At 73.7% G+C, this 57,671-nt stretch carries 51 protein-coding genes and 1 riboswitch (1 of these 52 cut by a window edge); of the genes, 25 read left to right on the forward strand and 26 right to left on the reverse strand.

Annotated elements, in window-relative coordinates; all coding sequences use genetic code 11:
• The 4 genes from FHX40_RS21675 to FHX40_RS21690 all read left to right on the forward strand — a co-directional run.
• Positions 1–1,418, forward strand: partial view of a putative cobaltochelatase gene (locus FHX40_RS21675; protein ID WP_142261321.1) — the 3' portion only. 655 nt of this gene lie to the left of the window's left edge; 1,418 of the gene's 2,073 nt are visible here — the last part of the coding sequence; the start codon falls outside the window, past its left edge; its stop codon occupies positions 1,416–1,418.
• 1 nt (position 1,419) lies between these two features.
• On the forward strand, positions 1,420–2,022 hold the full coding sequence (cobO, locus tag FHX40_RS21680) for a cob(I)yrinic acid a,c-diamide adenosyltransferase (RefSeq protein WP_142261322.1): 603 nt from the start codon (positions 1,420–1,422) through the stop codon (positions 2,020–2,022).
• 53 nt (positions 2,023–2,075) lie between these two features.
• Positions 2,076–3,440: a cobyrinic acid a,c-diamide synthase CobB gene (locus FHX40_RS21685; RefSeq protein WP_142261951.1), complete on the forward strand. Its 1,365-nt coding sequence runs from the start codon at positions 2,076–2,078 to the stop codon at positions 3,438–3,440.
• A 420-nt stretch (positions 3,441–3,860) separates the two neighbouring features.
• Positions 3,861–4,124: a cell division protein SepF gene (locus tag FHX40_RS21690; protein WP_142261323.1), complete on the forward strand. Its 264-nt coding sequence runs from the start codon at positions 3,861–3,863 to the stop codon at positions 4,122–4,124.
• A 172-nt stretch (positions 4,125–4,296) separates the two neighbouring features.
• Here the strand turns inward: FHX40_RS21690 and FHX40_RS21695 are convergent, their stop codons facing one another.
• Positions 4,297–4,938 carry a precorrin-8X methylmutase gene (locus FHX40_RS21695; protein WP_142261324.1) on the reverse strand — a complete coding sequence of 214 codons (642 nt, stop codon included), beginning with the start codon at positions 4,936–4,938 and terminating at the stop codon, positions 4,297–4,299.
• Entirely contained in the window at positions 4,935–6,044 is a 1,110-nt protein-coding gene (locus FHX40_RS21700; protein WP_142261325.1) for a precorrin-3B synthase, read from the reverse strand. Before FHX40_RS21700 ends, FHX40_RS21695 begins: the two co-directional genes overlap by 4 nt.
• Before the next feature lie 58 nt (positions 6,045–6,102).
• Positions 6,103–6,224, forward strand: a riboswitch (cobalamin riboswitch).
• 57 nt (positions 6,225–6,281) lie between these two features.
• On the opposite strand from FHX40_RS21700, the gene cobN reads away from it, so the two are divergent.
• Positions 6,282–9,875, forward strand: coding sequence for a cobaltochelatase subunit CobN (cobN, locus tag FHX40_RS21705; RefSeq protein ID WP_142261326.1), 3,594 nt, complete (start codon positions 6,282–6,284; stop codon positions 9,873–9,875).
• A gap of 55 nt (positions 9,876–9,930) precedes the next feature.
• Entirely contained in the window at positions 9,931–11,412 is a 1,482-nt protein-coding gene (locus FHX40_RS21710; protein ID WP_142261327.1) for a precorrin-2 C(20)-methyltransferase, read from the forward strand.
• Here the strand turns inward: FHX40_RS21710 and FHX40_RS21715 are convergent.
• Positions 11,403–11,555 carry a hypothetical protein gene (locus FHX40_RS21715; protein ID WP_189136161.1) on the reverse strand — a complete coding sequence of 51 codons (153 nt, stop codon included), beginning with the start codon at positions 11,553–11,555 and terminating at the stop codon, positions 11,403–11,405. The two genes, FHX40_RS21710 and FHX40_RS21715, sit on opposite strands and share 10 nt — an antisense overlap.
• Before the next feature lie 238 nt (positions 11,556–11,793).
• Between FHX40_RS21715 and FHX40_RS21720 the strand changes: the two genes are divergently transcribed.
• Positions 11,794–12,375 carry a DUF488 domain-containing protein gene (locus FHX40_RS21720; protein ID WP_211350349.1) on the forward strand — a complete coding sequence of 194 codons (582 nt, stop codon included), beginning with the start codon at positions 11,794–11,796 and terminating at the stop codon, positions 12,373–12,375.
• Positions 12,376–13,463: 1,088 nt separating this feature from the next.
• On the opposite strand, the gene FHX40_RS21730 is transcribed toward FHX40_RS21720, so the two are convergent.
• The gene (locus tag FHX40_RS21730; RefSeq protein WP_142261329.1) at positions 13,464–14,021 is read right to left on the reverse strand and encodes a GNAT family N-acetyltransferase; all 558 of its coding nucleotides are present in this window, start codon (positions 14,019–14,021) and stop codon (positions 13,464–13,466) included.
• On the reverse strand, positions 14,002–15,429 hold the full coding sequence (locus FHX40_RS21735) for a helix-turn-helix domain-containing protein (RefSeq protein ID WP_229788496.1): 1,428 nt from the start codon (positions 15,427–15,429) through the stop codon (positions 14,002–14,004). Before FHX40_RS21735 ends, FHX40_RS21730 begins: the two co-directional genes overlap by 20 nt.
• A gap of 178 nt (positions 15,430–15,607) precedes the next feature.
• Here FHX40_RS21735 and FHX40_RS21740 point away from each other — a divergent pair, with 178 nt between their 5' ends.
• From FHX40_RS21740 to FHX40_RS21750, 3 genes are all read left to right on the forward strand, one after another.
• Positions 15,608–16,204, forward strand: a complete 597-nt coding sequence (locus FHX40_RS21740) for an ATP-binding protein (protein ID WP_142261331.1) — start codon at positions 15,608–15,610, stop codon at positions 16,202–16,204.
• A 6-nt stretch (positions 16,205–16,210) separates the two neighbouring features.
• The gene (locus FHX40_RS21745; RefSeq protein WP_142261332.1) at positions 16,211–16,600 is read left to right on the forward strand and encodes a hypothetical protein; all 390 of its coding nucleotides are present in this window, start codon (positions 16,211–16,213) and stop codon (positions 16,598–16,600) included.
• Positions 16,601–16,667: 67 nt separating this feature from the next.
• Positions 16,668–17,018, forward strand: a complete 351-nt coding sequence (locus FHX40_RS21750) for a beta/gamma crystallin domain-containing protein (RefSeq protein WP_142261333.1) — start codon at positions 16,668–16,670, stop codon at positions 17,016–17,018.
• Between the two features lie 606 nt (positions 17,019–17,624).
• On the opposite strand, the gene FHX40_RS21755 is transcribed toward FHX40_RS21750, so the two are convergent.
• The 4 genes from FHX40_RS21755 to FHX40_RS21770 form a co-directional block, all read right to left on the reverse strand.
• Positions 17,625–18,359 (reverse strand): cobalt-precorrin-6A reductase, encoded by a 735-nt coding sequence (locus tag FHX40_RS21755; RefSeq protein ID WP_142261334.1) that lies wholly within the window; start codon positions 18,357–18,359, stop codon positions 17,625–17,627.
• On the reverse strand, positions 18,344–19,099 hold the full coding sequence (cobM, locus tag FHX40_RS21760) for a precorrin-4 C(11)-methyltransferase (RefSeq protein ID WP_142261335.1): 756 nt from the start codon (positions 19,097–19,099) through the stop codon (positions 18,344–18,346). The genes FHX40_RS21755 and cobM overlap by 16 nt, the downstream gene beginning before the upstream one ends.
• 307 nt (positions 19,100–19,406) lie before the next feature.
• A complete protein-coding gene (cbiE, locus tag FHX40_RS21765) occupies positions 19,407–20,633 on the reverse strand; it encodes a precorrin-6y C5,15-methyltransferase (decarboxylating) subunit CbiE (RefSeq protein ID WP_142261336.1) in 1,227 nt (408 codons plus the stop codon).
• Between the two features lie 10 nt (positions 20,634–20,643).
• Positions 20,644–21,030: a pyridoxamine 5'-phosphate oxidase family protein gene (locus FHX40_RS21770; RefSeq protein ID WP_142261337.1), complete on the reverse strand. Its 387-nt coding sequence runs from the start codon at positions 21,028–21,030 to the stop codon at positions 20,644–20,646.
• A gap of 109 nt (positions 21,031–21,139) precedes the next feature.
• Here FHX40_RS21770 and cobF point away from each other — a divergent pair, with 109 nt between their 5' ends.
• From cobF to FHX40_RS21800, 6 genes are all read left to right on the forward strand, one after another.
• Positions 21,140–21,868, forward strand: coding sequence for a precorrin-6A synthase (deacetylating) (gene cobF, locus FHX40_RS21775; RefSeq protein ID WP_142261338.1), 729 nt, complete (start codon positions 21,140–21,142; stop codon positions 21,866–21,868).
• 126 nt (positions 21,869–21,994) lie between these two features.
• Entirely contained in the window at positions 21,995–22,498 is a 504-nt protein-coding gene (locus FHX40_RS21780) for a hypothetical protein (RefSeq protein ID WP_142261339.1), read from the forward strand.
• 8 nt (positions 22,499–22,506) lie between these two features.
• Positions 22,507–22,953, forward strand: a complete 447-nt coding sequence (locus tag FHX40_RS21785; protein WP_142261340.1) for a DUF421 domain-containing protein — start codon at positions 22,507–22,509, stop codon at positions 22,951–22,953.
• A 15-nt stretch (positions 22,954–22,968) separates the two neighbouring features.
• A complete protein-coding gene (locus tag FHX40_RS21790) occupies positions 22,969–24,252 on the forward strand; it encodes a PP2C family protein-serine/threonine phosphatase (protein ID WP_211350350.1) in 1,284 nt (427 codons plus the stop codon).
• A 247-nt stretch (positions 24,253–24,499) separates the two neighbouring features.
• Positions 24,500–26,692 carry a SpoIIE family protein phosphatase gene (locus FHX40_RS21795; protein ID WP_142261341.1) on the forward strand — a complete coding sequence of 731 codons (2,193 nt, stop codon included), beginning with the start codon at positions 24,500–24,502 and terminating at the stop codon, positions 26,690–26,692.
• A gap of 144 nt (positions 26,693–26,836) precedes the next feature.
• Positions 26,837–27,652, forward strand: a complete 816-nt coding sequence (locus FHX40_RS21800) for an SAM-dependent methyltransferase (protein ID WP_142261342.1) — start codon at positions 26,837–26,839, stop codon at positions 27,650–27,652.
• Positions 27,653–28,142: 490 nt separating this feature from the next.
• Here the strand turns inward: FHX40_RS21800 and FHX40_RS21805 are convergent, their stop codons facing one another.
• The 7 genes from FHX40_RS21805 to FHX40_RS21835 all read right to left on the reverse strand — a co-directional run bounded on the left by FHX40_RS21805 (position 28,143) and on the right by FHX40_RS21835 (position 34,313).
• Positions 28,143–28,979: a TIGR03560 family F420-dependent LLM class oxidoreductase gene (locus FHX40_RS21805; protein WP_142261343.1), complete on the reverse strand. Its 837-nt coding sequence runs from the start codon at positions 28,977–28,979 to the stop codon at positions 28,143–28,145.
• 129 nt (positions 28,980–29,108) lie between these two features.
• Positions 29,109–30,059, reverse strand: a complete 951-nt coding sequence (locus tag FHX40_RS21810) for a Gfo/Idh/MocA family oxidoreductase (RefSeq protein WP_142261344.1) — start codon at positions 30,057–30,059, stop codon at positions 29,109–29,111.
• A 157-nt stretch (positions 30,060–30,216) separates the two neighbouring features.
• A complete protein-coding gene (locus FHX40_RS21815; RefSeq protein ID WP_142261345.1) occupies positions 30,217–31,059 on the reverse strand; it encodes a class III extradiol dioxygenase subunit beta in 843 nt (280 codons plus the stop codon).
• 3 nt (positions 31,060–31,062) lie between these two features.
• Complete coding sequence (ligA, locus tag FHX40_RS21820; RefSeq protein ID WP_142261346.1) at positions 31,063–31,452, reverse strand: protocatechuate 4,5-dioxygenase subunit alpha; 390 nt, start codon at positions 31,450–31,452, stop codon at positions 31,063–31,065.
• Complete coding sequence (locus tag FHX40_RS21825; RefSeq protein ID WP_142261953.1) at positions 31,453–32,343, reverse strand: amidohydrolase family protein; 891 nt, start codon at positions 32,341–32,343, stop codon at positions 31,453–31,455. It lies immediately after the preceding gene.
• Positions 32,344–32,345: 2 nt separating this feature from the next.
• Positions 32,346–33,362, reverse strand: a complete 1,017-nt coding sequence (locus tag FHX40_RS21830) for an amidohydrolase family protein (RefSeq protein ID WP_142261347.1) — start codon at positions 33,360–33,362, stop codon at positions 32,346–32,348.
• A gap of 285 nt (positions 33,363–33,647) precedes the next feature.
• Entirely contained in the window at positions 33,648–34,313 is a 666-nt protein-coding gene (locus FHX40_RS21835) for a CGNR zinc finger domain-containing protein (protein ID WP_170198923.1), read from the reverse strand.
• Positions 34,314–34,409: 96 nt separating this feature from the next.
• Between FHX40_RS21835 and FHX40_RS21840 the strand changes: the two genes are divergently transcribed.
• Positions 34,410–35,624, forward strand: a complete 1,215-nt coding sequence (locus tag FHX40_RS21840) for an MFS transporter (protein WP_142261349.1) — start codon at positions 34,410–34,412, stop codon at positions 35,622–35,624.
• A gap of 40 nt (positions 35,625–35,664) precedes the next feature.
• On the forward strand, positions 35,665–36,660 hold the full coding sequence (locus FHX40_RS21845; protein WP_142261350.1) for an LLM class flavin-dependent oxidoreductase: 996 nt from the start codon (positions 35,665–35,667) through the stop codon (positions 36,658–36,660).
• Between the two features lie 352 nt (positions 36,661–37,012).
• Here the strand turns inward: FHX40_RS21845 and FHX40_RS21850 are convergent, their stop codons facing one another.
• Together FHX40_RS21850 and FHX40_RS21855 are read right to left on the reverse strand one after the other, a co-directional pair.
• The gene (locus FHX40_RS21850; RefSeq protein WP_142261351.1) at positions 37,013–38,722 is read right to left on the reverse strand and encodes a CpaB family protein; all 1,710 of its coding nucleotides are present in this window, start codon (positions 38,720–38,722) and stop codon (positions 37,013–37,015) included.
• Positions 38,723–38,734: 12 nt separating this feature from the next.
• Positions 38,735–39,214 (reverse strand): hypothetical protein, encoded by a 480-nt coding sequence (locus tag FHX40_RS21855; protein WP_142261352.1) that lies wholly within the window; start codon positions 39,212–39,214, stop codon positions 38,735–38,737.
• Positions 39,215–39,367: 153 nt separating this feature from the next.
• Here FHX40_RS21855 and FHX40_RS21860 point away from each other — a divergent pair, with 153 nt between their 5' ends.
• A complete protein-coding gene (locus FHX40_RS21860; protein ID WP_142261353.1) occupies positions 39,368–43,054 on the forward strand; it encodes a CHAT domain-containing protein in 3,687 nt (1,228 codons plus the stop codon).
• 133 nt (positions 43,055–43,187) lie between these two features.
• On the opposite strand, the gene FHX40_RS21865 is transcribed toward FHX40_RS21860, so the two are convergent.
• From FHX40_RS21865 to FHX40_RS21885, 5 genes are all read right to left on the reverse strand, one after another.
• Complete coding sequence (locus tag FHX40_RS21865; protein WP_142261354.1) at positions 43,188–43,379, reverse strand: hypothetical protein; 192 nt, start codon at positions 43,377–43,379, stop codon at positions 43,188–43,190.
• A gap of 150 nt (positions 43,380–43,529) precedes the next feature.
• On the reverse strand, positions 43,530–43,934 hold the full coding sequence (locus tag FHX40_RS21870; protein ID WP_142261355.1) for an SPW repeat protein: 405 nt from the start codon (positions 43,932–43,934) through the stop codon (positions 43,530–43,532).
• A gap of 235 nt (positions 43,935–44,169) precedes the next feature.
• On the reverse strand, positions 44,170–44,754 hold the full coding sequence (locus FHX40_RS21875; protein ID WP_229788495.1) for a hemerythrin domain-containing protein: 585 nt from the start codon (positions 44,752–44,754) through the stop codon (positions 44,170–44,172).
• A gap of 426 nt (positions 44,755–45,180) precedes the next feature.
• The gene (locus tag FHX40_RS21880) at positions 45,181–45,432 is read right to left on the reverse strand and encodes a luciferase domain-containing protein (protein WP_229788568.1); all 252 of its coding nucleotides are present in this window, start codon (positions 45,430–45,432) and stop codon (positions 45,181–45,183) included.
• A 269-nt stretch (positions 45,433–45,701) separates the two neighbouring features.
• Positions 45,702–46,571 (reverse strand): VOC family protein, encoded by an 870-nt coding sequence (locus FHX40_RS21885; RefSeq protein ID WP_142261357.1) that lies wholly within the window; start codon positions 46,569–46,571, stop codon positions 45,702–45,704.
• Positions 46,572–46,779: 208 nt separating this feature from the next.
• On the opposite strand from FHX40_RS21885, the gene FHX40_RS21890 reads away from it, so the two are divergent.
• The 6 genes from FHX40_RS21890 to panD all read left to right on the forward strand — a co-directional run bounded on the left by FHX40_RS21890 (position 46,780) and on the right by panD (position 54,513).
• Positions 46,780–48,852 (forward strand): bifunctional copper resistance protein CopD/cytochrome c oxidase assembly protein, encoded by a 2,073-nt coding sequence (locus tag FHX40_RS21890; RefSeq protein ID WP_170198924.1) that lies wholly within the window; start codon positions 46,780–46,782, stop codon positions 48,850–48,852.
• 123 nt (positions 48,853–48,975) lie between these two features.
• Positions 48,976–49,209, forward strand: coding sequence for an MbtH family protein (locus FHX40_RS21895; protein WP_142261359.1), 234 nt, complete (start codon positions 48,976–48,978; stop codon positions 49,207–49,209).
• Between the two features lie 5 nt (positions 49,210–49,214).
• Entirely contained in the window at positions 49,215–51,029 is a 1,815-nt protein-coding gene (locus FHX40_RS21900; protein ID WP_211350351.1) for an ABC transporter ATP-binding protein, read from the forward strand.
• Positions 51,026–52,858 (forward strand): ABC transporter ATP-binding protein, encoded by a 1,833-nt coding sequence (locus FHX40_RS21905; RefSeq protein WP_142261360.1) that lies wholly within the window; start codon positions 51,026–51,028, stop codon positions 52,856–52,858. The genes FHX40_RS21900 and FHX40_RS21905 overlap by 4 nt, the downstream gene beginning before the upstream one ends.
• A gap of 338 nt (positions 52,859–53,196) precedes the next feature.
• Positions 53,197–53,442: a PASTA domain-containing protein gene (locus FHX40_RS25265; RefSeq protein ID WP_229788494.1), complete on the forward strand. Its 246-nt coding sequence runs from the start codon at positions 53,197–53,199 to the stop codon at positions 53,440–53,442.
• Between the two features lie 645 nt (positions 53,443–54,087).
• Positions 54,088–54,513, forward strand: a complete 426-nt coding sequence (panD, locus tag FHX40_RS21915; protein ID WP_142261362.1) for an aspartate 1-decarboxylase — start codon at positions 54,088–54,090, stop codon at positions 54,511–54,513.
• A gap of 209 nt (positions 54,514–54,722) precedes the next feature.
• Here panD and nfi read toward each other — a convergent pair whose 3' ends face one another.
• The 3 genes from nfi to FHX40_RS21930 form a co-directional block, all read right to left on the reverse strand.
• Complete coding sequence (nfi, locus tag FHX40_RS21920) at positions 54,723–55,421, reverse strand: deoxyribonuclease V (protein WP_142261363.1); 699 nt, start codon at positions 55,419–55,421, stop codon at positions 54,723–54,725.
• Between the two features lie 112 nt (positions 55,422–55,533).
• Entirely contained in the window at positions 55,534–56,763 is a 1,230-nt protein-coding gene (locus FHX40_RS21925) for a Dyp-type peroxidase (protein ID WP_142261364.1), read from the reverse strand.
• Positions 56,764–56,770: 7 nt separating this feature from the next.
• Positions 56,771–57,388: a copper chaperone PCu(A)C gene (locus FHX40_RS21930; RefSeq protein WP_142261365.1), complete on the reverse strand. Its 618-nt coding sequence runs from the start codon at positions 57,386–57,388 to the stop codon at positions 56,771–56,773.
• Positions 57,389–57,671 lie beyond the last annotated feature (283 nt).

The raw sequence follows: 57,671 nt of genomic DNA on the forward strand, positions 1-57,671 counted from the left end.
CGTTCGAGGCCGACCCGGAGGGGTTCGCGGCGCGGTGGGCCGGGCAGGAGGCGCACCTCGCCCGGCGGATCGCGGCGGCGCGGGACCGCGTCCCGCACGTGCGGCTGCCGGACGCCCGGCTGCGGCAGATCGCGGCGGTGTGCGCGGCGTTCGAAGTGGACGGGCTGCGCGCGGACCTGGTGACCGCGAACGCGGCGATCGCGCACGCGGCCTGGCACGGCCGGGACACGGTCACCGCCGCGGACGTGCGCACGGCCGCCCGGCTGGCGCTGCCGCACCGGCGGCGGCGCGACCCGTTCGACGCGCCCGGCCTCGACGAGGACCTGCTCGACGAGCTGCTCCGCCGGACCGAGCCGGACGACGAACCCCCGGACGATTCGGGCGGCGGGCCGTCCGGCGGGCCGGACGGCGACGGCGGCGGGGCGGGCGACCGGCCGCCGGGCACGCACCGCGCGTCCCCGCCCGACCGGCCCGATCCCACCGGCCCGCCGCCGGACCGCGCCCCGCCGCGCGGTGGCCCGGCCCCGGAGGCGGCCGGGCCGCGGGACGGCGCGGTGCCGGGCCACGGCGAGGATGAGCCCGCACGCGCGGCGGGCCCGGCCGCGGGCGGCCGGGTGGCCGGGGTGGCCGCGCCGTACCGGGTGCCGCTGCTGCGCGTGCCGGGGATCGGCGCGGGCGCGGCCGGGCGGCGGTCGCGCTCCCGGGGCCGGTACGGCCGCGGCATCGGCGCCCGCGTGCCGCGCGGCCCGGCCCGGGACGTGCACGTGCCCGCGACGCTGCTCGCCGCGGCGCCGCACCAGCGGCGGCGTGGCCGTACCGGGCCCGGGCTGCTGCTGCGCCGCGGCGACCTGCGCGAGGTGGTGCGGGAGGGCCGGGAGGGCAACCTCGTGCTGTTCGTGGTCGACGCGAGCGGGTCGATGGGCGCGCGCCGGCGGATGACCGCGGTGAAGACCGCGGTGCTGAGCCTGCTGCTCGACGCCTACCAGCGGCGGGACAAGGTGGGCCTGGTCACCTTTCGCGGCGCCGCCGCCGAGGTGGCGCTGCCGCCGACCTCGTCGGTGGAGGCCGGGGCGGCCCGGCTGCGCGCCCTCGCCACCGGCGGCCGTACCCCGCTCGCCGCGGGCCTGACCAAGGCGGCCGAGGTGCTGCGGGTGGAACGGCTGCGCGACCCGGCCCGGCGCCCGCTGGTCGTGCTCGTCACCGACGGCCGCGCCACCGACGGCGAGGCCGCCGACCGCGCCGCCCGCCTGCTGTACGGCACGGCGTGCGTGGTCGTCGACTGCGAGACCGGCCCGGTACGGCTCGGCCTGGCGGCCGGCCTCGCCGCCCGGCTCGGGGCCACCGTGCTCCCCCTCGACGCGCTGTCCGGCCTGGGCGCGGCGGTGCGCGCCCGGCGAGCCCACGCGAAGGCGGTGTGAGGTGCCACAGGGAAGGCCACCGGTGATCCCGGACGACGGGCTCACCACCCGGCAGCGGCGGAACCGGCCGCTGGTGATCGTGCACACCGGCCCCGGCAAGGGGAAGTCCACGGCCGCGTTCGGCATGGCGCTGCGGGCGTGGAACCAGGGGTGGCCGATCGGGGTGTTCCAGTTCGTGAAGTCGGCGAAGTGGCGCACCGGCGAGGAGCGGGCGCTGCGGCTGCTCGGCGAGAGCGGCGAGGGCGGCACGGTCGCCTGGCACAAGATGGGCGAGGGCTGGTCGTGGCTGCGGCGGTCCGGGACCGAGCACGACCACGCGGCCCAGGCGCGGGAGGGCTGGGAGCAGGTCCGGCGGGATCTGGCCGCCGAGACGTACCGGTTCTACGTGCTCGACGAGTTCACCTATCCGCTGGCCTGGGGCTGGGTGGCCCTCGACGACGTGCTGGAGACGCTGCGGAGTCGGCCCGGGTACCAGCACGTGGTGATCACCGGGCGGAACGCGCCGGAGCGGCTGATCGAGGCGGCCGACCTGGTGACCGAGATGGGCAAGGTCCGCCATCCCATGGACTCCGGGCAGAAGGGCCAGAAGGGCATCGAGTGGTAGGCCCGCCGGAGGCCGCGGCGGCTCGCCGTACCGGGGTGGCCGCCGTGCCGCGGCTGGTGATCGCCGCGCCGTCCTCGGGCGCGGGCAAGACCACGGTGGCGACCGGGCTCATGGCCGCCCTGCACGCACACGGCCTGCGGGTGTCCCCGCACAAGGTGGGCCCCGACTACATCGACCCCGGCTACCACGCGGTCGCCACCGGGCGGCCGGGCCGCAACCTCGACCCCTGGCTGGTGGGCGAGGACCTGGTCGCGCCGCTGTTCCGGCACGGGGCGCGCGGCTGCGACATCGCGGTGGTCGAGGGCGTGATGGGGCTGTTCGACGGGCACGCGGGCGGCGACTTCGCCTCGACCGCCCACGTGGCCCGGCTGCTCGACGCCCCGGTCGTGCTCGTCGTCGACGCCTCCCGGGCGGGCCGCTCGGTGGCGGCGGTGGTGCACGGGTTCGCCACCTTCGACCCCCGGGTACGGCTCGGCGGCGTGATCCTCAACCGGATCGGCTCGGACCGGCACGAACAGCTGTGCCGGGAGGCGCTCGACGGCCACCCGGTGCTGGGGGCGATCCGGCGGGACGAGGCCGTGGCCACCCCGTCCCGGCACCTCGGCCTCATCCCCGCGGCCGAGCGCGGCGCGTCCGCGGCCGACGCGGTGCGGCGCATGGGCGAGCTGGTGGCCCGCTTCTGCGACCTCGACGCGATCGTCCGGCTCGCCCGCACCGCTCCCCCGCTCGCCGCCGCCGCATGGGACCCGGCCGAGGCGATCGCCCAGGCCCGGCGGGAGGCGGCGGATCCGGCGGCCGGGCCGTACCCCGGGACGGTCGTGGCGGTGGCGGGCGGGCCCGCCTTCACCTTCGGCTACGCCGAGCACGTGGAGCTGCTGCGCGCCGCCGGGGCCGAGGTCGCGGCCTTCGACCCGCTCCGGGACGAGGCGCTGCCCGAGGGCACGGCCGCGGTCGTGCTCGGCGGCGGCTTCCCCGAGGTGTACGCGGACCGGCTCGCGGCGAACGAGCGGCTGCGCGCGCGGCTGGCCGCGTTCGACGGGCCGATCGCCGCGGAGTGCGCCGGGCTGCTCTACCTGTGCCGGGAGCTCGACGGGCGGCGCATGTGCGGCCGCATCCCGGCCGTGGCGCGGATGACGGACCGGCTCACCCTCGGCTACCGGGAGGCGGTGGCCCGCCGCGACTCCCTGCTCACCCGCGCGGGCGAACGCCTCCGCGGCCACGAGTTCCACCGCACCGTCGTGGACCGCGTGCCCGACCCGCTGCTGCGCTGGGACGGCGGCACGGACGGCTTCGGCGACGCCCGCCTCACCGCCACCTACCTGCATCTCCACTGGGCCGGAGCACCGATCCTGGCGCACCGGCTGGTCTCCGCCGCCGGCCGCCGCCGGCCTGCCGGGCGGGCTCGCCACCTCTCCTGACGGCCGCACGACGAGAGACCCGCTGCTTCCTCGCCGGCCGGGCGCGCGGCCCGTGCCGTACGGAGACGGCCGCACCGGCGGGGCGGCGACGCCCGCGCCGCCGCCGCCCGGCGTCACCCGCACCGGCCGGCCCCTCGGATCACCGACCGGAAACGAAACGGATTCACTTACCGGAAAGACGGCGTCAAAGGTCCATTTCGCCAGCAACGTGATCCAATGCTCGATACCATCTCCAGCACTGCCGTGTCAGGTGCCACCGGGCAGGCCGGCATGGAGCCGCACGGCTCGAAGGCCTGCGAGACCTGACCGCATCGGTGTCGGTGACGCAGGAAGTGCCGCATGCGCGGCACACGTCGAATCCCCGGTGCCCGCATGCCGGGGAGCCATCCCAGGTGACCTTGCGACACGAAAGACCTACCCGTGATCAAGAAGCTGCGGCCCAAGGACTACAACGACGCCTTCTACGTGGGGCACTTCTTCCGCAGCGGTGTCCCGGTCGTCATGGACGTCTCACACCTCCCTGACGACGAGGCCAGGCCACTCGTGGACTTCTGCGCCGGGCTGGTGTACGGGCGGGGCGGCGACATGGAACGGCTCGAGCGGAAGGTGTTCCTGCTCCAGCCACCGGCGAAACCGCGGATCGCCGCCGCGCACATCCCGGACCTCGCCCACATCGCGGACTGACGCAGATGCCGCCTGCCGCCTCCGGCCTCCGCACCGGCCACCGGCACACCGCCGCACGCGCGGCGCACCGATTAGCGACCGCTCCGACAAGGACGTTTCATCCGGCCCGCCGGTGAACGCGGCCGAGCGCCCTCCCCCGCCGCCGACGCGTGCCGTACGGCACGGGCGCGGCTCACTCACGTTCGCAGGCGATGGCGTTGACGGCCGCGGCGGTGATCGCGCTCCCGCCGCGGCGGCCGTGCACCACCAGGTGGTCGAGGCCGCTCCGGGTGAGCGCGAGCTTCGACTCGGCCGCGCCGACGAAGCCGACCGGGATGCCGAGCACCGCAGCCGGACGGCCCGCCCCCTCGGCCACCAGCTCGAGCAGGCGGAACAGCGCGGTCGGCGCGTTGCCGATCGCCACCACCGAGCCCTCCAGCCGGTCCCGCCACAGCTCCAGCGCGGCGGCGCTGCGGGTCGTGCCGAGGCGCTCGGCGAGCTCGGGTACCCGCGGGTCGTTGAGCGTGCAGACGACCTCGTTGTCCGCGGGGAGCCGCCGCCGCGTGATCCCGGAGGCGACCATCTCGGCGTCGCACAGCACCGGCGCGCCCGCCCGCAACGCCGCCCGCGCCCGGGTCACCACCTGCGGCGACCAGGCCAGGTCCCGGACGAGGTCGGTCATCCCGCACGCGTGGATCATCCGCACCGCGACCTGGGCCACCTCGGGCGGCAGGCCGTCCAGGTCCGCCTCGGCGCGGATCGTCGCGAACGACCGCCGGTAGATCTCGGCCCCGTCCCGGATGTAGTCGAACGGCGGCCCGGCGAACCCGGTCACGGCCCCTCCTCCCGATAGCCGTCGGCGGTGGCCACCATCTGCCGCACCCGGCCGCGCGGCAGCCCGCAGCGGCGCTCACACCCGGACCAGTGCACCGGCACGGCCGCGGGCGCGCTCTGTGCGCGCACCCACGCGGTCGCGTCCGCGCGCACGTCGGCGAGCGCCCGGGTGCAGCCGGGCAGCCCGGTGCACGCGGTCACCCCCACCCAGGGCGAGCGCGGATCGGTGACGAGCCCGGCCGCCGCCAGGCCGTGCCGTACCCGCTCGGGGTCGGCCACGTCCCGGACCACGACCGTGCGCCACGGCGTGAACCGCACCTCGGCGGCGAGACCGGCGATCGCGTGCGCCTGCTCGGGGGTGAGCCGCGCCAGCGGCACGAGGGCCTGTACGGCGAGCCCGCCCGACGGCTGGGCGACCACGCCGGGCTCACGCGGCTGCGGCGGGGCGGGCCGTACCTCCCCGGCGGCCCCGCCGAGCGCGGCGGCGATCCGCGCCGGGCCGTCGGCGAGCTCGGCGATCCGCCACTCGGTGGTGCGCAGCCGCAGGAACGCCTCGGCCGCGTCGAGCATGGCCGCCACGGCCCGCTCCGGCGGCACGCCGATCCCGGCGTCCCGCCCGGCGAGCAGCAGGCGGCCCTCGGCGTACGTGACGTCCGCCTCCAGCCCCAGGTCCCCGATCGAGAACAGGAACCGCCCGGGCAGCCGCGCCAGCCCGGGGCGCGCGCACAGCTCACGGTCGAGCGCGTCGACCAGGTCCCGGTCGCCGAACGGCGAGGCCACGATGTTGCGCACCCGCTCGTGCGTGGTCGACGGCAGCAGCCCCGCGGCGGCGATGCGCGCGGCGAACGCCTCGGCCGCCGGCACCGCGTCCGGCCCCGGGGCTGTCCCGGCCAGGCCGCGGACCTGCACGTTCCCGCGCGAGGTGAGCTCGATGACGCCGTTGCCGAGGGTGGCCGCGCAGTCGGCGAGCACCCGCAGCCGGTCGGCCCGGATCACGCCGCCGGGCAGCCGGACCCGGGCGAGCGGCCCGTCGGCGGCCTCGTGCACCTGCAGCGCCCCCGGACAGGCGTCGGGGCGGGTTCGTCTGGGAGCGTCGGGCTTCGGCACGGGATGGATGGTACGCCGGATCTTGCCGTCGTAGGCTGAGGGCCAGGCGACGGTACGGAGGAAGCCGGTGCGAATCCGGCGCGGTCCCGCCACTGTCACCGGGGAGCGAACCCCAGCTACGGCCACTGCCCGTCCGGGTGGGAAGGCCGGGGCGAGCGTCGATCCGGGAGCCAGGAGACTCCGGCCGTCGTGACACCCGCGACACGGGGGCGAGGACCCCGAGGGAGGTTTTTCGGCGTGCCCGTCGTTCTGCTGCTGTCCACGTCGGACACCGATCTGCTCAGCGCCCGCGCGAGCGGCAAGCCCTACCGGCTCGGCAACCCCGCACGGCTCTCCGTCGACGACCTGCCCGATCTGGTGGACGGCACCGACCTCGTGGTGGTGCGCCTGCTCGGCGGGCGGCGGGCCTGGGAGGACGGGCTCGACGCGCTGCTCGCCGGGCCGCGCCCGGTGGTGGTGCTCGGCGGCGAACAGGTGCCCGACGCGGAGCTGATGGAGCTGTCCACGGTCAGCGGCGGGGTGTGCGCCGAGGCGCACGCGTACCTCGCCCACGGCGGGCCGGCCAACCTCGCCGAGCTGCACGCGTTCCTGTGCGACACGGTCCTGCTCACCGGGTACGGCTTCGCGCCCCCGCGGCCCACCCCCGCCTGGGGCGTGCTCGAGCGCGAGACCCGCGGGGGCGGCGACGGGCCGGTGGTCGGCGTGCTCTACTACCGGGCCCACCACGTGGCCGGGAACACCGCGTTCGTCGAGGCGCTGTGCCGGGCGATCGAGGACGCGGGCGGCCGCCCGCTGCCGGTGTACTGCTCGTCGCTGCGGGCCGCCGAGCCCGCGCTGATCGAGACGCTGCGCGCGGCCGACGTGCTCGTGGCCACCGTGCTCGCGGCGGGCGGCACCCGGCCCGCGCTGGCGGGCGCGGGCGGCGACGACGAGGCCTGGGACGTGGGCGCGCTCGCCGGGCTCGACGTGCCGATCCTGCAGGCGCTCTGCCTCACCACGAGCCGCCGCGCCTGGGCGGAGAGCGACGACGGCCTCTCCCCGCTCGACGCCGCCTCGCAGGTGGCGATCCCCGAGTTCGACGGGCGGATCATCACGGTGCCGTTCTCGTTCAAGGAGTTCGACGCCGACGGCCTGCCCGGCTACGTGGCCGACCCGGAGCGCGCCGCCCGGGTCGCCGGCATCGCGGTACGGCACGGCCGGCTCCGCCGTACCCCACCCGCCGAGCGGCGGATCGTGGTCATGCTGTCGGCGTACCCGACCAAGCACGCCCGGCTCGGCAACGCGGTCGGCCTCGACACCCCGGCGAGCACGGTACGGCTGCTCGCCCGGCTCGCCGAGGCGGGCTACGACCTCGGAGAGGGCTTCCCCGGCGTGGCCGGGCAGGACGGGGACGCGCTCATGCACGCCCTGATCGCCGCGGGCGGCCAGGACCCCGACTGGCTCACCGAGGAGCACCTCGCGGGCAACCCGGTGCGGATCTCCGGCGCGGCCTACGCCCGCTGGTTCGCCACCCTCCCCGCCGACCTGCGCGACGCGGTCGAGCGGCACTGGGGGCCGCCGCCCGGCGAGCTGTTCGTGCACGACGGGGACATCGTGCTCGCCGCGCTGCGCGCCGGGAACGTCGTGGTGATGGTGCAGCCGCCGCGCGGCTTCGGCGAGAACCCGATCGCGATCTACCACGACCCCGAGCTGCCGCCCGGCCACCACTACCTCGCCGCGTACCGGTGGATCGCCGACGAGTTCGGCGCGCACGCGATCGTGCACGTGGGCAAGCACGGCAACCTGGAGTGGCTGCCCGGCAAGTCGGCCGCGCTCTCCGCCTCGTGCGCCACCGACGCCGCCCTCGGCGACCTGCCGCTGATCTACCCGTTCCTCGTCAACGACCCCGGCGAGGGCACCCAGGCCAAACGGCGGGCGCACGCCGTGCTCGTCGACCACCTCGTGCCGCCGATGGCCCGCGCCGAGACGTACGGCGACATCGCCCGGCTCGAACAGCTCCTCGACGAGCACGCCACGGTCGCCGCGATGGACCCGGCGAAGCTGCCCGCGGTGCGCGCCCAGATCTGGACGCTCATCCGGGCCGCCCGGCTCGACCACGACCTCGGGGTCGCGGACCGGCCGCACGACGCCGAGTTCGACGAGTTCCTGCTCCAGGTCGACGGCTGGCTGTGCGAGGTGAAGGACGCCCAGATCCGCGACGGCCTGCACGTGCTCGGCCAGGCCCCGGAGGGCGCCGACCGGGTGAACCTCGTGCTCGCCATCCTGCGCGCCCGCCAGATGTGGGCGGGCCGCCACGCGCTCCCCGGGCTGCGCGAGGCGCTCGGCCTCGCCGAGGACGGTACGGCGGGCCGGGCCGAGGTGGACGCGGCCGAGGCGGCCGCCCGCGCGCTGGTCGAGGCGATGGAGGAGCGCGGCTGGGACGCGGCCGCCGCGCCCGAGGTGGCCGCGGCGCTGCTGCCGGACGCCGACGCCGACCGCCGCGAGACCGTGGCGAACATCCTCGCCTTCGCCGCGACCGAGGTGGTGCCGCGGCTGTGCCGTACCACCGACGAGATCGGCAACGTGCTGCACGCGCTCGACGGCGGCTACGTCCCGGCCGGGCCGAGCGGGTCGCCGCTGCGCGGGCTGGTGAACGTGCTGCCGACCGGCCGCAACTTCTACGCCGTCGACCCGCGGGCGGTGCCGAGCCGGCTCGCCTGGGAGACCGGGCAGGCGATGGCGCGGTCGCTGCTCGAGCGGTACCGGGCCGAGCACGGCGCCTGGCCGCGCTCGGTCGGGCTGTCGATGTGGGGCACGAGCGCGATGCGCACCGCCGGGGACGACGTGGCCGAGGTGCTCGCGCTGCTCGGGGTGCGGCCGGAGTGGGACGAGGCGTCCCGCCGGGTGACCGGGCTGGAGCCGATCCCGCTCGCCGAGCTCGGCCGGCCCCGGATCGACGTCACCATGCGGATCAGCGGGTTCTTCCGGGACGCGTTCCCGCACGTGGTGGCGATGCTCGACGACGCGGTCCGGCTCGTGGCCGAGCTCGACGAGCCGGACGAGCAGAACTACGTGCGCGCCCACGTGCGGGCCTACGACCGGGGCGACCGGCGGCGGGCCACGATGCGGATCTTCGGCCCGGCGCCGGGCGCGTACGGGGCCGGGCTGCTGCCGCTCATCGACAGCCGCAACTGGCGGGGCGACGCCGACCTCGCCGAGGTGTACGCGGTGTGGGGCGGCCACGCGTACGGCCGTGACCTCGACGGCGTGCCCGCCCGGCAGGACATGGAGAACGCGTACCGCAGGATCGCGGTCGCGGTGAAGAACATCGACGTGCGCGAGCACGACATCGCCGACTCCGACGACTACTTCCAGTACCACGGCGGCATGGTCGCCGCGGTCCGCGCGCTCACCGGCCGCTCCCCCGCGGCGTACCTCGGCGACACCACCCGGCCGGACGCGGTACGCACCCGCACCCTCGCCGAGGAGACCGCGCGGATCTTCCGCGCCCGGGTGGTGAACCCGCGCTGGCTCGCGGCGATGCGCGCGCACGGCTACAAGGGGGCGTTCGAGCTCGCCGCCACCGTCGACTACCTGTTCGGCTACGACGCGACCACCGGGGTGGTCGCCGACTGGATGTACGACCGGATCGCCGCGGCCTACGTGCTCGACCCGGAGAACCGGGCGTTCATGGCCAAGTCGAACCCGTGGGCGCTGCACGGCATCGCCGAGCGCCTGCTCGAGGCCGCCGAGCGCGGCATGTGGGCGAACCCGGACGCCGGGATCCTCGAGGGCGTGCGCCGGGTCTTCCTCGAGACCGAGGGCGACCTCGAGGACGCCACCGGCCGCTGAGCCGCCTTCCCCCTGTCTTCCCCGCCCCACGCACCAAGGACCCCAGGTGAGCACCATGACCGGACGTCTGTACGGAGTCGGCCTCGGCCCCGGCGACCCCGAGCTGATCACGGTGAAGGCCGCCCGGCTGATCGGCGAGGCCGACGTGATCGCCTACCACGCGGCCCGGCACGGGCGCAGCATCGCCCGCTCGATCGCGGAGCCGTACCTGCGGGCGGGGCAGATCGAGGAGCCGCTGCTCTACCCGGTCACCACCGAGACCACCGGCCATCCGGGCGGCTACCAGGGCGCGCTCGACGACTTCTACGCCGAGTGCACCGCCCGGCTCGCCGCCCACCTGGACGCGGGCCGCACCGTGGTCGTGCTGTGCGAGGGCGACCCGCTCTTCTACGGCTCCTACATGCACCTGCACAAGCGGCTCGCGCACCGCTACCCGGCCACCGTGGTGCCCGGGGTCACCTCGGTGTCGGCCGCGACCGCCGTGCTGGGCCGCCCGCTGGTGGAACGCGACGAGATCCTCACCGTGCTGCCCGGCACGCTGCCCGCCGGCGAGCTCGCCGACCGGCTGCGCCGCAGCGACGCCGCGGCCGTGCTCAAGCTGGGCCGTACCTTTGCGAAGGTGCGGGACGCGTTCGCCGCGGCCGGGCGGCTCGACGACGCCTGGTACGTGGAACGGGCGACGATGGCCGGCGAGCGGGTGGCCCCCTTGCGGGACGTCGACCCGGACGGCGTGCCGTACTTCTCGCTCGCCCTGCTCGCCGGGCCGGGCGGCGGCACCGTCCCGCCCGAACCGCCGCGTACGGCGGGGGTCGCGCCCGAGGTGGTCGTGGTCGGCCTCGGCCCGGCCGGGCGCCCCTGGCTCACCCCCGAGGCGCAGGACGCCCTCGCCACCGCCACCGACCTCGTCGGCTACCGCCCGTACCTCGACCGGGTGCCACCCAACCCGCGCCAGCGCCGCCACCCCACCGGCAACCGCGTCGAGGCCGAGCGGGCCCGGCACGCCTTCGAGCTCGCCCGCGAGGGCCGGCGCGTCGCGGTCGTCTCCTCCGGCGACCCCGGCGTGTTCGCCATGGCGAGCGCGGTGCTCGAGGCCGCCGAGGACTACCCCGACGTGCCGGTCCGCGTCGTCCCCGGCATCACCGCCGCCCAGGCCGTCGCCGCCCGCGCCGGCGCCCCGCTCGGCCACGACTTCTGCGTACTGTCCCTGTCCGACCTGCTCAAGCCGTGGGAGGTCATCGCCGCCCGCCTCACCGCCGCCGCCCGCGCCGACCTGGTCATCGCCATCTACAACCCGGCCTCCCGCCACCGCACCTGGCAACTCCCCGCCGCCCGCGACCTGCTCCTGCAACACCGCGCCCCGGACACCCCGGTCGTGATCGGCCGCGACGTCGGCGGCCCGGAGGAAAGCCTCACGGTCACCACCCTCGCCGACCTCGACCCGGCCACGGTCGACATGCGCTGCCTCCTCATCATCGGCTCGTCGACCACCCGCGTCACCAAGCAGGGCACCGTCTACACCCCGCGCCGCTACCCCTGACCACCCCGCCCGCCCGGGGCGCCCAGATCGCGCACCATCACCATGAACACCGGCGCCCCGGGCAGCGGGTTGCGTTTCTCCGCCACCTTGCGCCGGCCCCACTTCCGGTACGCGGCGAGCGCGGGCGCCGCGACGGGGAGCACGGTCGGCGTCCCGTTTCTCCCCGTCCAGACGCTGAGATCGTCTTCACCACTCTGAGGGGCAGACTCAAAAGTGTGTCAGCATTCCAAAAACTGACATCAGGGCCGATCACCCCTCATGGGCACGTTTTTGCACACTCTTCGCTGCGTCGACCCCACCCATCGCTACGGTTACAAGCCTCCGCTAGGGTTCTAGAAGTCAACCGCCGCCGGACGATCTAGCGCATGAGAGGGTAGGGACATGGCTTCCCGTCAGCACTGCCGGATCGTGGGGATCGGCTATCAAGGCAGCGATCTCGACACATTCATAAACCGGATGCTCGGTGACGGGTTGCGCACACTGGTCGACGTCCGCCTTACCCCTATATCCCGGAAACCGGGATTCAGCAAACGTCGACTGGCGGACGCGTTGGCCGCCAACGGCATCGACTATATTCACCTGGCGGTGCTCGGTAATCCCAAGTGGAATCGTCCCGGCTTCGCCGGCTCACAGGCGGAGCTCGCACAGGCCCTCGCCGTCTACCGCGAACTCATCAATCACCCTGATGCGTTCGCCGCCATCGATCTGATCGCCGAGAAAGCGCTCACCGGCCTCACCGGTGTGCTGTGCTTCGAAGCCGACGAGCATCGATGCCACCGGCAGGTGGTCCTGGAACGCGTGCTGGACCGACTCGCGGCGTCGGGCCGGAACGGCGATCTATGCCCTGCTGGGATAGAAGACCCCAAGCACGCTGAAGACGTGCCTCCGCTTGGCCTGGTTACCCACGTAGAAAGCGGTGTCACGGTCGGCACCGCACATGTGCTCCAGCCAACGCTTGCGTAGCTCTGCGCAGATCTCCGCATCGTCGCGGTTTCCCATGTTCCTCTGGTGGGCCACGAACTCCCAGTCGAGCAGCCCTTGCCTGTGACCGGGACATGCGGGCGCATGGCAACGGTAGCGGTACCAGGCCTTGAACCGGGGCGCCTCCAGAGGCCTGCGCGGCCCCTGATCGAAGAGGTCGAGCTGACGCACGTATGCTTCGATCTTCGCCGTCTCCTCCGGGGTCCAGCCCGGGTGCCGCTCGATGATCAGATCATCGACCTCGGCCGGACGAATGGCCGCCAAGGACCGAGCCGCCGGATTCTCTCGTACCTCCTGGAGCAAGTGACACATCGAGTCCTCGATGTAGTCGCTGATCCACGGCACTCGTTTTTCCCAGGTGCTGAGATAACGGCCCCTGGTTAACGAGCCGATGTTCGGCCTCCAGCTTTCCGGTCTCGAGTCCTGGGTAGCAGGTTTCGCCTCTACGGTGATGATTTCATACTTGCGGAACGCCTGGGGATCCTCCAAAGCGCGGAAGTTGATCGGATAAAGACGGATCCATCCTGACGTACCCGGATCAATCCTGAGTGCGGCGACACACACCGTCTCACCATAGGTTTGAGATGGGTTCGGAGCGGCCTTCACTACGACCAGGAGTGTCATTCGCTCAACGTGATCGCCTAGCGGCTTCTCCGGCACCGCGTCCGGATCTGGGGCGAATAAGGAAAGCTGTGACACCAGAGGCTCCCGATACGCCTACGCCCTATGGCGAATGATCTTCACGCGGCATCGAACTCATCGTCCCCCTATTGCCGAACTAAAGCAACCGCCAAATGCCTGTTACGTCCCAGCTCGAACAAAGTGCCCCGTAGAGCGCCAAGTTCAGCAGCCGACACCAGAGCCGAAAACCATCAGAAGGATTCCATTAACGACAAATACTGACGACTGATTGAAAGGGATTTCTTGTGACGGCTCTGGTCGGCCGGTACGACCGGGAAAGGTCTGGACCCGCCGAGGGTCTAGGTGAGAACGGCTCCGCCGGTGCAGGGGACGCCGAGGGTGGGGTGGAGCGGTCGAGGTGATGGGGATGCCGAGCCGGCGGCGGCAGATCAGGTGCCTGGGGCGGCCAGATCGCGCACCATCACCATGAACACCGGCGCCCCGGGCAGCGGGTTGCGTTTCTCCGCCACCTTGCGCCAGCCCCACTTCCGGTACGCGGCGAGCGCGGGCGCCGCGGCGGGGAGCACGGTGAGCGTGGCGCGCTCCTCGGTCCGGTCGGCGAGCAGCGTGTCGTGGATGCGCTCGGCCACGTGGCGGCGTCGCCAGGGCGCGCGGACCAGCAGCTCGACCAGCGCGAAGGTACGGCCGGGCCGCTCGGTGGTGACCTCGGCGGGCAGCGGGGTCAGCAGGTCGCGCCACCACGGGGTGGCCGGGCGCAGCGTCACCCCGAAGCCGAAGCCCACCAGGCGCCCGTCCGCCCGCGCGGTGACGAGGCGGAAACCCTCCTGGCGGCGCTGGACGTCGAAGCGCTCGCGGAACAGCCGCTCGTGCTCGGCACCCCACCGGTACGGCGGCTCGCCGTACACCTCGCGGTACACCGCCGCGAGCTCCTCCACCAGGTCGGCGGCACGCTCGCCGTCGACCGTCTCAAACTCCGGCTCGGACAATCTCCCGCTCCCTCTGTGGCGCGGCCCGCCGCAGGTAGTCGCGCAGCCGTTCGTGGAACGCCGCGGCCTCGCGGCAGCCCGGGTGACGGCCGGCCAGCGCGGCGTCGAAACGCACGAACCAGTCCACCGCCAGCGATGATCGCGCCCCTTCGGCGAGCCGCAAAGCGTCGCAGGCCACGGCCGCCGCCTCCGCGGGCTCGCGCTGGGCGAGCCGTACCCTCGCCAGGCGCATCTCGTCGAGGACGCGGCTGCGGGTGTAGCCCGCGACCCGGGCGGCCCGCGCGTTCAGCGTGTGCCGCTCGGCCAGCGCGGCGAAGCGCCGCCACCGCCGCGGCTCGTCGCTCGCGAGGGCCAGCTCGATGTGGACGTTGGCCGCCAGGCAGTCGACCTCGGCCTGATCGAGGTAGTGCAGCCAGTCCGGGCGGGGTTCGCCGCGCGCCTCCTGCCAGACCTCCACGCACGCCTCGGCGCTGCGTACGGCGTTGCCCGCCTCGCGTTCGCCGAGGTGGGCGTAGGCGCGGGCCTCCAGCCCCAGCAGCTCGGCGCGTACCGCGTCGCCGACCCGGTCATCGGCGCTGTGCGGCAGGCCGTACAGCGCGGCACGGGTGAGGTTGAGGCTGTCGGTGTGGTTGCCCAGCGCCGTGGAGAGCTGGGTCATGTCGCCGATGATCTTCGCGCCCAGCGCCGGGGCCGCGGCCTCCCGGCAGGCGTGCAGGGCGAGCACGTAGTAGCGCTGCGCCATGCCGTGCAGCCCTTGGTCGTACGCCATCCACCCGGCGAGCTGGGCGAGCTCGGCGGCCGCGTGGAACAGCCGCCGGGTGGTCTCGGGGTCGTGCCGCTCGGTCAGGCTCTCGGTGACCGCGTTCAGCTGCCCGACGACCGCCTTTCGCCGCAGTCCACCCGCGCCGGACGCGTCCCAGCGGCGGAACAGCACGATCGCCTGTTCCAGCTCGGTGATCGCCTCCGGCGTGGGATCGGCCGGCGCGGGCGTCACGGGTAGGCCCGCCACCCATTGCCGGATCGGCTGCAGCAAGGCGGATCCGCTGAGCACCGCCAGTCCGGCGACCACCTGCCGCCGGGACGCGATGTCGTACGCGGAGAAGCCCTCCAGGATGCGCACGGTGTGGTCGTCGGTCAGCGAGAAGTCCAGCGGCACCGAGGAGTGCACCAGGCGGTCGTCCGCCCTGCCGGGCACCGGTACGACGTCGGCGAGCAGGGCCTCCAGCTCGTCGGCGGTGACCTTCAGCAGCGCGGCGAGCCGGGGGCGCAGCCACGGTTGCGGCTCGGTCTCGGCCCGTTCCCAGCGGCCGACGGTGGAGCGTTCGACGTGCAGGGCGTCGGCGAGATCCTCCTGGGTCAGGCCGACGGCTTTCCGCCGACGAATAAATCGAACCCGCTTAAGATGCACAATCCTCACCCCAGCCCTCACCCTCGCGACGGTAAAGGCCAGATCATGAATATGCCCTGGACACCGCCGACGATGCCGCATTTCCGCCACATTCGATGCCACAAAACCGCTCTGGAGTCACCCCCGTACCGCTGGTTGGCTACCTGCGGAAACACGGCGTGTCAGGGAGGACGACCACGTGAGCGACGGCGACGGAACGGGTCACCTGCTCGGCGAGCGTCACGCGGCCGGGAAGGCACCGCTACACGGCGAACACAACCTGATCGACAAACGGGATGAAAAACAAGAAATGAAAACTTACTCTCGCGTTCTCCATGAAACGAACGCCGCCCGGATCCTTCCCGTCCGTCCCGGTTACCTGAAGTTGCCGGTCACCCCGCTCGCCCCCTCGCTCGCGCGTTGCCATGTCTCCCGGATGCTGGCCGCGTGGGACCTGGCGAGGCTCGCGGACACCGTCCGGCTCGTGGCGAGCGAACTGGTGACGAACGCGATCAAGGCGGCCGGATGGGCGCCACCCGGCACCCGGGAGGCCGACCCCTCACCCGCCATCCCGCACGCGAACGGCACCATCTGGATCGGCCTGTACCGGTCACTCCACGACGTGGTGATCGAGGTGTGGGACCCCAACCGCGAACCGCCGCGCATGATGACACCGGATCTCGACGACACCGGCGGGCGCGGGCTCTGGCTGGTCAACGACGTGGCCCGGCGCTGGGGGTACCGCCGTCCGGTGACCGGCGGGAAGTGGGTGTGGGCCGCCATCCCCGCCGCCTGACCCCGTGTGCCGGGCATCCGCGGCGACGCCTCCCCGGACCCGGCCTCGCCAGGGTCGCCCGCTTCCGCGGGCCGGCCCGTCCTCGCGACACCGCGCGCCGGGGATGGCCCGCCGACCGTCGGCAACCAATTCAAATTCGTATTTATTTGCGCCAACGGCGCCAAGGAGGCGATCGCCACATCCATCGGCCACAACAATACCGATCGCCAAAAAACAGAGAATTCCCGCACCGCTAAAAAATCAAAGCGCGATCCGTTGACGGCCATGCGGGCGGCTGTTTTCATGGATGTGCAGCGCGGCATGGTCGATCGAACACGTGAATTTTTGTCGGGCCGCTTCAGCCGACAGCCCATCCCCATCGCGTCGTCCCGATCCTTCGGTACGGCCCGGCAATGAGCCGCACGGAAACACACCATGACCGGGCGCTGTTTCCCTGCCGCACGAAAACAGGAGGAGAACAGGGATGTCCAAGGTCAGGAACCTCACCCGGGCCGCGATCGGCGCGGCCGCCTTCGCCGCGGTGTTCGCGACGACCCTGCCGGCCGTACCGGCCTATGCCATCGACACGGTCCCCTGCAACTCGAACGACTACCTGAGAATCATGGGCCGTACCCCCATATCCAATCGCAAGGTCCAAATGTGCTTCGCCAACGGCGGTACGGCACATGTCGACCTGTGGGTGGATCAGATCTCCACCGGAAACAACGACATCGAATACCTCGACTACAACGGCGCGCGAGTCCGCATCAAGCGCTGGAGGGTGGTGAACTTCCCGAACCGGCCGCCGCACGTCCGGAGCGTCACGATTCTCTGAGCACGTTCTCCGCGATCTCGCGACGTCCGCCGGTCGGCGGAGGAGGACGGCACCGGCGTCACAGCGACCGCCGGTGCCGTCGCCGCTTGCGTGCGGTCATGCCACCGCCCGCCCTGCCGTACCTCGCCGAAGCGGCGGGCGCCGAGGCACGATCGTGCGGGAAGTGATCACGTGATCGCCGACCCCGGTACGGCACGACCGCCCCGTCACGAAAGCCACCCCGGCCGCGCGGTCACGAAAGCCGCAGTGGCCATCGCCGTCACGGATGGGGCCGCCGCCCTCCCCGCGTGAAATACCAGGGAGTACGCGAGCCGACGGCACCGCGATCGTCATACCCTCCTCCTCGCCGGAGTCCGCGATCAACCGCTCCGGAACACCGGGTGAGGTGAACAGAAATGATCTTCGGGCCGACGGCACGAACGACGGACGCCGGAAGCCTGAGATGCCTGGTTGTATCGCTGCTGCGGCGCGGCATGACCGATCGCCGCACCTTTGTCGGGCACGAGACTCCGGCCGGCGATGAAAGCCTCACGGCACGGCCGGCTTGGCGCCTGCCACTTCCCGCCCGGCCGGCGGCCGCGGCGCGGCCGGTAGCGGAGGTCGTCCCTACCGCCGTTCGATCGCCCAGGCGAGGGCGGCCTCGACGGTGTCCACCGCGGGGACGCCCGGGGGCAGGGCCGGGCGGTCAACCATGAGCACGCGCAGGCCGAGCTCCCGGGCCGCGGTGAGCTTGGCCGTGGTCATGGGGCCGCCGCTGTCCTTGGTGACCAGGGTGTCGAGGCGGTGCCGGCGGATCAGGGCGCGTTCGTTCTCGACGGTGAACGGGCCACGGTCGAGGACGACCTCGACGTTCGGCGGGACGGGCGGCTCGGGCGGGTCGACCGAGCGGGCGAGGAACCAGACGTCGGTCCGCGGGGTGAAGACCGGCAGGCTGCGGCGGCCGGTGGTGAGGAAGACACGGCTGCCGGGGGTGAGGCGGGCGGCGGCCTCGGCCTGCGAGGGCACCCGTTCCCAGCGGTCGCCGGGGCCTTCCCGCCAGCCGGGGCGGCGCAGCACGAGCAGGGGGACGCCGGTGCGGGCGGCGGCCTCCGCGGCGGAGGCGGTCATGCGCGCGGCGAACGGGTGGGTGGCGTCGACCAGCGCGTCGATGCGCTCGGCGCGCAGCCAGGCGGCGAGGCCGTCCGGGCCGCCGAAGCCGCCCTGCCGTACCTCGCCGGACGGGAGGCGCGGGTTCGCCACGCGGCCGGCGAGCGAGGTGATCACGTGGACGCCGTGGGCGACGAGGGCGTCGGCGAGGGCGCGGGCCTCGGCCGTGCCGCCGAGGATCAGGATCCGGCGCACGGGCGCTCCCGGGCGGCGCTGTAGAGGTGGCTGTCGGGGAACCCGGCGGCGGTGAGGGCGCAGCCGACGATGATCACCGCGGTACGGCGCACGCCCGCCTCGCGTACCTTGGCGGCGATGTCGGCGAGGGTGCCGCGCAGGATCAGCTCGTCGTCGCGGGAGGCGTACGCGACCACGGCGACCGGGCAGTCCGGGCCGTAGTTCGGCAGCAGCTCGGCCACCACGGCGTCGATGCGCTGCACCGCCAGATGAAGCACCATCGTGGACCGGCTCGCGCCGAGCGTGGCGAGGTCCTCGCCCGGGGGCATCGGCGTGGCGCGGGCGGCGGTGCGGGTGAGGATCACGGTCTGGGCGACGCCGGGCACGGTCAGCTCGCGGCGCAGCGCGGCCGCGGCGGCGGCGAAGGCCGGGACGCCCGGGACGATCTCGTACGGCACGCCGATCTCGTCCAGGCGGCGCATCTGCTCGGCGATCGCGCTGAAGATCGACGGGTCGCCGGAGTGCAGGCGGGCGACGTCCTGGCCGCGGGCGTGCGCGGCGGCGATCTCGTCGATGATCTGGTCGAGGGTGAGGTTCGCGGTGTCGACCAGGCGGGCGCCCGGCGGGCAGTCGTCGAGCAGCTCGCGCGGCACGAGCGAGCCCGCGTACAGGCAGACCGGCGCGGACCGCAGCAGCCGCAGGCCGCGCACGGTGATCAGGTCGGCGGCGCCGGGGCCGGCGCCGATGAAGTACACGGTCACGGTCCGCCCTCCCCGGTTCTCGCCCGCACGACGACGGTCCGCCGCCTCGATGCGCCGGCGTCGCCCTGGTCGATTCGGCGACCCGAGCCGGTGATCGCCGCCCGCCTGGGCCAGGCGCTCTCCGGTCGTGACCGGCCGGCGCCGCCGCGCGGGGACCGGTCGGCCCTCCGGTGACCTTCCGGCCACGCCACGGTCCCTGCCGCGATGCCGCGGGCGGACGCGGGCCACGCCCCCACCGCCACCGATCCGCGGGGCGGCCTGCTCCAGGCCCGCCCGCCGCCGGTCGCCGTGGCACGCAGGGCCGCGTTCATGAGGCGTCCCTCTTCGTCACCGTCCAGATGGTGACCGGCATCGCCGCCCGCCAGCCGGTGAACCCGCCCACCGGCGCGGCCCGCTGTACGGCGAGCCGGACCAGGTCGCCGCCGAGCCTGACGTACCAGTCGGCGAGCACGGCCTCGGTCTCCAGCGTGACCGCGTTCGCCACGAGCCGGCCGCCCGGCCGGAGCGCGGCCCAGCAGCGGTCGAGGAGGCCGGGCACGGTGGCCCCGCCGCCGACGAACACCGCGTCGGGCACCGGCAGGCCGTCGAGGACGTCCGGGGCGCGGCCCTCGACCACCTGGAGGGCGGGCACGCCGAGGGTGTCGGCGTTGCGCCGGATGCGCGCGGCCCGCTCCGGGTGGCTCTCGATCGCCACGGCCCGGCACGAGGGGTGGGTGCGCATCCACTCGATCGCGACGCTGCCCGCGCCCGCGCCCACGTCCCACAGCAGCTCGCCGGGGAGCGGGGCGAGCCGGGACAGCGTGACCGCGCGCACCTCGCGCTTGGTGAGCTGGCCGTCGTGCTCGTAGGCGTCGTCGGGCAGGCCGGGCACCCGGGGCAGCGGCTCGGCGCCCGGCGCGAGCGCGCACTCGATCGCGATGACGTGCAGGCGGGTGGGCGCGGCCTGGTCGGCGGGCCGTACCGACTCGGTGGCGGCGCCGAGGTCGGACAGCACGGTGACCCGGCTCGCCGCGTAGCCCGCCTCGGCGAGCAGGCGGGTGACCGCGTCCGGGGAGGAGCCGAGCACGAGCACCCGGCGGCCGGGGGCGAGGGCCGGGCGGAGCGCGTCGAGCGGGCGGCCGACCGCGCTCACCACCTCGACCTGCTCGACCGGCCAGCCGAGCCGGGCGCAGGCGAGCGAGACCGAGGAGACGTGCGGCAGCACCCGGACCCGATCGGGGCCGAGCAGCCGGACCAGGGTCGATCCGATGCCGTGGAACATGGGGTCGCCGCTGGCGAGCACGCACACCTCGCGGCCCGCGAGCGACTCGAGCAGCGGCTCCAGGTTCGGCAGCAGCGGCGACGGCAGCACCACCCGCGACGGCGACCCGGCGGCCCGCGGCGATCCGTCCCTCTCGGGGTCCGGGACCGGGTCGGGGACGAGGCCGAGCTGCCTGCGGCTGCCGACGAGCACCTCGGCGGCGGCGATCGCCCGGCGGGAGGCCGGGGTCAGCCCGTCCCAGCCGTCCGCGCCGATGCCGACGACGGTGATCATAGGGTGCCGATCAAACGGTGCCGAGGACGCGGGTGACCTGGATCTCCAGGACCACCCGGTCCGGGTTGGGCCGGGGCGTACGGTACCGCGCCGCGTACCGCCGCTCGGCGTCGGCGATCTCCTCGCGGCCGGTGCGGATGGTGGCGACGCCCTCGAGCGTCGACCAGCGCCGCCCGTCCACCTGGCAGAGCGCGACGTGCCGCGCGCCCGCCGCGATCAGCCGGGCCTTGTGCGACCGGCGCGAGGTGATCACCCGGGCGATGCCGTTCTCCAGGTCGAGGGTCGCGCCGACCGGCACCACGTGCGGGGTGCCGTCCGGGCGGACCGTGGTGAGGGTGCACAGATGGCGTTCACGCCAGAACTCGGCGAAGTCCGTGCCTCGCTCGGACAGGTTCACGTGCCTCCTCGCCCGCGCGTCGCTTCCGGGCACGTCCCCGACGGCCCGGCCAACCCGATCAGACGCGACCACATCGTACAAAAAGTCACGGCATGGCAGACTCGTGGCCGTGAAGCGGCTCCTCGTCATCGGCATCGGCGCGGGCGACCCCGACCACCTCACCATCCAGGGCGCGAAGGCGATCGCCGCGACCGACGTGTTCTTCCTCATCGACAAGGGCGAGGAGAAGGACGAGCCGGTACGGCTCCGCCGCCGGTTGATCGAGGAGCACGGCCGCCCGCCGTACCGGATCGTGGAGGCCCGCGACCCGGAGCGGGACCGGGCCGCGGCCGCCTACGCCGAGGCCGTCGAGGACTGGCGGGCCCGGCGCGCCGAGCTCTACCGGCGCATGATCGAGGACGAGCTGCCGGACGGGCGGACCGGGGCCTTCCTCGTCTGGGGCGACCCGGGCGTGTACGACAGCACGCTGGCGATCCTCGACCGGCTGCCCTACGAGTACGAGGTGATCCCCGGCATCAGCGCGATCTCGGCGCTCACCGCCCGGCACCGCACCACGCTCACCCGGGTGGGCAGCCCGGTGCACATCACCACCGGCCGCCGCCTCGCCGAGCAGGGCCCCACCGCCGACGACATCCTCGTCATGCTCGACTCCCGGTGCGCCTTCGCCGGGCTGACCGGCTACCACATCTACTGGGGCGCCTACCTGGGCACGCCGGACGAGATCCTCATCGCGGGCCCGGTCGCGGAGGTCGCCGACCGCATCCGCGAGGCGCGGGCCGAGGCGCGCGCCCGCAAGGGCTGGATCATGGACACCTACCTGCTGCGCCGCCCGCGCTGACCCGGGTACGGCCGGCGCGCGCCGCGGCGACCAGCCGACGAACAGCAGGTTTCGGTCACGCGTCGCCGGGCAGCCATGCCGTCATATGCCGAGACGGGTGCGCCACCGGGATGACGGGGACCGCGGATGAGCGGCGAGCTGCAACTGGGCGATCTGGAGTGGCGCGAGCAGGAACCGCGGAGGCGGCGGCGCGCCCACGCCGCCCAGCTCGTGGGCTGGGCGCTCGCCACGGCGATCCTCGTCGCCGCGCTGGCCGGGTTGTTCGGGCCCGGCCCGCTGAGCACGGCCACCGCGTCCGCGCCGCTCGTCGCGGTCGGCTACGAGCGCTTCGCCCGGCAGCTGGGGACCACCACCGTTGTGGTGACGGTCCGGTCGGCCCCGGCCGAACCGGGCGTCGCGCGGCTGTGGATCTCGCGGGACTACGTCGAGAAGATCAACGTGCAGACGGTGGTGCCGCAGCCGTACTCGTGGACCGCGGCGCGGGACGGCGTGGTGCTCGCGTTTCCCGCCCTGCACGGCGAGGCCACGGTGCGCCTCAGGGTGCGCCCCGACCGCGCCGGGCTGCTGCGGGGCGCGATCGGCGCGCCGGGCCGCAGACCGGCCGAATTCTGGCAGTTCGTCTATCCCTAGGAGCGGGAATGGATGCGATCCTGCGCGCGGCGGCCATCTACCTGGCCCTGCTCGTGATCTTCCGGATCAGCGGCAAGCGGACGCTCGCCCAGGTGACCACCTTCGACTTCGTGCTCCTGCTGGTCATCTCGGAGGCCACCCAGCAGGCGCTGCTCGGCGAGGACTTCTCCGTGACCATGGCGGTGCTCGTGATCCTCACCTTCGTCACGCTCGACCGGATCGCGGACTACCTCGGCTGGCGGTTCCCCCGGCTGGGGCTGGTCATCGACGGCGCGCCGGTGGTGCTCATCGAGCGGGGCCGGCCGCTGGAGGACCGGATGCGCCAGCACCAGCTCGACCTCGAGCAGATCCTCCAGGAGGCCCGCACCACCCAGGGCATCCGCAGCACGGACGAGATCGACTACGCGATATTGGAACGTTCCGGGGCGATCAGTGTCATTCCCCGGCGGGACTGACGGGGCGGGGGCGCGGTGGTTCGGTACGGGCGCCGGCTGACCGGCCGGCCACGGGTGATGGCCTGGCTCGCCGCGCTACGTCCGCAGGCGCAACGCGGGCGGCCGTGGCCGGAGACGGCGAAGCCGCCGACCGAGGCCCTGGTGACCGCCGACCCGCCGGCCGCGATCCCGGGCACCGCCGCGACCGGCCCCGGCGGCGGGGGCCCCTGGATGCCCTCCCACGCCGTCCTGCGCTACGCGCCCTACGCGGCGATCGCGCTGGTGGCCGTGATCGACCTGATGGCCGGGCCGAGGCTGGGCCTCCGGCCGCTGCTCACGCTCGGGCCCACCTTCGCCTGCGCGTACGGCTCGGCCCGCCGTACCGCGGCCGCCGGGGGCGTCGCCCTCGCGGTGTGCCTGCTTCTGGCCCTGCGCGACAACCGGCTCACCACCGGTCCGACGGCCGTGGTCGTCACCACGATCGCGGCGGTGACCGCGGCCGGCATGCTCGTCGCCCGCGTCCGCATGCGGCGGGAGCAGGAGCTCTCCAACGTGCGGAAGATCGCCGAGACCGTGCAGCGGGTGCTGCTGCGCCCGATCCCGCGCCGGGTCCGCGACCTGTCCGTCGCCGTCTCCTACACCTCGGCGTTCGCCGAGGCCCGCATCGGCGGCGACCTGCTCGAGGTGTTCTCCACCCCGTACGGCGTGCGCGTGCTCGTCGGCGACGTGCAGGGCAAGGGGCTGGAGGCGGTGGAGACCGCGGCGTGGGTGCTGGGCGCGTTCCGGGAGGCCGTGTTCGACGAGCCCCGGCTGGCCGGGGTGAGCGCCCGGCTGGAGGCGACGGTGTCCCGGCAGCTCGCCGAGGAGGAGTTCGTCACCGCGGTGCTCGCCGAGGTGACCACGACCGGGATCCTGCTGCTCAACCACGGCCACCCGCCGCCGCTGCTGCTCCGCGCCGACGGGGAGGTCGAGTGGCTCGAAGCCCAGGAGGAGGCCCTCGCGCTCGGCCTCGCCGACCTCGGCTGGGCCCCGCCCCTGGCGCACCGCGTGCCGTTCCGGCCCGGGGACGACATCCTCTTCTACACCGACGGCGTGATCGAGGCGCGCAACGCCCGCGGCGAGTTCTACCCGCTGGTCGAGCGCGCCCGGGCCCTGATCCCCGACGACCCGTATCCCACCCTCGACGCGCTCACCGAGGACCTCATCGCCTACGTCGGGGGCCCGCTGCTCGACGACGCCGCGATGCTCCTGCTCCGCCGCCACGGCCACGGCAACGCCCACGGCCACGGGCATGGGCATGGGCACAGCCGGGCGGACTGAACGATGGGCGGCCCGGCCGTACGGTAAAGCGGTCCCGCCTCCCTACGTCCCGCCGGTGTGACATACCTCGCACTCTCGCCGCGCGCCCGCATCCGGCCGAATTCCGATCATGTCGGATCCTCCCTGACGCACGCCGGTCCCGCCGCCGGGCCGGGCGGAGCTTGGTGCCTCCTTGCCGCCACATGCCGGTATCAGGCCTTTTACCTGCTGTTTCGCGGCGTATCGTGGGGTATGCGGGGGTACCTGTATGACTGATCGTGCCGTCTGCGATGCGGGACGTGACGATATACAGCGGCTGCTGGAGCAGGCGCTGAGCCGTACCGTGCAGTCGCTCGGCGCGTACGGGGGCGGGCTCGCGCTGGTCGACCCCGACGACGAGGTGCTCACCGTCCATCTGGGGGTGGGGCTGCCGCTCGAGTACGCGACCCCGCTGCACCGCAAGCGGCTCAGCTCGGCGACGCCGGATCCGCTGCTCGAGGCGGTGCGCGAACGCAGGCTCGTGTGGATCGCCTCCAGCGAGGAGCTGGTGCGCCGCTACCCCCAGCCCGCGCGCATCCTGCCGCACCACGCGCTCGCGGTCGCCCCGATCGTCACCGGGGACACGACCTGGGGCGTGCTGCTGCTGTTCTGGCCCGCGTCGCGGCCCGCCGTGCTCGACCCGGTGGAACGGCACGCCATCGAGGCGGCGGCGGAGCGGTTCGGCCGGATGCTGCAGGGCGCCGCCGAGGCCGGATTCCGGCTGCCCCCGCCGGAGCGGCCCCGCACCCTGCCGCTGCCCCGCTACCCCACGGTGAGCGCGGCCGAATGCCAGGCCGCGGTGGACTACGTCGCCCGGCTGCCCGAGGGCGGCTGCGCGCTCGGCCTCGACGGCCGGATCGTGTTCCTCGACCCGACCGCGGCCGAGCTGCTCGGCGGCGAGGTCGGGGACCTCGTCGGCCAGAAGCCGTGGGAGGCCGTGCCGTGGCTGCGCGACCCCCGCTACGAGCAGGCGCACCGGCACGCCGTACTGCGGCAGGAGCCGGTCTCCCTCACCGCGGTGCGGCCGCCGGACCGGCCGCTGCTGTTCCAGCTCTACCCGGACCCCACCGGGGTGAGCGTGCGGATCAGCCCGATCCCGGGGGAGCGGCGCGGGCCCAACGGGGAGTCGTCGGCCACGGGCACCTTCGGTACGGCCGGCGTCACGCAGGCGGACCGGCTGCCGGGCGCGAGCATGGGGATCGACGCGGTGTACCGCATGATCGAGCTCGCCGGGGCGCTCGCGCAGGCCGCGGACGTGGCCGAGGTGATCGACTGCGCCACCGACCACTCGATGCTCGCGTTCGGCGCGAAGGGGTGCGCGATCCTCACCACCGAGTCCGGGCGGCTGCGCATCCTCAGCGACCGCGGATGGAACCCGGACATCTTTCCCATCTTCGACCATATGCCGCTCACCGCGGACGCCCCGGGGGTGGTCGCGCTCACCGCGGGGGTGCCGCTGTTCTTCGCCGACGACGAGGAGCTGGCCCGCATGTACCCGGCGCTCGGCGGGATGGACAGCGGCATGGCGGCCTGGGCGTACCTGCCCCTGGTGGTGTCGGGACGGCCGATCGGCGCCTGCGTGCTCGGCTACGAGTGGCCGCACCGGTTCAGCGAGGAGGAGCGCATCGCCCTGCTGTCGTTCAGCGCGCTGATCGCGCAGGCGCTCGAGCGGGCCCGGCTGAACGAGAGCCGCACCCGGCTCGTGCACAGCCTCCAGGTGGGGCTGCTGCCGCCCAGCCTGCCCGCGGTGCCCGGGATCGAGCTCACCGCCCGGTACCTGCCCGCCGGGCACGGCATGGAGATCGGCGGCGACTTCTACGACGTCATCCCGCTCGGCCCGGAGGACGTCGTCGCGTTCATCGGCGACGTGCAGGGGCACGACGCGAGCGCGGCCGCGCTCATGGGCCATTTGCGCACGGCCGTGCACGCCTACGCGCTCACCGGGGCGGATCCGGGCCAGGTGCTCGCCGACACCAACCGGCTGATCGCCGACCTCGATCCGCACCTGCTGGCGAGCTGCCTGATCGTGCGCATCGACCTCGCCGGTCTCCGGGCCCGGGTGGCGACCGCGGGCCACTACCCGCCCGTGCTGCGGCGGCCCGGCGAGGCCGCCGAGATCGCGCAGATCCCGCCCGGCCCGCTGCTCGGCGCGGCCACCCGGAGCAGCTACCCCGTGGTGGACCTCGCGCTGCCCACTGGAACGGTCCTGGTGATGTACACCGACGGCCTGGTCGAGATCCCGGCCACCGATCCCGAGCAGAACCTGGGCGGCCTCGTCGCCATGGTGGACCGCGCCGACGGCCCGCTCGAACCGCTCGCCGACGACCTGGTACGGCAGGGCTCGCCGTACGGCGGCCGCACCGACGACACCACGGTCCTGCTGCTGCGCGTCACCGCCGACCGGCGCAACGGCCACAACTGAGCCACGCCGTACGGCCGGGCCGCCCTGATGGGCGTACGCGCGATTGCCTGCAAATCTGCATGCGATCAAGAACGTAAATTCGCGATCTTGCCGCAGCGGCGTGGCTACGCTCGCGATCAGGTAACCCCACCTGTGGAGTTCGTCATGACCGGAGCAGCCACCCCCGGCGGCGAACCGCCGGAGCTGAACACGCACGTCCCGCACTCGGCCCGGGTCTGGAACTACCTGCTCGGCGGCAAGGACAACTACCCGCCGGACCGCGAGGCCGGCGAGATGATCCTGAAGATGTTCCCGGACTTCGCCCGCATCGCGCGGCTGCAGCGCCGGTTCCTGATCCGGGCGGTCCGGTTCCTCGTCGCCGAGGCCGGGATCCGGCAGTTCCTCGACATCGGCACCGGCCTGCCCACCCAGGACAACACCCACGAGGTCGCCCAGCGCCTCGCACCCGAGTCGCGGGTCGTGTACGTCGACAACGACCCGCTCGTGCTCGTGCACGCCCGCGCGCTGCTCACCAGCACGCCCGAGAGGGCGACCGACTACCTCGAGGCCGACGTCCGCGAGCCGGAGCGCATCCTGGAGCGCGCCGCCGACACCCTCGACCTCGACAGGCCCGTCGGCCTGATGATGCTCGGCATCCTGGGCCAGATCTCGGACGACGACGACCCGCGCGGCATCCTCGACCGCCTCCTCTCCCGCCTCGCCCCGGGCAGCTACCTGGCGCTCAGCGACGGCGTCGACACCAACCCCGCGCTGAACCAGGCGGTCGCGGCGTACAACGCGCGGTCCGCGAACACCTACCACCTGCGCAGCCCCGAGCGGATCGCCGGGTTCTTCGCCGGCCTGGAGCTCGTGGAGCCCGGGGTGGTGGCCACCTCGCGCTGGCGGCCCGAGCCCGCCGACATCGGCGGCCCGAGCCCGGAGGACGAGGCGGCGCTCTGCGGGGTCGCGCGCAAGGCCTGACCGAAGCTCCGCGCCGGACGCCCGTGGGGCGTCCGGCGCGGGCGCGCGCATGCGTTGTTCGGGTGTTCGCTTCGATGCGATGTCCGATCGATGTCCGATCGATCGCCGCCATGGCCGAGAGGCCACGGCACGATCACCATGATGCCGTCATGCCGGTACGGATGCCCGGCATTCGCACGCGGGTTTGCGTCACACGCCGGCCCGCGGAAACGGTACGGCTCCGCGCCCGCCGGTGAGCGCGAGGGCCGCGCGGCGGTCGGTCTTGACCGGATCGGCCATCCTGACCTGGGACAGAGCGGGGTCCCGGTCCGGCGTGAGGGCGGGACGGCCGTGTCCGCGAGCAGGAGCGGGTGCGATGAGCGCGCACCGGACGCGGCGACGCGGCCGCGCGGCCCGCTGGGCCGGGGATCCGGCGCTGGGCGGCCGGATACGGCCGACGGCGTTCCGCCACGGAACGCCGTCGGCTCGTGTCGTACGTGGGCGTGGTGGCCTACCGGTAGTCCTCCAGGGCCGCGGCGAGCGGCTCGAGGATCGACGGCGGGGCGCCGTGCGGCAGGTTCATGATCGCGATGTCCGCGCCGGCCTCGCGGTAGGCGGCGACGAGCTCGAGCATCGGGCCGAACTCGCCGTCGGCGGGCACCATGATGTTCGCCGAGCAGTCGATCGTCGCCGGGTCCCGGCCGATCGCCTCACAGTGCTCGACCAGCACCTTCTTGAGCGAGGCCCACTGCTCGGGGGTCTGGGTGATCGCGTTCCACTGCTTGGCCCACTTGGCCGCGGCGAGCAGGGTGCGCTTGGGCCCGCGGCCGCCGATCGTGATCGGCACCGGCTGCTGCACCGGCTTGGGCTCGCAGCGGGCGTTGGTGAGCGTGAAGAAGGTGCCCTTGAAGTCGGTGTACTCGTTGTCGAGCAGGCTCCGCACGATCTGCACGCCCTCCTCGAAGCGGTCGAACCGCTCCTTCAGCGGCGGCAGCGGGATGCCGTACGCGTCGCACTCGGGCTGGAACCACCCGGCGCCGAGGCCGAGCTCGAGGCGGCCGTTGCTGATGATGTCGACGGTGGCGGCCATGTTCGCGAGCACCGCCGGGTGCCGGTAGATCATGCCGGTCACCTGGACGCCGACCCGGATGCGCTTGGTCGCCTGGGCGAGCGCGGCGAGCGAGGTCCAGCCCTCCAGGTTGGGCCCGTTGATGTCGCCGGTGAGCGGATAGAAGTGGTCCCAGTTCCAGGCGCTCTCGAAGATGGGGATGTCGTCGGCCGCGACCCACACGTCGAGGATTTGCTTCCAGGTCTGGTGCTCGGGGCGCGTCTTGATGCCGAACCGCATGCGGGGACCTTCCTGTCGTATGGAAACCACCTGAGCCCGGCAGGGCCCGGACGCTCGGTGACGTCCGGGCCCGCCAGGCTCACGCGCGGATGTTTCGCGTTGGTATGTACCGGGTCGTACCCGTGCTGACTACTCCTGCCCCTCGAGCTGCTTCTCCAGCTCGCCGAGCACCTGGTAGCAGGGAAGCACCTGGGAGACCGACGCGTTGGGCTCGCGGCCCTCCCGGATCGCGGCGATGAACTCGCGGTCCTGGAGCTCGACGCCGTTGGTGGAGACGGCGACCTTCGACACGTCGACCACCTCGTCCCGGCCGGTGACCAGGTCGTCGTACCGGGCGATGTAGGTGCCGTTGTCGCAGATGTAGCGGAAGAACGTGCCGAGCGGGCCGTCGTTGTTGAAGCTCAGCGACAGCGTGCAGATCTTGCCGGTCTCGCTGCGCAGCTGGATCGACATGTCCATCGCGATGCCGAGCTCGGGGTGCTTGGGGCCCTGGATCGCGTTCGCGATGGTGACCTTCTCCCCGGTCTGGTACTGGAACAGGTCGACCGTGTGCGCCGCGTGGTGCCACAGCAGGTGGTCGGTCCAGCTCCGCGGCTGGCCGAGCGCGTTCATGTTGGTGCGGCGGAAGAAGTACGTCTGCACGTTGAGCTGCTGGATGGACAGCTCACCGGCGAGGATGCGCTGCCGGATCCACTGGTGGGACGGGTTGAACCGCCGGGTGTGGCCGACCATGCAGACCAGCCCGGTCTCCTTCTGGACCCGCTCCACCTCCTGGGCGTCGGCCCACGAGTCCGCCAGCGGGATCTCCACCTGGACGTGCTTGCCGGCCCGCATCGCCGCGATCGCCTGCGAGGCGTGGAGCTGGGTCGGCGTACAGAGGATCACGGCGTCGACGTCGTCGCGGGCGAGCACCTCGTCGAGATCGGTCGAGGCGTGCGGCACGCCGTACTTCTCGGCCACCTCCCGGGCCTGCTCGATGCGGCGGCTGACGATGGAGGTGACGGTCACGTCCTCGATGTTCTTGAGGGCGTCGAGGTGCTTGATGCCGAACGCGCCGGCTCCGGCGAGTGCGATACGCATATGGAGAGTCTTCCTTCGGGCTCGTGAAACGGTCAGGACCGCGTCGCGGCGGCCGGGTGACCGTCGCGACGCGGTCGACGTACGGGCTGGTCGGTTGTCAAGCGAACTCGGTACGGCGGGGCCGGTGAGGAGGCCCCGCCGCGAACTGTGTCACCGATCAGGCGGCGGGCTCCCAGACCAGGTGGCCGACGGCGGTGTTGCTCGCGGGCACGTGGTAGAAGCGGTGCAGCTCGCGCACCTTGTCGCCGAGCGCGCCCCGCATGATCAGCCACATGATCAGCTCGATGCCCTCGGCCCCGGCCTCGCGCAGGTACTCGATGTGCGGCACCTTCGCCAGGTCCTCGGGGTCGTTGAGCAGCCGCTCGATGAAGGCGTGGTCCCACTCCTTGTTGATGAGACCGGCCCGGGCGCCCTGGATCTGGTGGCTCATGCCACCGGTACCCCAGACCTGCACCGACAGGTCCTCGGGGAAGCTCTCGACGGCGCGGCGGATCGCCTTGCCGAGGTTGAGGCAGCGGTTACCGGTCGGCTGCGGGTAGGTCACCACGTTGACCGCGATCGGGATCACCTTCGTCGGCCACTTGTCGACCTGGCCGTACACCAGGGAGAGCGGCACGGTCAGGCCGTGGTCGACCTCGAGCTCGTTCATCATCGTGATGTCGAACTCGTCGAGGATCAGCGACTGGGCGATGTGGATCGCCAGGTCGGGGTGACCCTCCACGACCGGGACCGGCCGCGGCCCGTAGCCCTCGTCACAGGGCTGGAACTGGTCCGCGATGCCGATCGCGAACGTGGGGATCATCTTCAGCGACATCGCCGAGCCGTGGTCGTTGTAGCAGAGCACGACCACGTCCGGCGGGTTCTCCTTGGCCCACTGCCGGGTCCACTCGTACCCGGCGAAGACCGGCTTCCAGTAGTCCTCCTCGGTCTTGCCGAGGTCCATCGCGGCGCCGATCGCGGGAACGTGGCTGGTGGTGACGCCGGCGGTGATACGAGCCATTTCTCAGATCCCCTTGCTCTTGGAACGCCAACCCTCGATGTTGCGGCCGCCGGCCAGCATCATCTTCTGGTACTCCTCGACCGACATGCCGGTCATGGTGCTCACGGCCTGCACGTAGCTGAGGCCGTCGCTGGCGAACAGCTTCGCCAGGAAGTAGATGTTGCCCCCGAGCTCGAGGAGCCTGCTGTAGTCGCGGTCGAGGACCGCCTGCTTCTGCTCCTCGGTCATCGGCCACTCGTCGAGGTACGCCCGCTCGTTCGCCTTGAACCGCTCACGGTTCTCGGCCTTCATCAGGCTCATGCAGAACTCGTTGAGGTGGTACCCCTTGCGGGCGCGGTCCGCGGTGAAGATCGTCGTCCCGGGGATGTCATCGATTTCGGAGTAGTCGATCATCTAACTCTCCCAGTACAGGCGGGTCGGGTTGTCGACCAGGAGCTTCCGCCGCAGCTCCTCGGTCGGCGCGATATGCGGGATGACATCGACCAGGTGGCCGTCATCGGGCATATGGCTCTTCATGTTGGGGTGGGGCCAGTCGGTGCCCCACAGCACCCGGTCGGGGAACCGCTCCACGACCGTGCGGGCGAAGGGCCGCACGTCGGAGTAGTGCGGCGGCCCTTCCTTGGAGAGGCGTTCGGGGCAGCTCACCTTGCTCCACACGTTCGGGTTCTCGTCCATGAACCGGAGGAACAGGCCGAACTCCTCGCCGTCCACCGGCTTGGTCACGTCCGGCCGACCCATGTGATCGACGACCACGGTGACCGGAAGCGACGTGAACAGGTCCCACCGCTCGGCCAGGTCGGCGGGCTCGAAGTAGATGACCACGTGCCAGCCGAGCGGGGCGATGCGGTCGACGATGCGGCGGTAGTAGTCGTCCGGCTTGGGGTCGACGAGCCGCTTGACGAAGTTGAACCGCACGCCGCGCACGCCCGCCTCGTGCATCTCGGCGAGCTCGGCGTCCGATACCTCGGGGCGGACCGTGGCCACGCCGCGCGCGGTGTCGTTCGAGGAGCGCAGCGCGTCGACCATCGCCGAGTTGTCCGCGCCGTGGCAGGTGGCCTGGACGATCACGCAGCGCTCGAAGCCGAGGAACTCACGGAGCTTGAACAGCTCCTCCTTGCCCGCGTCGACCGGGGTGTACTTGCGCTCCGGCGCGTACGGGAACACGTCGCCGGGCCCGAACACGTGGCAGTGGGCGTCCACCGCCCCCGGCGGCGGGGTGTATGTCGGCTTCGTCGGGTTCGGGTGGTAGGGAAGCCAGTCCGGGTCGGGGGTGAACTTCGGCATCGTCACCGCCCCCGTGCCTTCAGCGCCGCGTCGAGGCGCGGGTAGACGCGGCGGGCGTTGCCGCTGAACACCTGCTCCCGCTGCTCCTCGGTGAGGTCGAGCTTGTCGATGTACCGCTTGGTGTCGTCGAAGTAGTGCCCGGTGCGCGGGTCGATGCCGCGGACCGCGCCGACCATCTCCGACCCGAACAGGATGTTGTCCAGGTCGATCACCTCGAACAGCAGGTCGATGCCGGGCTGGTGGTAGACGCAGGTGTCGAAGAACACGTTCTTCATCACGTGCTCCTCGAGCGGCGGCTTCTTGAGCATGTCCGCCAGCCCGCGGTACCGGCCCCAGTGGTACGGCACGGCCCCGCCGCCGTGCGGGATGATCAGCTTCAGGTCGGGGAAGTCGGCGAACAGGTCGCCCTGGATGAGCTGCATGAACGCCGTGGTGTCGGCGTTGATGTAGTGCGCCCCGGTGGCGTGGAACACCGGCGTGCAGGTCGAGGAGACGTGCACCATGGCGGGCACCTGCAGCTCGACCATCGCCTCGTACAGCGGGTACCAGTACCGGTCGGTGAGCGGGGGCGAGTCCCACTTGCCGCCGCTGGGGTCGGGGTTGAGGTTGCACCCGATGAACCCCATGTCGACGCAGCGGCGCAGCTCGGCGATGGCGGCGTCGAGCGGCTCGCCCGCGGTCTGCGGGAGCATGCAGACGCCGATGAAGTTGTCCGGGAAGAGCTCCACCACGCGGGCGATCAGGTCGTTGCAGGCGCGCGCCCACTCGATGCCGACCTTGAGGTCGCCGCGGTGGTGTGCCATGGCCGAGGCCCGGGGCGAGAAGATCGTCATGTCCGCGCCGCGCTCGCGCAGCAGGCGGAGCTGGTTCTTCTCGATCGTCTCCCGGATCTCGTCGTCGGAGATCGACGGGTACGGCGGGGCCGGCTTGCCCGCGAGCCACGCCTCGAGCTGGCTCTCACGCCATTCCGTGTGCGCCGCCGGAGCGGTGGTGTAGTGACCGTGACAGTCGATGATCATATGTCTGGCCTCGGCCCTTCCGTCGGTCTATCTGGGGGAATCCGTGCTTGCCCGGGGTGGACTCCCCCATTGATTCGTACTGTGCCAGGTGGAACTTCCGATTCGTCACTGATCTTCTAGTGAGCGGAAGGTCCCGGCACCCATTTAGTTGACAATCATGTTGGCAACCTTAGCGACCACGCCATTCGCCCAGCTCAGGAGGGGTTCGGGAAGATCGCCGACCCGGACGCGCCGCGAGCCCTTTCCGCGACATGGAATCACGGATCGATAACGACGGCGCAAGCTTCATCCTGCCTGGCTACCATCCATCAAGTTTTTGCCGGTAGCACGGGCGATGCGGCGCCGCTCGGTGAGGCGGCGGGCCTTCGCCTGGCTGCCGCAGTCCTCCATCGCGCACCAGCGGCGGGACCGGTTGCGGCTGTGGTCGAGGAAGAGCCAGCCGCAGCCGCCCTCCTCGACCGGGCAGGCGCGCAGCCGGCCGATGTCGGCGCCGCGCAGGAAGTCGACGCAGGCGTGCGCGAGCCGGTCCGGGACGAGCAGCGCGGGCGTGCCGTCGACGGCGAGGCGGACCGCGCTCGGCCCGGCCGCGTCGAGCACGAGCCGGGACCGCCCGGCCGCCGCGGTCCACCGCAGCACCAGCCGCTCGAGCGCGGGCACCACGGCCGCGGCGTCCCCGGCGCCGCCGCCGGACGCGCCCTCGCCCCCGGCGGCGAGGCCGAGGCGCCGCGCGAGCACCGTGTAGGCCGCCTCGCGGATGTCCACGGCGGCGGCGAGCGCCTGCGCGGCCGCGTCCGGGGCGGCGGCCCACGCGGCGGCCACCCGGTCCGCCTCGGCCGCGTCGACCAGGCCGATGCGGCGCGCCCAGGCGAGCAGGTCGCCGGGCGTCGGCAGGTAGTCGATGTGCTCGCCGCCCTCCGGCCGCCGCGGCGCGACCGTGTTGACCAGGTTCAACGCGGTATGCCCGCCTATGACCCGAAATACCCTATTGCCGAGATCTCCCATACCTGAGACGCTACCAGTGTGGAACACTTAGCTGGTAGCAATCGGATGGATGACCTCGTGTCCCCGCGGCGGGCGGCCGCCGCGCTCGTCGCGCTCGCGGTCGGGGCGTTCTGCCTCGTCACCGCCGAGCTCCTGCCGATCGGGCTGCTCACGCTGATCGCCGCCGACCTCGGCCGCTCGGAGTCCGAGGCCGGCCTGCTCGTCACCGGCTACGCCGTGGTGGTCGTGGTGGCCTCGGTGCCGCTGACCCGGCTGACGTACCGGCTGCCGCGCCGGGCGCTGCTCGGCGGCACGCTCGGCGTGTTCGTCGCGGGCACGCTGCTGTCCGCGGTCGCCACGGGCTACGCCGTACTGCTGTCGGCGCGGCTGCTCACCGCGCTCGCCCACGCGCTGTTCTGGTCGATCGCCGGCCCGACCGTGGCCGGCCTGTTCCCGGCCGAGGTGCGGGGGCGGGCGGTGTCCCAGATGGCGATCGGGTCCGCGCTCGCCCCGGTGATCGGCGTTCCCGCCGCGGTCTGGCTCGGCCAGCAGGCCACCTGGCGCGTGCCGTTCGCGGTGGTCGCCGCCGTCGGGCTGGTCACCGGCATCGCCATGGTCGCCGCCCTGCCCGGCCGGGCCCACCGGGGTACCGGGACGCTGCAGGGCAGCACCCCCGACGCCCGGCGCTACGTCCTCCTCCTCGTCACCACGATGATCGCCGTGACCGGCTCCCTCGCCGCCCTCACCTACGTGACACCGTACCTGCTGCGGGTGAGCGGCTTCCCCGAGGCGGCCCTCGGCCCGGTGCTGCTCGTCAACGGCATCGCCGGGGTGGTCGCCACGTTCGCGATCAGCGCCGTGGTGGACCGCCGCCCCTGGCTGTCCCTGGTCGCGCCGCTCGCCGTGGGCGCGGCCGGCTGGCTCGCGCTGTACGCCTTCGGCGCGGTACGGCCGCTCGCCGTGGTGGCGCTCGCGGTCGCCGCGCTCGGCTTCAACGCGCTCCCGCCCGCGCTCGGCAGCCGGGTGGTGCGCATCGCCCCCGGCAGCGTGGACATCGCCTCCGCGGGCTGCAGCGCCGTGTTCAACGTCGGCATCGCGAGCGGCTCGTTCCTCGGCGGGCTGCTGCTGTCCGGGGTCGGCGTGCACGTGCTGCCGCTGTTCGCCGCCGCGCTCACCGCGGTCGCCCTCGCCGTGATGCTCGCCGAGCCGCGCCTGGCCCGCCGTACCGGTCCGGCGATGTCGCCCACCTGCGAGGCGGCGCCCGCGTACCGTACGGACTGACCGCGGACGGCGAGGGCGTACAAGGGGGGAGCGGGCCACGGTGCGGATCGGTGTCTTCCTGGTCGCCGCGCAGTTTCCCGGGATGGACTCCGGGGACGTGCTCCGCGCCACGGTGGAGACGATCGTGGCGGCGGAGCGGGCCGGGTTCGACGACGCGTGGATCGCCGAGCACCACTTCATGTCGTACGGCGTGTGCCCCTCGGCGACCATGCTCGCCGGGGTGGCGCTCGGCCGTACCGAGCGCATCCGGGTCGGCACGGCGGTGAGCGTGCTGAGCAACCGGCACCCGGTCGCGCTCGCCGAGGAGGCGGCGATCCTCCACCACACCTCCGGTGGGCGGTTCGTCCTCGGGGTCGGCCGGGGCGGGCCGTGGCTGGACCTGGAGGTGTTCGGCACCGGGCTCGAGCGCTACGAGCGCGGCTTCGCCGAGTCGCTCGACCTGCTGTGCGCCGCGCTCACCCGGCCGTCGGTGAAGGCGGAGGGAGAGTTCTTCCGCTTCCGCGAGGTGCCGATGTCGCCCGAGCCGCCCGGCCTGCGCCCGGTGGTCGCCTGCACCTCGGCGGCGACCGCGTCCCTGGCCGCCGAGCGCGGCCTGCCCATGCTGCTCGGCCTGCACATCGGCGACGAGGAGAAGGCCGAGATGATCGGCCACTACGCGCGGGCCTGCCCGAAGGACGTCCCGGCGCCGGGCCACGTCGCCGCCGCCGTGGCCCAGGTGGCCGACACCACCGAGCAGGCGGTCGCCACGCTCAAGGCGCGCATGCCCGAGTGGCTGCGCCCGGGCCTCGCCGGGTACGTGCCGGTGGACGGCCGCCCGCGCCCGGCCACCGACGTCGACGCGTACGTCGACCGGCTGTGCCGCATCCATCCCGTCGGCTCGCCGGACCACTGTGCCGAGCGGCTGCGCCGTACCGTCGAGCGGACGGGCCTGCGCCACCTGATCCTGTTCGTCGAGGGCGCGGGCGACCCCGCCGCCACCCTGGAGAACGTGGCCCGGCTCGGCGCCGAGGTCCTCCCGCTGGTGCGGGACCTTTAGGGCTGACCACCGCGGCGGTGGGCGAGCCGGTCCCCTGGGGCGGTCGACCGGCCCGACCCCGCCTGGGCCGGAGTAGCCTGGTCACCCGCGATCGGACCGGCCTTCGGAGGCCGTCGCGCGAGGCTGGCCCGGCGAGGTCGCGGACGCCGGGCCCGCCGTTGTCACCGGATCAGGCATATTCGGTCGAGACCGGCGAGGAGTCTCGGTCGATCTTGGCCGGTGTCGTCTGGGTGATGCCGGGCTCAACGGACGGGACCCGGCAGGATTTGACCCGCTACGCCCTATGCCGCGATGGCCTACGGACTCCCGGTTCGCGGCCCAGCTAGTGTCAGGCAAACAGCCACGAACCCCGTCACTTGGCGTCGGCGAGAAGCCGAACCGGCCCGGCGGCGCCGGACGCGAGGCGAGGAAGATCGGCCTTCGCGACCGCGATGACGACGCGGTCCGACGGCAGCAGGTCGAGCACGACGACCTCGCCGACGACGATGAACGAGCCGCCTTTCGCCGGGGCGAGCAGTGTCACCCGGCCTCCCTTCCGGGCGACCGCGGCGCCGCCCGCCTCGGCCGTCACCGTGGTGATGACCCGGCCCGCCAGCGCCGAACGGTCGAGTTTGGGGCCGAGGAACGTGGGGTCGATCGTCTCGCCCTCGCGGAACGGGCGCAGGGTGTACCGCTCGGCCAGCGAGGCCGCTTCGCCGCGCACGTCGGCGGCGGTGAGCTGGTGGTAGGCGGGTAGCTCCCGGGCGGCCTGCGGCGAGTCGGCAACGAGACCGATGAGGGCCGTCGGGATGGCGGCCGCGATCCCCGCGAGGAGGACAAGGCGGGCGATGTCGACCGGCAGCCGGGCAGGATTGCGCCTGCCGAGCAGCAGGGTGCGCGCCCATCTGCGCGCGGTGGCGGCACGGGTGGGCCGGGCCGTCTCGTCCGGCCGGGCCGGTGTGTCCGCTGTCTCCGCCGGTGCGGGGGTGGCAGAGGCCGTGGCGGGCGGTGCCGGGGTTGTGGCCGGTGGCGTGATGTCGGCCTTCGCCTGGGGTGGCGTCGAGGTCGCGGCGGGGGCCGGACCGTGGACGGCCCAGGCAGAGGGCAGCGCGGATGCCGGTTCAGCGGGGGTGAGGTCGGCCGGGGCGGGATCGGGTGCATCGGATGTGGCGGCTGCGGGTGGGTCCTCGGTGGGGTAGCGGAGCAGGTGGGCGCCGTCGGAATCGGGACCCATCTCCCGCCAGAGTTTGCGGAGCTGCGCCCACTGCGCGCGTTCCTCCGCGTAGCCGGTGGGGCGGCGCAGGCCCATCTCGTCGAGGAGCTTCCACCGGTGCACGTCGAAGGCGGCCCGGACCAGGGCCGCGTAGCCGCTCGCCGCCCGCACGGCGGCCCGGTACGCCAGCCAGGCGAGCGCCGTACCGGACCAGACGGTGAGCGGCACCGCGTACCACGGCAGCAGGACGGCGGCCGCCGCCCCGCCGGCCACGGCGAAGGCCACGCTCAGCACGCTCACGTTGAGCATGAGCTCGACCGTGGTGGCGACCGTGCCGAACGTCTCCCGGAAGGTGTCGGGAAGGACCACGTACAGCCGGGGCCAGGCGGTGACGCTGTCGATGCCGTACCGCAGGTAGGCGTGCTCCTCGCAGGCGCGCAGCAGATTGCCGAGCCGGGTCGGCATCACCCGTCGGGGGTGGCGCGGGTAGTCGTCGGGCCATGGCTCGCCCGACTCCTGGCGACGCCCGTGCTCGGCATGCCGCCGCAGGTGGTGGGCGCGGTATCGGGCCTCGAGCGCTTCGCCGTACGGCACCAGGCCGGCCCAGTGGCCCTCGTACAGCCGGAACACGGCGAGCCGGACCGCGCGCAGCCCCCAGGCAAGGATGGCGGTCGCCGCGAGCAGCGCCGCCGCGCCGGCCACGCGCGCCTCCAGCGGCGTGTGGTCCCACAGCCACATCACCGTCGGCCACCCGGTACCGGCGGCGACGAGCGTGGCGAACGCCGCCAGGAACACGAGGATGGGCAGCCAGGCCGTGACGAACAGCCGGCGCCCCAGGAAGCCGGACGCCGTGGAGACGAGGTCGGCCACCACGTGCTCCGGTCACTCCGGGCGCAGCACTTCGCCGCAGAACAGACACGTGGTCTCGCCCGGCTCCACCAATGGGTAGGAGGCGCGACGGCCGCAGTGTGGACAGGCGACCTTGGTGCGGGACGTGCGCTCAGGAGGCCCGGGGAGCTCGACGACTTCGCGTTTCAGCTCCGTGGGCAGCAGATAGAAGGCGAGCCTATAGACGACATCGGGACGGATCACTCCGACGATCTCGTCGTCCGGTCCGGTGAGCACGACCAGCAGCTTGCGCCCCGTCAGTTCGCTGAACTCGACGTAGCGCATTATCCCCACCGAGGCCGAGCCGGGATATATCCGGATGCCCAGCTCGCCCTGCGGGCCGAAGGCGGCGACCGGCCGTCCGCCGGCGGTCACGACGGTGATCCTGTCCGTAGGGCCGGTGGGGGCGTCGGCCTCATCGACGATCACGTAGTCGTCGCTGCTGAAATCGAGGAGGAGCATCTGCTGCGTCATCGGCGCCACTGTGACACAGCGAACGCGCCGGGGCCATGGGTTCGTGGCGGGTTGCCCGGACTCCCGGCCGGCCACGATGGGCCGCCGCACGCGGGATGACCGTGAGTAGCATCGGGACGACGCGTCGGCAAAGGGTGGGCAAAGAGGGCGGCGATGGCGCACGTGCCGTCGGCGAGGGAGCGGTCGCTCGCCGTACTGACCCGGGCTCTGGAGGAGATCGAGGGCGGGCGGCCTCCGGCCGAGGTCCTCACGGCCGAGGTGCTCGGCCACGCCGAACGGCTGACGACGGCCCTCGGTGACGCGCCCGAGGACGCGCCGGCCAACCTCGTCGCCGGATGGATTCACTGGCACCACGCGGTCGGCGGCGGCGGTGAGGAGAGCCTGGGCAGGGCCGTCACCGCCTTCGCCCCGTGCCTGGTGTACGGCGTCGGGCCGTTGCCCGAGCCGCTGCTGCCCGACATCGCGGACCATGCCGCGGTCCTCGCCTACGACCTGCTGGCCCAGGTGCTCGGCTCCCCCGGCCCCGAGACGTTGCGGCCGGTCACCGAGGCGTGGCGGCGCATCGTGGCCGCCACCCCGCCGGACGAGCCGGAACGCCCGGTACGGCTGTGCAACCTCGGCATCGCCCTGCGCAACCTGGCCGAGTGGAGTCCCCGCGAGCCGGACCTCATCACCCGGGCCGTCGCGGCGCTGGACGAGGCCGTGCGCACGGCCGGCGATCCCGTGCCGCGGGCGACGTACCGGTCGAACCTCGCCGACGCGCTGCTGTTCCGGTTCGAGCGGGACGGGGACGTCGACGACCTGAACCGGGCCGTGGACGCGGCCCGGGAGGCGGTGCGCGACCTCCCCGACGATGACCACGCGTGGGCCACGGTCCACGGCGTGCTCGCGGCGGCGCTGCAGCTGCGGCACGACCGTACCTGGAACGCCGAGGACCTGGACGAGGCGATCGAGGTCCTGGAGCGGATCGTACGGCGAGCCCCGGCGGCCATGCACCTGGCGAACCTCGGCACTGCGTTACGCACCCGCTACCAGCGCTTCGGCCGCCCCACGGACCTGGCCCGAATGATCGAGGTCGGTGAGCAGGCCGTCGCGGCGACCCCGGCCGGGCACCACAAACTCGGGGCCCGCCTGTCCACGCTCGCCTTGGCGTTGCGGACCCGGTTCGAGGTCAACGGAGACCGAGTAGACCTGGACCGGGCGGTCGAGCTGGGCGAACAGGCGGTCGACGCCACCCCGGCCGGGCACCCCGACCGGCCGGGCATGCTGTCGAACCTCGGCCTGAGCCTTCGCATGCGGTTCGAGCTGGCCGGGGAACGGGATGACCTCGACCGCGCGCTCCGGCTAGGCGCGCAGGCGGTGGCGGCGGCCGAGGAGGGGCACGCCGACCGCGCGATGTATTTGGCGAACCTCGCCGCCGCCTGGCAGCGCCGGTTCGAGGCGACCCGGAACCCGGAGGACCTGGACAGGGCGCTCGCAGCCTGCGACGAGGCGGCGCACGCCGCACCCGACGACCACCCCGACCACGGGGTGATCCAGGCGAACCGGTGCGTCATGCTGATGCGCCGGTACGAGCTGTACGGGGAACTGGCGGACCTGGATCAGGCGATCGGGTTCGGCGAGCGGGCGGTGCGGGCCACCCCGCCCGGCCACCTCAACCAGGCGTCTGTGTACGCCACGGTCGGCGCCGCCGTGTACCACCGGTTCGAGCGCACGGCGGACGAACGCGACATCGACCGCGCGGTCTTCCTGCTACGCGAGGCGGAGGAGCACACCGGTCCCGACCATCCCGACATGCCGACCATCCGGGCGAACCTCGCCTCCGCCCTCTGGCTGCGCTACACGGTCCGCGGGGAGGCCGCGGACCTGGAGGAGGCCCTACGCGCGGCCGAGCGGGCGGTGAAGGCCACCCCCGCCGACCATCCCGAACGTGCGCGCCGCCTCGCCGCCCTCGCGCTGGCGCTGCGCGCCCGTTTCGAGCGGACGGGGGATCGGGAGTCGATCGACCGTGCGGTCGCCCTCGGCGAGCAGGCCCTGGCCGCGGTCCCCACGGAACACCCCACCCGGGCGAACCTCGCCACCGGGCTCGGCGGCTCGCTGATGGCCCGGTTCGCGAGGTTCGGCACTGCCGGGGACCTGGAGCGGGCCCGCGAGGTCTGCACCGCGGCCGCCGCCGTGCCGGGCGCGCCGGTGCGGCACCTGCTCCAGGCCCGGCGCGGTGAGGGGCAGGCGGCGCTGGCGCTCGGCGACGGGCCGGGCGCGCTGGCCGCTTTCGAGGCCGCCGTCGGGATGCTGCCCCAGCTCGTGCCGGGGTACCTGCGCCGCGGCGACCGTGAGCACGGCCTCGGGACCGTGGCCGGTCTGGGCGCCGAGGCCGCTGCGGCGGCGGTCGCGGCGGGGCGGCCCGAGCGGGCCGTGGAGCTGCTGGAGCGGACGCGCGGAGTGCTCGCCGCCGAGGTGATGGCGGCCGACGAGGGCGTGGCGGAGCTTGCCGCCAAGGCACCCGACCTGGTCGCGGAGTTCCGGCGCATCCGGGCCGAACGCGACCGGCTCGACCACGAGGCGGCAAGCCCTTCCGATCTGCCCTCGTCCCCGAGACTTCGGCGCGCCAGTGCACTGATGTACGAGCGGACCCGTCGGCTCGGGGCGGAGCGGCGCCGTCTCGCCGCGGAATGGGACAACCTGATCGCGCGCATCCGCAGACGGCCGGGCCTCGCCGGCTTCCTCCACCCGCCGTCGTTCGCGGAGATCGGCGCCGCTGCCGCCGACGGCCCGGTCGTCGCCGTCTGCGCCACCCCGCTCGGCGGCCTCGCCCTGCTGCTCACGGCCGACGATGACCGCCCCGCCGTACGTGCGCTGCCGCTGCCCGAGGCGACCGAGCGGAAGTGTCGTGACCGGGCGGACCGGCTGTCGGCCGCGTTCACGATCCTTGGTGACCGCAAAGCCTCGGACGAGGAGAAGAACGCCGCCCGCGACGAGGCCAATGAGGTGCTCGGGTGGCTGTGGGACGCGATCACCGGGCCGATCCTCGACACCCTCGCCGCGGGCGGATGGCAGGGTGGCCGCCTGTGGTGGTGCCCTGTGGGCCTGACGGCCCGGCTACCACTGCACGCCGCGGGCCGCGCGGGCGCCCCGGGGGCCTTGGACCGGGTGGTCTCCTCCTACACGCCGACGATCCAGGCCCTCGCGCGTTCCCGTGCTCGCCGTACGGCCGACACCGACGAAGCCCCCGCGGCGACGGCGCTCGTGGTCGCGATGAGCCGCACTCCGAACCACCCAGCGCTGGATGCCGCGTCGTACGAGGCCGAAAGGGTGAGGGAGCTCGTCCGGAACGTGACGGTGCTCCGCGACACGGAGGCAACCGGGCAGGCGGTGCTACGCGAACTCGCCAGGCACCGCATCGCGCATTTCGCCTGCCACTCGGTCAGTGACAGGGCCGATCCTGCCAAAGGGCGACTGTTGCTGCACGACCACACGACATCGCCGCTGACGGTGGCGGAGATCATGCGGACGCGCCTGCCCAGGAACGCCGAACTCGCCTACCTGTCCGCGTGCCGTACCGCCGATGCCGGTCCACGTCTGGCGGATGAGGCCATCCACCTGACCGGTGCCTTCCAGCTCGCCGGATACCGTCATGTGATCGGAACGCTGTGGCCGGTCTACGACCTCATCTCGGCGATCGTGGCCGAGAACGTCTATCGGCGACTCACCCGGGACGGCACCACCCCACCGGACACCAACACCACCGCGTCGGCACTGCGCGCGGCGATCCGGGATCTGCGCGAGACACATCCGAGCCGACCGGATCTGTGGGCCGGATACGTGCATGTGGGGCCGTGACCGGCACCGATGGCCAGCGACGCCGGGATCAGCGCCACAAACCGAGCGCGGCCCGGCGCGCGCGTCGCATTCGATTCGCCCACGGCCCGCCGGGCCTCACGCCCTGGCCACCCGGTTGCCAAGGCGATGCGTGTCACTCGAAGTCGTCGGGGTTGAGTTCCTTGCGGCGCTTGAACTCGTGCTCGTCCATGAGGCGGTCCTCGGCCGGGGTCGCCTCGGGTGTGCGCCGCGAGGTGGTCTCCTTGCCGGCCGGGGTCTGCGGCGAGGACCGCCGCTCGCCGCGGTCGGCCGGGCGGCCGTGTCGCGGCTGCGGATGCTTGGTCATGCCCGTCTCCTCTCGGGATCGTCCGCCTGCCCGGGCATGGGTGGGCGGACATCGCGCAGCCCTCCGGCGTCGTCCGGAGGGCGGCTCGCCGCACGTGCCGCCGTACCGCCGGCTGCGGTGCGGCGGCCGTGCGCGGTGGTGCGTGCCGGTCTAGGTCCGCACGGTCCGTTGCGCCGTCAGGGCGGCGACGCCTAGGGCGGTGATGAGGAGGCCGACCAGCACGTTGCTCCAGATCGAGCCCGCCGTGGACTGGTCGCCCCGGATCACCCAGGGCGCGATGATCGTCCAGATGCCGATGACCGGCAGGACCCAGGCGAGCCCGTGGGTACGGCCGAAGGCGGCGGTGAACGCGAGGGCGAGCCCTGCCACCACCAGACCGGTGACCAGGTTGTTGATGGTGATCCCGGTCCGGTCGGTGAAGCCCACGATCCACGGCGAGAGCGCCAGGTAGAGGCCGCTCAGCAGGGTCAGGCCGTCCACCACCTGCATGCCGGGCTGCGACCCGGCGAGGTCGTACCGCTCCCGCATCTCGACGATGTCGGGATGGCCTCGCATGGTCGCGCCACCGGATGAACTACCGCGAACCATCACTGACCCCCTTCTCGCTAGCGTCGACGGGGGCATGACGTCCCCATCACCCTGCGCCTGCCCAGGGGCCGCGGTCCCACACCCCGCCCGGGGCCCGGTGTCTCGGGGGAGGTACGGCTCGCGCCCGGGCGGGACGGCGGCGCGAGCCGTACCGGTCACGGACCGGCGGCGGGGCTGCGGACGGGCCCGTCGCCGGTGGCCGTCACGGCTGCTTGCCCATGGCCTTGCGAACGACGTCGCGGACCCGGTCGAAGATCGCCATCGGGGTGCCGACGAGCAGGTTCTTGGTGGCCGACTCGACGCCGGGGTGCGGGTGGGTCGGGGCCATCGCCTCGGCGGCCTTCACGCCTGCGGCCATCGAGCGCCGCTCCGCCTCGGTGGTGTGCGCGCGGAGCTGCACGAACTCGTACCGCTCCTCGGCCCGGGCGTGGGCGAGCACGTCGAGGCGGAGCCGTTCCAGGTTGGTCATGAAGTTCGGGTCGTCGACGCCGGCCTCGTCCATCTGCTGGAGGAGCTCCTTGGCCTGGCGCTCCTCCTCCAGGCGCTCGTCCACGACCTCGACGCCGCCGGGCAGGACGCGCCGGGCGTACGGGTGCACGATCTCCTCTTCGGCGGTCTCGTGTACGGCGAGCAGCCGCACCAGGCGCTGGAAGGCCTCCCGCCGCTCGTCACCCGTGGTGCGTTCCACCTCGTCGAACAGGTTCCTGATCAGGGCGTGCTGACGTTGGAGGAGATCGATCACGTCGCTCTCGCCCATCGTCTCCGGCTTGGTCCGGGTCGTTCCCATACTGTCCTCCCTTCGGGGGGATTTGGGTACCCCCGTGGCCGGGCTGAAACGTGCCGGGCCGGTTCGGCGACCGGCCGCTCCCGGGCCGCCGAGCGGTACCGGCGGCGGGTACGGCACTGCGGGGGCGGGCGACGGGCGGCGGTACGGCGCGGCGGCGTGGCCCAACGGGCGTTCATGGAAGGGTCAGGGCGGTGTGGCCACGGGGCGCGGGGTCCGGCCGCGGCGATCGGTGCGCGTGTCCCCGCACGCTTCGCCGCCGCCGAGGCCGCGGGGCCCGGGCCGTCCGGCGGTTCGCCCCGGAGCCTGCCATGTAAACGGCCATGAGTGCGGACACTATGGTCCGGGCCGATCGCGCAGGAAAGCCCGCGTTTTACATTTCTCGGACGATAGCGGCGGATATCGGGAAAATGCGTTTTGGCCGCCCTGTCACATGTTCGCCTTGATGGCGAGGCTGACGAGCGCGAGAAGCAGGTCGAAATCGGCGGCGGTCTGCACGCGCATCGCGACCCAGCCCTCCTCCGCCAGGGAGAGGAACAGCCCGGACGCGCAGAGCGAGCCGGACAGCCGCTCGATCACCGGCCGGGTGAGGTGCAGCGCGGCGAGGCCGTCGCGGGTCAGCCGGACGACCGGGGTGCCGCCCGCGGTGAACACCACCTCGTCCTCACCGGCCTCGCGCATCCTCACGTCGGGCCATTCCCGGAGATTCGCGATGGCCTGCTCCACATAGGGAGCCATCCGATTTCGGGGGGAGCGGATGGGGGTCGCCACTCTCCCATACTCAGGTATTGCTCACCGCTTTGACACCGGGAGTTCTCCAACCGTTACCCTGCGCCACCACCCCCGGGACACCTGTTGGCGGACGATAGCGGAAACAGGCGAAATCAGGTCGCCCGGGTACGGCACGGCCCGCCGTACCCCGAGGCCCGCTCCGGCCCGGGGTACGGCGCTCACGCCTCGGCGGACGCCTGCGGCCGGGGCACGTGCGCGCACAGCGGCACGCCGTCGGGGTCGGTGACGAGGTCGTCGTGGCCCGGGACCGGCGTGGCCCCGGCCTCGCGGAGCCGGGCCGCCAGCTCGGCCGGGTCCGCGGCGTCGGCGGCCGTGCCGTACGGGCCGATGCCGATGCGGCGCAGGCCGACCCGGGGGCGGTCGGGGTCCCACGGGTTGTCCGTGGTGGGGGCGGTGAAGCTGAAGATCTCCAGGACCGCGGCGCCCGCCCGCAGGAAGTGGATGCGGAAGCCCCGCGGGTCGCCCGGCTGGTCGAGGCCGCCGATCACCCGGTAGCCGAGGCGGTCGCGGTAGAACGCGAGGGTGCGGTCGAGGTCGGCCACGGTGATCGCGACGTGGTCGAAGGACGGCCCGGCGTCGGGGCCGCGGCGGGCGGCGGCGCGGCGCTCCTCCTCGGCGAGGTCCGGGGAGACGACCGTGGTGTACGTCAGGTGCCGGTCGATGATCTCCAGGTTGGCGCCGTCGGGGTCGCGGAAGAACGCGATCCACACGTCGCCGGGGGCCTGGAACGGGCCGAGGGTGAACTCGACGCCCGCGTCGGCGAGCCGTTCGGCGTACCGCGGCACGCTGCCCACCCGGAAGCCGACGTGGCGGATGCCGCGCTGCAGGTCGTCGCCCTCCCCGCCGGCCAGATCGCCGTCGGGCCGCTCGACCAGCCGGATCCCGGCCGGGCCCGCGTCGAGCCAGGCCACGCCCGGGGGCGTGGGGCCGGGCGGGTCGGCCAGCGGGCGCAGGCCGAGCATGCCGCGGTAGAAGTCGAGCGACGCGGACAGGTTCCGGCAGCCGATTTCGGCGTACGTGATGCCCAACGGGCGCCTCCCAGTGGTTCGATCGGCCGGCCGAGGGGCACGGGCGGCCCGGTCACAGCGTGGTCCCGGGCGGCACGGATATCGACCCGCTTTTCACCCGGTGGCAGGCGAACCCCGCCCCTCATACCGAGGACGTATGCCGGAGTCCATGCCCGTTCCACTGATCGGCACAGCGGGTAAAAAGCCGCCAGTCGGAAGGGCTGGGGGCATGGCATCTCGTGGCACGGGTACGGCACGGCCCGCGTACGGCGGGGCCATCGTCGCGGCCGGGGTCGGCGTGCTCGCCCTCGGCCTGTGGTTCGGCGGCGGCAGGCCGCGGCCGACCATCCCCGGGCTTCCGTCGCCCGGCCCGGTGACGCTGTGGGGGCTGCCCCTGGTGCGGCTCGTGCTCGATGTGTGCGCGGCGATGACCGTGGGGCTGCTCGTCACCGCGGTCGTGCTCGCGCTCGGGCGCGACGAGCACGAGCGCACCCGGATCGCGCGCGGGGCGCGCTGGTGGGCGGCGGCCTGGGCGGCCGGCGCGGCGCTGACGTTCGCGCTCACGCTGTCGGACTTCCTCGGGCTGCCGGTGCAGGAGGCGCTCGCCTCCGAGACGCTCGTCGCGTTCGCCCTCCAGATCCCGCAGGGCCGGGCGTTCCTGCTGGTGACGGGCCTCGCCGCGGTGGTCGCGGCGGCGTGCGCCGCGCTGCACCGGCTGCCGTCGCCCGGCACGGTCCGGGTGGCGGCGCTCGTGCTCGCGGTCTTCGCGCTGCTGCCGCCCGCGTACGTGGGCCACTCGGCGACGGCGGCCGACCACAACCTCGCGGTGTCGAGCCTCATGCTGCACGTGGTGGCCGTCGCGGTCTGGACGGGCGGGCTCGCCGGGCTGCTGTCATGCCTGCGGAACGCGCCCGACCTCGACGGCCCGGTGCGCCGGTTCAGCGCGCTCGCGCTGGGCTGTTTCGTCGCCGCCGCGGTGTCCGGCCTCTACAACGCGTGGATCCGGCTCGATCCCCCGTCGATGCTCTGGGAGTCCCGGTACGGCCTGCTCGTGCTGGCCAAGCTCGCCGCGCTCGCCGTACTCGGCTGGTTCGGCGCCCGCCACCGGCGCCGGACGATCGCCCTGCTGACCGCCGATTCGGCGACCGGCACCGCCGCGACCGGACCCGGCACCGGGGCGGCGGAGCCCGTCCCGGACGGCCGGGCCAAGGCCACGGGCGGCGGGCCCGCCGCCCTGTCGCCGGACCCGCCTCCGCACGCCTCGGCCGGACCGGGCGCCAGGACGGCTCCCGGCACACCTGGGACCGCGCGGGCGCGGCGGCCCTTCCTGCGGCTCGCCGCCGGGGAGGTCGTGGTGATGGCGGCCGTGTTCGGGCTCGCGGTCGCGCTGTCGCGCACCCCGCCGCCGGACACCGGGGAGGTGTACGGGCAGGAGGGGCTGCTCGGCTACGCGCTGCGGCCGTTCACCGCGCTCAACCTGCTCGTCGAGGCGCGGCCGGACCCGCTCGTGCTGCTGCCGCTGCTCGGCGCGGCGATCGCCTACCTCGTGGGCGTGCGGCGGCTCGCCCGGGCCGGTCACCCCTGGCCCGCGGGCCGGACCGCGGCCTGGCTCGCCGGGCTCGTGCTGCTCGCCTACGCGCTCGCGGGCGGCGTCGGCGCGTACGCGCCCGCGATGTTCTCCGTCGCGGCCGTGCAGTACGCCGTGGCCGGGGTGGTCGCCCCGGCGCTGCTGGCCTTCGGCGCGCCGCTCACCCTCGCGCTCGCGGCGACGTCCGCGCCGGCCGCCCCGTTCCGTGGGCTGCCCCGCGCGGTCGAGACGGCGCCGCTGCTCCGCGTGCTCGCCCACCCGGCCGTCGCGCTCGCCGTGCACGCCGTGCCGTACCTGGTGCTGTTCCCGCTGGGCGGCTTCGGCGTGGTGCAGCCGGACCACGCGTGGCGGCTGCTCACCCAGGTCGTGCTGGCCGGCACCGGCGTGGTCTTCTTCGCGGTCGTGGCGGGCGTGGACCCGCTGCCGCGTCCGGTGCCGCTGTACACCCGGCTGCGGCTGCTCGGCTTCGCGCTCGCGGCGCACGCGGGCTGCGCGCTGTACGTGCTCGCCGGGCCGATCATGGCGGCCTCCTGGTACGGCAACCTCGCCCTGTCCTGGGCCCCGGTCCGGGACCTCGACCAGCGGGTCGGCGCGCTGCTCGGCCTCGGGCTGACCACGGCCGCGCTCGCGGCCCTCATCGTGACGCTGCTGCTGTGGCGGCACGCGGCCCGGCGCCGCCTGCGGCGGTCGGCCCGGACGCCGGTGCCCGGCTGAGTCGCGGACCGCCTGGGCCACCCTCGGCCACCCCGGAGCGAGCTTATTAGGATTGCCTTACTTTAGTTAGGTCTGCCTAATATTGCGAGGGCCTGGGTGTGCCCGCGCAGCGAAGGAGGCGTGGTGTCCGGGAATCCGTTCGACGACGACAACGGCACCTTCTACGTCCTGGTCAACGACGAGGAGCAGCACTCGTTGTGGCCGACGTTCCGCGAGGTGCCGCAGGGCTGGCGCGTCGTCTTCGGCGAGGACGGCGGCCGCCCCCGCCAGGAGTGCCTCGACTACGTCGAGAGGCACTGGACCGACCTGCGCCCGAAAAAACTGCGTGAGCGTCTTGCCGCGGGTACGGCAAGCTAGGCCGAGTGACCACGGACTCGACGACGCCGCCGCGCTGGACCGGCGGGCGTGTCCTGCGCCGCACCCTCACCCGCAACGCGCGGCGGCTCGCCCTGGGCACGGTGCTGATCAGCCTGCACCAGGTGTGCGAGTCCCTCGTACCGATCTTCATCGGCGCCATCGTCGACCAGGCGATCGCCCCGGCCGACCCGTACGCGCTCGCGGCGTGGCTGGCCGGGCTCGCCGCCCTGTTCCTCGCGCTCACCTCGGTGTGGCGGTTCGGCGCCCGGATCCTGATGCGCGCGATCGCGCAGGAGGCGCACCTGCTGCGCCTCGAGGTGGCGGCGAAGGCGACCGACCCGCGCGGCATCCGCACCGAGCCGCGCACCGGTGACCTGCTCACCATCGCGGGCACCGACGCGCAGAACACCTCCTACCTGCTCGACTACGTGCCGCGCATCGCCGGGGCGATCACCGCCACCACGGTGAGCGGGGTCGCCCTCCTCGTCATCGACGTTCCGCTCGGGCTCGCCGTACTCGTCGGCACCCCGCTCGTGCTCGCCGCGCTCCAGGCGGGCACCCCGCGCATCACCCGGCGGGTCGCCGAGCAGCAGGAGCGCGCAGGCAAGGCCGCCTCCCTCGCCACCGACCTGGTGAGCGGCCTGCGCCCGCTGCGCGGCATCGGCGCCGAGGCCGCCGCCACCCGCCGGTACCGGGCGGCCAACCGCGAGTCGATGCTCGCCATGATCCGCGCCGCCCGCGCCCAGGGCGGGTACCTCGCGGCGAGCACGGCGAGCGGCGCCCTGCTCGCCTGCGGCGTCGCCATCCTCGCCGGCTGGTTCGCGCTCGACGGGCGGATCACGGTCGGCGCGTTCATCACCGTCATCGGCCTCGCCCAGTTCCTCATGGAGCCGATGACCACGCTCGCCATGCTGCCGAGCTGGGTCGCCGAGGCCCGCGCCTCCGCCGACCGCGTCGCGAAGGTGCTCGCCACCGAGCCGCTGCTCCCCGACGGCCCGGAGACCCCCCGGCGGCACGCACCCGGGCTCGTGCTGCGCTCGGTCCGGTACGGCACGCTCGACGGCGTCGACCTCGAGGTACGGCCCGGCGAGTTCGTCGGCGTGGTCGCCCACCGGGCCGCCGACGGCGAGTCCCTGGTACGGCTGCTCGCCGCCGAGGCGTCTCCCGAGGAGTACGCGGGCGAGGTCCTCGTGGGCGGGGCCGCGCTCGACCGCACCCACCCGGCGCGGCTGCGCGAGATCCTGCTCGTGGAGCCCCACCACACCGACCTGTTCTCCGGAACGATCATGGCCAACATCACCGCGGGCGTGCCCGCCGGAGCCCCGGCCGTGGCCACCGCGCCCCGGCCCGCCGGCGCGCCGGTCGGCGGCGACCCCGAGGCCGCGGAGCGGATCGACGCGCTCGCGGACGTGCTCGCCGACGTGCTCACCGCGTCGGCCGCCGACCAGGTCGTCACGGCCCACCCGGACGGCCTCGACCACGTGATCGCCGAACGCGGCGCCGGGCTGTCCGGCGGCCAGCGGCAGCGGGTCGCGCTCGCCCGCGCCCTGCTCGCCCGCCCGCCGATCCTCGTGCTGCACGACCCGACCACGGCGGTGGACTCGGTGACCGAGCACGCGATCGCGAACGGCATCCGCGCGCTGCGGCACGCGCCCGGGGACGGCCCGCCGTACACCACGGTGGTGGTGACGAGCAGCCCGGCGATGCTCGCGGTGACCGACCGGGTCGTCGTGCTCGACGGCGGCCGGGTGATCGCCGACGGGCCGCACCACGAGCTCGTCGCGGCCGACGCGGACTACCGGCGGGCGGTGCTGCGATGAGCGCGGGCCTCTCCCCCACCGGGCCGGACCGGCTGCTGCCGATCGCGGAGCCACGGCGCACCTGGGCGTGGCTGTGGGCTGAGCTGCGCGCCCGTTGGACCCTGGCGGGCGCGGCGCTGCTCGCCGGGGTGCTCGGCGCGGCGGCGTCGGTGGTGCCGGTGTACGCGCTGGGCGTGCTCGTCGACCGGGTGCGGGAGCACGCGCCCCAGTCGGCGCTGGTCACGATCGCCGTGGTGATCGTGGTCGCCGCGGTGGCGGGCGGGATCGCCACCGGGGTCTCGGCGTACCTCATCGGCCGGCTCGGGGCCGGGATCCTCGCGGTCCTGCGGGAGCGCACGGTCGCCCGCGCGCTGCGGCTGCCCGTCACCACCCTGGAGTGGGCCGGGCGGGGCGACCTGCTCTCCCGGGTCGGCTCGGACACCGCGGCGATCGGCAGGGCGATCGGCGAGGTGATCCCGATGGTCGTCTCGGCGCTGCTGCTCGGCGCGCTCAGCCTCGCCGCGATGGCCGGGATCGACTGGCGGCTCGGCCTCGCCGGGGCGGTCGCCGTACCGCTGTACGTGCTGGCGCTGCGCTGGTACCTGCCGCGGGCCGCGCCCGAGTACGCCCGGCAGCGGCGGGCGGCGGCCGAGGCCTCGCAGCGGCTCGTGGAGACCGTGCAGGGGGCGCGCACGGTGCGCGCCTACCGCATGGAGGAGCGGCGGCTGGCGGAGATCGGCGCGGCCTCCGGGCTCGCCCGGGACATCGAGGTCGCGGTGTTCGTGCTGGTCACCCGGTTCACCGGGCGGGTGAACCGGGCGGAGTTCTTCGGGCTCGCCGCGATCCTGACGGTCGGGTTCCTGCTCGTCCGGGGCGGCGCGGTGACCGTGGGTGAGACGGCCGCGGCGGCGGTGCTGTTCCACCGGCTGTTCAACCCGATCACCATGCTGCTGTTCACGTTCGACGAGATGCAGGCCGCGGGCGCGAGCCTCGCCCGGCTCGTCGGGATCATCACGCTCCCGGACGACGCGCACGCGGACACGGCGGACCGCCGTACCCCGGCCGACGCCTCGCTCGAGCTGCGCGACGTGCGGTTCGGCTACGACGGCGTCACGCCGGTCCTCGGCGGGGTGAGCCTGCGCGTCGAGCCGGGCAGCAGGGTCGCGCTCGTCGGCTCGACGGGCGCGGGCAAGACCACGCTCGCCGCGATCGCCGCCGGGATCCTCACCCCCGGCTCCGGTACGGCGCTCGTCGGCGGCGTGCCGGTGCACGAGCTGCCGCCGGAACGGCTGCGCGCCCAGGTCGTGATCCTCACCCAGGAGACCCACGTCTTCGCCGGGCCGCTCATCGAGGACCTGCGGCTCGCCAAGCCGGACGCCACGCCGGAGGAGATCGGCGCGGCGCTGGAGCGGGTCGGCGCGGCCGAGTGGGTACGCGACCTGCCCGACGGCCTCGACACGGTGATCGGCGAGGGCGGCCACGAGCTCACCGCCGCCCAGGCCCAGCAGCTCGCGCTCGCCCGGCTCGTGCTCGTCGATCCCCCGATCGCGATCCTCGACGAGGCCACGGCCGAGGCGGGCAGCCTCGGCGCCCGCGTGCTGGAGCGGGCGGCCACCGCGGCGACCGAGGGGCGTACCACGCTGGTCGTCGCCCACCGGCTCACCCAGGCGGCCTCCGCCGACCGCGTCGTGGTCCTGGAAGGCGGCCGGATCGTCGAGGAGGGGACGCACGACGAGCTCGTCGCGGCGGGCGGCCGCTACGCGGAGCTGTGGCGCTCCTGGGAGGCACGCCCCCGCTCGGAGGTGACCGACCCGGGTTCGGCACCGGCCGCGTCGGCGCCGAGCGGGTGACGGCGGGCGGCTGGTGCGTCACCGGGCCGGGGCGGCCTCGCCGCTTCGGCCCGTCTGCGTTGTGCGTAGGAACGACAGTCGGGTAACGAAACCGGGTGCCGGATCGCTTCAGGTCCGCCACCGAAACCGCCGGCCGCGGTGATCAAGGAATTCTCCCGGGACACGGGCGATATGCCGTCGCGAAATCGGTGGGATTTCGGTGGATTCTCCATCGGGCGCGGTTTTCGAGGGGCCACAGGGAATCGGCGGAGAGGTACGATCGACGTGGTGACCATGTAGTGACGAATGACGTAACCGTTCCCGATTTCCGCGGACTGCAGGCGCTGAACGCCTGGTTGATGGGTCACGACGTAGGGGTGTTGCTCCAAGGGCCCGATCCCGACAGCCCGAACCCGCTGCTGCACGGCATGGTGATCGCCCAGTATCCGGGGCCGGGCGCCCGCGTGGCCCGCTGGTCTCCGGTGACCGTGTGGACGAGAGCCGTCCCGCCCGGTGACGGCAGCGGGGTGCGCGAGCCCCGCGTTCCGACGCCTCCGCTGCGCACCCTGAGCACCTGGCGCGACGATTCCGCCGCGGAGAAGTGACCTTCGCCCCTGCGTCGGAATTCGTGATCGACGGCTCACGGCTCTCGTGACCGTGCCATAACCGTTTTGGTCGTCGTCCGGATGCCGTCGCGTCATTTCGCGTACGGCGACGACCTCGGCGAGACCGTGACGTGCCCGGCGTGGCGGACGACGCCCTGCTCGACGCCGTGTCCGCCGCCGGCCTCGCCGTGTTCCGCGGGCAGCGCCCGGAGCCGGCCACCCGCCACCAGGCTGAGCCGCCCACCACCGGCAGGCCAAAACCGGTACCGGCCCGGCGCGGCAAGGGCCGGTCAGCCGGTGGATCATCCTCGGCTCCATCGGTCGCCGCCCGGGTTCCAGGGGCAGGCCTTCGCAACAGGCGGCGTTCCCCGCCCTGGGCGTCGCCGGCAGGCCGGCTCGTGGCTCCGCCGTACCCGGCAAGCGCGCGAGGAGGGGACACCTCGCGGTCAGGCAGGCATCGCGGGGGTCATAAGCTACGGGAGCGAACACGTGGCCTTGTCAGGCTCCTTGCCCTGACCACCTTCGCGGGGCCGCCAACCGGCCCCCGGAGATGGCCGGGACCTGGCCTGACGCGAGGCCGGTACGACCGGAGCCCACCGGGTGGCCGGACGCCCGCGGCGCCGACACATCCCATGGAGGTCATCGATGCAGCGTGTCCTGCTCGGCGGCAAGATCCACCGGGCCACCGTGACCCAGGCGGATCTGCACTACGTGGGGTCGATCACCATCGACCGCACCCTCATGGAGGCCGCCGACATCGTCGAGAACGAGCAGGTCCACGTGGTGGACATCGACAACGGCGCGCGGCTGACGACCTACGTGATCGAGGGCCCGGCCGGGTCGGGGGTCATCGGCATCAACGGGGCCGCGGCGCGGCTCGTATCCCCCGGCGACAAGGTCATCATCATGTCGTTCAAGCAGGTCGACGAGGACGAGGTGAAGACGCACGTACCCCGCGTCGTCCACGTCGACGAGCACAACCGGATCATCGAGATCGGCGACGACGCGGCGGCCCCCGTCCCCGGGGCGGCCGACCAGCGCAGCGGCCGCACGGTCGAGGGCGGGGCCTGACGGCCCCGCGGGCGACGTCACCCCGGCCGCCGTTCGCGCCCGCGCCCGGCGGGCGCCGCGTCCTCGGGCCGCAGGCCGTGGTGACGTCGGAGGTCCGGGCCGGAAAGGCACGGACGGTTTCCAAAGCCCACGTACCGTGCCCGCCTCCACGTCATGCTCCGCCGTACCCCAACCCACCGTCGCCCGGCGGTCGGCCGCCGGCAAGCGGCTCAGGCCGGGGTGCCGAGGGCGGCGCGAAGCGCCTCGCGGGAGAGCCGGTCCGCGTGCCGGGTGGTCTCGGGCAGGCGGTAGGCCGGGGCGAGCCGCAGCGTGAGGTCGGTGGCCGCGGCGAGGGAGACGCGGTGGCCGACCGAGACGTACACCGGCTTGACCCCGGTCTGGGTGCGCAGCGCCCGCCCGACGACCTCGCCCGCGTCCCGCACCGGCGACCAGGCGCCGCGCTGCGGCGCGGGATCGGCGTGGTCGCCGACGAGCGACTGCTTGGCCACGCCGATCGACGGCAGGTCGGTGAGCACCCCCAGGTGGCAGGCGAGCCCGAACCGGCGCGGGTGGGCGACGCCCTGGCCGTCGCAGACGAGCAGGTCGGGGGTGACGGTGAGGCGCTCGAGCGCGGTGACCAGGGTGGGCAGCTCGCGGAACGCGAACAGCCCCGGGACGTAGGGGAACGCCGCCCGCCCCACCGTGGTGACGCTCTCCACCACCTCGAGGGTGGCCGCGTCGAGCACCACCACCGCGGCGGCGAGCCGCTCGTCGTCCTTGGCGTACGCGACGTCGAGCCCGGCCACGAGGCGGGGCCGGGGCGGCGGCGCGTCGTCCGGCTCGACCCGCACCCGCGGCCGGAGCCGGTCCTGGATCGCCTCGGCCTCGGCCCGGTCCACCGGCCACCGGTGCGGCACCGCCACCCGCATCGCGTCGCCACCCTTCGCTCAGCGCCCGTCGGTACGGCTCCGCCCGGCGGCCCCCGCCCGCCGAGGGGCCGGGCCGCCGGGACGGGTCGTTCCGGATCATCTCACGTGGGTCTCACGCGAGCAGGGTCTCGCCGATCCACCCGCCTTCCCGGCAGCCGGGCGGGATGGCGAACACGGCCGAGCCGATCGGCGTGGTCCAGTCGTTGAGCAGGTCGGCCTCGGCGAGGCGGCGCTGGATCGGGAGGAACTGCCGGTCGATGTCCGCCTGGTAGGAGGCGAACAGCAGGCCGCTGTCGGCCACGCCGTCCTCCGACAGCCCGTCGTCGTAGTTGTACGCCCGCCGGAAGATGCGCAGTGCCGGGTCGGCCACGTGCGCCCGGCGGATGTGCGCGTACTCGCCGATCACCGGCAGCCCGGCCGGGGTCGTCTTCTCGAAGTCGGGCTCGTCGTGCTCGGCGTTGCCGGTGAGCGGGGCGCCGTCGGAGAGCCGCCGCCCGATGGTGAACTCCCGGGCCACCGGGTCGACCTTGTCCCAGGTCTCCAGCTCCATGCGGATGCGGCGCAGCACGAGCGTGGTGCCGCCGCGGAACCACTCGGGGCCGTCGGAGACCCACACGGCGCGGTCGAACTCCGGCGTGCCGGGCTTGGGGTTCACCGTGCCGTCGAGCTGGCCCATGAGGTTGCGCTGGGTGAGCGTGGCCGCCTGCACGTGCGGCGGGCGGCGGAACCCGCGCTGGATCCAGCGCACCGTGCCGAACGACCGGGCGTCCTTCACCGTCATGCGCAGCGCGTGGGCGAGGGTCACCGCGTCGTCGGAGCAGATCTGGATGAGCAGGTCGCCGCCGCTCCACCGCTTCTCGAGCCGGTCGATGGGGAACTTCGGCAGCTCCTTGACCGAGGCGGGGCGCTGCTTCTCCAGGCCGGCCTTCTCGAACATCCCCGGCCCGAACCCGAAGGTGATGGTGAGCCGGGCCGGGAACTCGGCGAGGTGCGGCTCGGTGTCGGCGAGCGCGCCGGTGCCCGAGGTGAGCCGCCGCGCGTCGTCGGTGAGCAGCCGCATCATGCGGCCCATCGCCTCGCGGTCCACCCCGGGCTTCAGGTCGAACGCGACGAACGCCGCGTACGTCTGCGGCAGCGTCGCCACCCCGGCCTGGTGCTCGCCGTGGAACGGCTCGACCGTCTTGCCGGTGGGCACGTCCGGCTGGGCGTCCGGCTGCCGGGTGGCCGCGGCGGACGTGGTCTGGGCCGCCCTGCCGGGGGAGCACGCGGCGAGCGCGCCCACCGCCGCGGTGACCGCGCCGCCGGTGAGCAGGTTCCTGCGCGTCAGTCGTTGCTCATGCATGGCCACCTCAGTGCTTGTCCGCTTCCGTCTCGTCCCCGTGGCCCTTGTCGCCGTCCGACCTGTCGCCGTGGGACTCGTCGCCGTGGTACTTCTCGTCGCCGCCGGCGAAGTCCTTCGCCACCGCGGTGAACTCGACCGTCGAGCCGTCGGACAGGGTGAGCGTGAAGGCCACCTCGTCGCCGGGCCGTACCTGGCCGGTGAGGTCCATGAGCATGAGGTGGTCGCCGCCGGGCTGCAGCGTGTGGCTGCCCCGGGCCGGGATGACGAAGCCGCCCTCCTTCTGCTGCATCGCCATCTCGCCGTCCTTCTCCACGACCTCGTGCAGCTCCACCCGGGCCGCGGCGGGCGAGCTCGCCGACACCACGGTGAGCTGCGTGTCGGTGTTGTTGACGAGGGTCGCGAAGGCCGAGGTCATGCCCTTGTCCGCGGCCTTCACCCAGGGGTCGGTCACGGTCAGCGCGGCCGCGGGGCTCGCGGCCGGGGTCTGCGCCGGGGACGAGCCGGCCGCCGCCGGGCTCGCGGACGCCGACGTCGAGCCGTCCGTGCCGGAGGAGCCGCACGCGGCGAGGCCGAAGGGAAGCAGGAGCGCGAGCGCGCCGGAAACCACGGTGCGACGAGAGAACATGTGTGCCGCCTTCATCTGACTGTCGAAAGGTCTTGGGGGACGAACGCTGTGCCCGCCGCGCTCATCCGGCGCGGCGGTGCGGGCGAACGGCCGCCTCGCGCGTGACCGTCAGGCTCCGCGGCCCCGGCGTCGCGCAGGCGCGCGACGCTCGCGGGTGGCGGAGGGGCGGATGGGCGTGCCGGACCGGCCGGGCCGTACCGGGACGGGCGTCGCGGGCGCGCCGGCCTGGCGTGTCACGGGTCCGTCCGGACGCCGGCAGCGGTCGGGCTCGGCCACGCCGGTT

This window comes from Thermopolyspora flexuosa (genome assembly GCF_006716785.1).
GTDB lineage: Bacteria > Actinomycetota > Actinomycetes > Streptosporangiales > Streptosporangiaceae > Thermopolyspora > Thermopolyspora flexuosa.

Bases quoted from the DNA above. Each gene is read 5' to 3' on its own strand.
- FHX40_RS21860 (WP_142261353.1), top strand. From the start codon at position 39,368: ATGGCGCACGTGCCGTCGGCGAGGGAGCGGTCGCTCGCCGTACTGACC.
- FHX40_RS21925 (WP_142261364.1), bottom strand. From the start codon at position 56,763: ATGCATGAGCAACGACTGACGCGCAGGAACCTGCTCACCGGCGGCGCG.
- FHX40_RS21865 (WP_142261354.1), bottom strand. From the start codon at position 43,379: ATGACCAAGCATCCGCAGCCGCGACACGGCCGCCCGGCCGACCGCGGC.
- FHX40_RS21750 (WP_142261333.1), top strand. From the start codon at position 16,668: ATGTCCAAGGTCAGGAACCTCACCCGGGCCGCGATCGGCGCGGCCGCC.
- FHX40_RS21905 (WP_142261360.1), top strand. From the start codon at position 51,026: ATGAGCGCGGGCCTCTCCCCCACCGGGCCGGACCGGCTGCTGCCGATC.
- FHX40_RS25265 (WP_229788494.1), top strand. From the start codon at position 53,197: ATGGGTCACGACGTAGGGGTGTTGCTCCAAGGGCCCGATCCCGACAGC.
- FHX40_RS21870 (WP_142261355.1), bottom strand. From the start codon at position 43,934: ATGCGAGGCCATCCCGACATCGTCGAGATGCGGGAGCGGTACGACCTC.
- FHX40_RS21890 (WP_170198924.1), top strand. From the start codon at position 46,780: ATGGCATCTCGTGGCACGGGTACGGCACGGCCCGCGTACGGCGGGGCC.
- FHX40_RS21810 (WP_142261344.1), bottom strand. From the start codon at position 30,059: ATGCGTATCGCACTCGCCGGAGCCGGCGCGTTCGGCATCAAGCACCTC.
- FHX40_RS21840 (WP_142261349.1), top strand. From the start codon at position 34,410: ATGGATGACCTCGTGTCCCCGCGGCGGGCGGCCGCCGCGCTCGTCGCG.
- nfi (WP_142261363.1), bottom strand. From the start codon at position 55,421: ATGCGGGTGGCGGTGCCGCACCGGTGGCCGGTGGACCGGGCCGAGGCC.
- FHX40_RS21780 (WP_142261339.1), top strand. From the start codon at position 21,995: ATGAGCGGCGAGCTGCAACTGGGCGATCTGGAGTGGCGCGAGCAGGAA.
- FHX40_RS21825 (WP_142261953.1), bottom strand. From the start codon at position 32,343: ATGCCGAAGTTCACCCCCGACCCGGACTGGCTTCCCTACCACCCGAAC.
- FHX40_RS21800 (WP_142261342.1), top strand. From the start codon at position 26,837: ATGACCGGAGCAGCCACCCCCGGCGGCGAACCGCCGGAGCTGAACACG.
- ligA (WP_142261346.1), bottom strand. From the start codon at position 31,452: ATGATCGACTACTCCGAAATCGATGACATCCCCGGGACGACGATCTTC.
- FHX40_RS21855 (WP_142261352.1), bottom strand. From the start codon at position 39,214: ATGACGCAGCAGATGCTCCTCCTCGATTTCAGCAGCGACGACTACGTG.
- panD (WP_142261362.1), top strand. From the start codon at position 54,088: ATGCAGCGTGTCCTGCTCGGCGGCAAGATCCACCGGGCCACCGTGACC.
- FHX40_RS21815 (WP_142261345.1), bottom strand. From the start codon at position 31,059: ATGGCTCGTATCACCGCCGGCGTCACCACCAGCCACGTTCCCGCGATC.
- FHX40_RS21930 (WP_142261365.1), bottom strand. From the start codon at position 57,388: ATGTTCTCTCGTCGCACCGTGGTTTCCGGCGCGCTCGCGCTCCTGCTT.
- cbiE (WP_142261336.1), bottom strand. From the start codon at position 20,633: ATGATCACCGTCGTCGGCATCGGCGCGGACGGCTGGGACGGGCTGACC.
- FHX40_RS21880 (WP_229788568.1), bottom strand. From the start codon at position 45,432: ATGCGCGAGGCCGGTGAGGACGAGGTGGTGTTCACCGCGGGCGGCACC.
- FHX40_RS21795 (WP_142261341.1), top strand. From the start codon at position 24,500: ATGACTGATCGTGCCGTCTGCGATGCGGGACGTGACGATATACAGCGG.
- FHX40_RS21875 (WP_229788495.1), bottom strand. From the start codon at position 44,754: ATGGGAACGACCCGGACCAAGCCGGAGACGATGGGCGAGAGCGACGTG.
- FHX40_RS21830 (WP_142261347.1), bottom strand. From the start codon at position 33,362: ATGATCATCGACTGTCACGGTCACTACACCACCGCTCCGGCGGCGCAC.
- FHX40_RS21720 (WP_211350349.1), top strand. From the start codon at position 11,794: ATGGCTTCCCGTCAGCACTGCCGGATCGTGGGGATCGGCTATCAAGGC.
- FHX40_RS21785 (WP_142261340.1), top strand. From the start codon at position 22,507: ATGGATGCGATCCTGCGCGCGGCGGCCATCTACCTGGCCCTGCTCGTG.
- FHX40_RS21805 (WP_142261343.1), bottom strand. From the start codon at position 28,979: ATGCGGTTCGGCATCAAGACGCGCCCCGAGCACCAGACCTGGAAGCAA.
- FHX40_RS21710 (WP_142261327.1), top strand. From the start codon at position 9,931: ATGACCGGACGTCTGTACGGAGTCGGCCTCGGCCCCGGCGACCCCGAG.